The sequence below is a fragment of the Micromonospora trifolii genome (genome assembly GCF_022229005.1).
In the GTDB taxonomy this organism is placed as follows: domain Bacteria; phylum Actinomycetota; class Actinomycetes; order Mycobacteriales; family Micromonosporaceae; genus Micromonospora; species Micromonospora trifolii.
Window position 1 is genome coordinate 55,941 of the sequence record NZ_JAKKFD010000024.1, and the last position, 56,172, is coordinate 112,112.

Here is a 56,172-nt window from a genome sequence, read left to right on the forward strand (position 1 = left end):
GCCGACCACACCGCGCCGACCTGCGCCGACCGCCCCCCGCGAGATGACGGCCGCGCTGGTCGAGCGTCCTCCCATGCGGCCGCCGTCACCCACCCGTCACACCCGCTGCTCCTGTGCGGTGTGAGCCCCACTTGACAGGACCGAAACAGAAGGGACCCGGACCGGAAACCGCCCGGCGGCACGCTTTCCCGACATGACAGACGGTGCACGGTCGGCAACTCCGCCGGGGCTGACGCCCCGGGAAGTGGCGACGCACTGCCCGTACTGCGCACTGCAGTGCGGGATGACGCTGCGCGCGGACGACGCCGGGGTGACGGTCCACCCCCGCCAGTTCCCCACCAACCGGGGCGGGCTCTGCCAGAAGGGTTGGACCGCCGCCGAACTGCTCGACCACCCGGAGCGGCTGACCACCCCGCTGGTGCGCGACCCGGCCACCGGCGAACTGCACCCGGCGAGCTGGGACACCGCGCTCGACCGGGTGGTCGCCGGCATCCGCGCCGTCCAGGACGACGCCGGCCGGGACGCGGTCGCCGTCTTCGGCGGTGGTGGCCTGACCAACGAGAAGGCGTACGCGTTGGGGAAGTTCGCCCGGATCGGGCTGCGCACCCGGCACATCGACTACAACGGACGGTTCTGCATGTCCTCGGCGGCAGCCGCCGGGATGCGCGCCTTCGGCATCGACCGCGGGTTGCCGTTCCCCCTCGCCGACCTGGGCCGGGCCGACACCCTGCTGCTGGTCGGAGCGAACCCGGCGGAGACCATGCCGCCGCTGGTGCGCTGGCTGACCGAGCAGCGCCGCAACGGCGGAAAACTGATCGTCATCGACCCCCGGGTCACCGCCACCGCCCGCCAGGCCGACCTGCACCTGCAACCGCTGCCCGGCACCGACCTCGCGGTGGCCAACGCGCTGCTGCACATCGCCCTCACCGAGGGTTGGGTCGACCGAGCCTACGTGGCCGACCGCACCACCGGATTCGACGCGGTCCGCCGAGGCGTCGCCGCCTGGTGGCCGGCCCGCGCGGAACAGCTCTCCGGGGTGCCGGTGGCCGACCTGGAGGCGACCGCCCGAGCGCTGGGCACCGGCGGTCGCGTGATCATCCTGACCGCGCGCGGCGCCGAGCAGCACGCCAAGGGGGTGGACACCGTCACCGCGTACGTCAATCTCGCCCTCGCCCTCGGTCTGCCCGGCCGCGACGGTTCGGGGTACGGCTGCCTCACCGGCCAGGGCAACGGCCAGGGCGGGCGGGAGCACGGGCAGAAGGCCGATCAGCTCCCCGGCTACCGGCGGATCGACGACCCGGCGGCCCGGGAGCACGTGGCCGGGGTCTGGGGCGTGCCGGCCGATGAACTGCCCGGCCCTGGAGTACCCGCCTACCAGCTGCTCGACTCGCTCGGCACGCTGGGTGGCCCGCGCGCGTTGCTGGTGTTCGGGTCGAACCCGGTGGTCTCGGCACCCCGGGCGGCCCGGATCGAGGGCCGGCTGCGCGACCTCGACCTGCTGGTCGTCGCGGACCTCCTGCTCTCCGAGACGGCCGCGCTGGCGGACGTGGTGCTGCCCACCGCGCAGTGGGCCGAGGAGGACGGCACCATGACCAACCTGGAGGGTCGGGTGCTGCGTCGGCGCGCGCTACGGCCGCCCCCGCCGGGCGTCCGGACCGACCTCGCCATCATCTCCGACCTGGCGGCGCGACTGGCCGACACCGAGTCGACGGACGTCGACCCGGCCGACGCCAACCCGGCCAGGGTGCGACCGGCCGCCGTCGCGGCGGCTCGGTTCCCGGCCGACCCGGCTGTCGTCTTCGCCGAGCTGCGCCGCGCCTCCGCCGGTGGGGCCGCCGACTACGCAGGCATCAGCTGGGACCGGATCGACGCCGACGACGGGGTCTACTGGCCCTGCCCGAGCGAGGACGGGCCGGACACGCCCCGACTGTTCGCCGAGCGGTTCGCCACCCCGGACGGCCGGGCCCGCTTCCACCCCGTCGACCATCGGCCGGCCGCCGAGGAGGTCTGCGCCACGTACCCGTTGCACTTCACCACAGGTCGGGTGCTGGCGCAGTACCAGTCGGGCACCCAGACCCGACGGGTCGCCGCGCTGCGCCGCGCCGCCCCGGAGGCGTTCGTCGAGCTGCACCCCGACCTGGCCGCCCGGTTGGGCATCGACGACGGTGACCCGGTGCGGGTCACCTCGCGCCGGGGTGAATTGCGTGCGCCAGCCCGGCTGAGCACCGGGATCCGACCCGACACCGTCTTCGCCCCGTTCCACTACGCGGGGGCGGGACGTGCCAACTCGGTCACCAACGACGCGGTGGACCCGATCTCCGGGATGCCCGAGTTCAAGATCTGCGCGGTCCGAGTGGAGAAGGCATGACCGCCCGGGTGGTCATCGTCGGCAACGGGATGGCGGGCGCGCGCCTCGCCGGTGAGCTGCACGCCCGGGAGGGAGACCGAAAGGTCACAGTGCTCGGGGCCGAGCCGCACCGCGCGTACAACCGGATCCTGCTCTCCACTTTGCTGGCCGGCCGGATCGACGAGCCGGACGTGGAGCTGACCGAAGCCGCCGGGCACGGCGTCGACCTGCGCAGCGGCGTACCGGTGACAGCTGTCGACAGGTCTGCCCGGGAGGTCCGCACCCACGACGGCGAACGAATCGGGTACGACCACCTGGTGCTCGCCACCGGCGCCCGTGCGGTGGTGCCGCCACTGCCCGGCCTCGACCCGGCGAACCTGCCGGATCGGGTGGTCCCCTTCCGGACCCTCGACGACTGCCGGCGGATCCTCGCCGCGGCGGACGGCGCCCGCAGCGCGCTGGTGCTCGGCGGCGGGCTGCTCGGTCTGGAGGCCGCCCGAGGGCTGGCCACCAGAGGGCTGGCCACCACCGTGGTGCACCCGAGAGAGCACCTGATGGAACGGCAACTGGACCCGACCGCCGGCGCGGTGCTCGCCGGCACGCTCGCCGGCTTCGGCGTCACAGTCCAACTCGGGGTGTCGGCGACCGGCGTGGCCGCGGACGCCAGCGGTGTCCGCCTCGACCTTGCCGACGGTCGATCGCTCAGCGCCGACCTGCTGGTCCTCTCCTGCGGCGTACGCCCGGACACCGCCCTCGCACAGGCCGCCGGCCTGACAGTGCGGCGTGGCGTGGTGGTGGACGACCGGCTGCGCACCAGCGACCGGTCCATCTCGGCGATCGGCGACTGCGCCGAGCACGACGGTGTGCTCACCGGGCTGGTCGCGCCCGCCTGGGCCCAGGCCCAGGTGCTCGCGGACGTGCTGACCGGGACGGACCCACTGGCCCGGTACCGGCCCCGGCCGGTGGTGACCCGGCTGAAGGCCGCCGGGATCGACCTGGCGTCGATGGGTGACGCGGCCAGTGGCGGGCCGGGCGAGGAGTTGACCTTCGCCGATCCGACCCGGGGCACCTACGCCCGTTTGCGGATCCGGGACGAGCGGCTGATCGGCGCCATCCTGCTCGGCGACAACCCGGCGGTCGGCACGGTGATCCAACTCTTCGACCGTGGTCAGCCGGTGCCGAGCGACCGCCGGGCGCTGCTGCTCGGCCGGGCACTCGGCGCGGCCGGCGCGACCCCGGCCGCCTCGCCGGCGCTGATGCCGGACGCGGCCACTGTCTGCCAGTGCAACACGGTGAGCAAGGGCGCACTCGTCAGAAGCTGGCGCTCCGGCGCCCGGACTGTCGATGCGGTGGTGGCCGCGACCCGGGCCGGCACCGGATGCGGCGGATGCCGGGACGCGGTGAGCGGCATCGTCGACTGGCTGAGCCAGGCGGAATCGGTGGAGGTGACGCGATGAGCGGCGGCGAACTGGTCGTCATCGGCAACGGCATGGTCGGGCAGCGTTTCGTGGACGCGCTGCACGCCCGTGACCCACAGGGCGACTGGCGGGTGACGGTGCTGGCCGAGGAGGGGCGCCCGGCGTACGACCGGGTGCGACTCTCGGCGTATTTCGACGGGGTGAGTGAGAGCGAACTCAACCTGCACACCCCGCACGACGGGGTGCGGCTGCGCCTCGGCGAGCCGGCGACCGCTGTCGACCGGGACCGGCAGGTGGTGACCACCGCCGTCGGCGAATACCGCTACGACGCGCTGGTGCTGGCCACCGGGTCGTACGCGTTCGTGCCGCCGGTGGCCGGCACGGAGCTGCCCGGGGTCTTCGTCTACCGGACCCTGGACGACCTGGCGGCGATCCGGGCGTACGCGCGGGGCCGGCGGGTCGGCGCGGTGATCGGTGGCGGGCTGCTCGGTCTGGAGGCAGCGAATGCCCTGCGACTGCTCGGCCTGAGCACCGACGTGGTCGAGTTCGCGCCCCGGTTGATGCCGGTGCAGGTGGACCAGGCCGGCGGCGCGATGCTCCGCCGCTACGTCGACGAGTTGGGCGTACGAACCCACCTCGGGGTGGCGACCACAGCGATCCGTCCGGGCCCGGACGGCGGCGTCGCGGCCCTGGAACTCTCCGACGGCACGGCCCTCGACACCGAACTGGTGGTGGTGGCCGCCGGTATCCGGCCCCGGGACCAGTTGGCCCGGGACGCCGGCCTGCCGCTGGGCCCGCGCGGCGGGGTGCTTGTCGACTCGACCTGTCGCACCGCCGACGAGCGGATCTGGGCCGTCGGAGAGTGCGCGGCGGTCGACGGCACCTGCCACGGTCTGGTCGCGCCGGGGTACGCGACGGCCGAGGTGGTGGCCGATCGGCTGGTCGGCGGCGCGGCGACCTTCCCGGGCGCTGACACCGCCACCAAACTCAAGCTGCTCGGCGTCGACGTGGCCTCGTTCGGCGACGCCCACGGCACGACCGAGGGCTGCCTGGACGTCACGTTCACCGACCCGGCCACCCGGGTCTACGCGAAGCTGGTGCTCTCCGACGACGCGCACACCCTGCTCGGCGGGGTGCTGGTCGGTGACGCCAGCGCGTACCCGACGCTGCGGGCCAGTGTGGGCGGCCCGCTGCCGGCCGCGCCGCTGGCGCTGCTCGCCCCCGACGGCGGCGGCGCGGACGCCGGAGCGCTGCCCGCCGCCGCGCAGGTCTGCTCCTGCAACGCGGTGACCCGGGGCGACGTGGACGCCGCCATCGCCGACGGTTGCGCGGACGTGCCGGCGTTGAAGGCGTGCACCCGGGCCGGCACCAGCTGCGGTTCCTGCGTGCCGATGCTCAAGCAGCTCCTGGACGCGGCCGGGGTGGCGCAGTCCGGCGCGCTCTGTGAGCACTTCGACGTCAGCCGGCGGGAGCTGTTCGAGATCGTCCGCGTCCGCGGCATCCGTACCTTCTCCCGGCTGGTCGCCGAGCACGGTCGGGGCCGCGGCTGCGACATCTGCAAGCCGGTGGTGGCGTCCATCCTCGCCTCGCTGGGCGGCGGGCACGTGCTCGACGGCGAACAGGCGTCGTTGCAGGACACCAACGACCACTTCCTGGCCAACCTGCAACGTGACGGCAGCTACTCGGTGGTGCCCCGGATCCCGGGCGGCGAGATCACCCCGGAGAAGCTGATCGTGATCGGCGAGGTCGCCCGGGACTTCCAGCTCTACACGAAAATCACCGGTGGGCAGCGGATCGACCTGTTCGGGGCGCGGGTGGAGCAGCTGCCGCAGATCTGGCGGCGGCTGGTCGACGCCGGCTTCGAGTCCGGGCACGCGTACGGCAAGGCGCTGCGCACTGTGAAGTCATGCGTGGGCGAGACCTGGTGCCGGTACGGGGTGCAGGACTCGGTGGGGCTGGCCGTCGCGCTGGAGCTGCGCTATCGCGGGCTGCGTGCCCCGCACAAGCTCAAGTCGGCGGTCTCCGGTTGCGCCCGGGAGTGCGCGGAGGCGCGCAGCAAGGACTTCGGCATCATCGCCACCGAGACCGGTTGGAATCTCTACGTCGGCGGCAACGGTGGTTTCCGGCCCCGGCACGCCGACCTGTTCGCCACCGACCTGTCCACGGACGCGCTGATCAGACTGATCGACAGGTTCCTCATCTACTACATCCGCACCGCCGACCGGCTGCAACGCACCGCTGGCTGGATCGAGGCCATGGACGGCGGCCTGGACCACCTGCGCTCGGTGATCGTGGACGACTCGCTCGGGCTCTGCGAGGACCTCGACGCGGCGATGGCCCGGCACGTGTCGTCGTACTCCGACGAGTGGCGCGACGTCCTGGACGACCCGGATCGGCTGCGCCGCTACACCTCCTTCGTCAACGCCCCCGACGTACCCGACCCGTCGATCACCTTCACCCGGGAACGCGGCCAGCCGGTCCCCGCACGCGACCAGTCCCCGACCGGAACCGAGCCGACCAATGGTCACCGTCGGCAACCGGTCACCCTCGGCCTACCGGAGGTACGGCGATGACCCAGACCCTCACGCTGACCTGGACCACCGTCTGCCTGCTCGACCGGTTGGAACCGGACCGGGGCGTCGCCGCCCTGGTCGACGGGGTGCAGATCGCCCTCTTCCGGACCGCCGACGAGCTGTTCGCGATCGACAACCGCGACCCGGTCTCCGGGGCGTACGTGCTGTCCCGGGGCATCGTCGGCAGCCGTGGCGGAGTGCCGACGGTCGCCTCACCGCTGCACAAGCAGGTGTACGACCTGCGCAGCGGGCACTGCCTCGACCTGCCCGGGGTGGCCGTGGCCCGACACGACGCACGTTGCCGTAACGGGCTGGTCGAGGTGCGGCTGCGACAGGAGGGTTGATGCGGGAAGAACTGGCGGGCTTCACCATCGGGGTGACCGCCGACCGGCGGCGCGACGAGTTGGCCGCGCTGCTCGAACGAAGGGGCGCCCGGGTGGTTCTCGCCCCGGCGCTGCGGATCGTGCCGCTGTCCGACGACACCGAGCTGCGCGAGGCGACCCGCGCCTGCCTCGACCAGCCGCCGGACATCCTGATGGCCAACACCGGCATCGGCATGCGCGGCTGGTTGGAGGCGGCCGAGGGCTGGGGGCTGGCCGAGCCGCTGCGCTCCGTGCTGGCCAGCTCGTACGTGGTGGCGCGCGGCCCGAAGGCACGCGGCGCGATCCGGGCGGCTGGGCTGCACGACCAGTGGTCGCCGGCCTCGGAGAGCTGCGACGAGGTGGTCGATCACCTGCGACGGCGCGGAGTCGCCGGGCAGGTGATCGCCATGCAGCTGCACGGCGAGCGGCAGCCCGAGTGCACGCTCGCGCTGGAGGCGGCGGGCGCCACTGTCATCGAGGTGCCTGTCTACCGTTGGGCGCCGCCGACCGACCCGGCGCCGCTGCACCGGCTGATCGACCTGATCGCCGGCCGGCTGGTGGACGCGGTGACGTTCACCTCGGCGCCGGCGGCCGAGGCGCTGCTACGGGCCGCCGGTGACCGCACCGACGCGGTGCTGTCGGCGTTGCGCAGCGACGTGCTGGCCAGCTGCGTCGGCGCGGTGACCGCCGAGCCGCTGTTGCGGCACGGGGTGCCGGTGAGCGCGCCCGGTCGGGCCCGGCTGGGCGCGCTGGTGCGGACCATCGTCGACGAACTGCCCCGCCGGACCGTGACGTTCAAGGCCGGCGGGCACCTGCTCACGTTGCGCGGGCACGCCGCGGTGATCGACGGCGAGCTGCGGCCCCTCGCGCCCGCGCCGATGGCGGTGCTGCGGGCGCTGGCCCAGTCACCGGGTCGGGTGCTGTCCCGTACGGCGTTGCTGCGGACGCTGCCCCGGGGCGCGGACGAGCACGCCGTGGAGATGGCCGTCGCCCGGCTACGGGCCGGCCTGCGCGCGCCCCGCGTGGTGCAGACAGTGGTGAAGCGCGGCTACCGGCTCCGGGTCGACTGACCGTGTCACGGCCGGCAGTCGTACGCCGGCCGTGACACGACGGTTCAGCCGACCGGCGTCGGGAAGCCCCGCCCGTGCTCGGACTGGAGCCGGAGCATGGCGTGCTCGACCACAGTCACCAGCACCTGCTTGACCGAGTCCCGCTGCCGGGCGTCGGTCATCACCAGCGGCACCTGCGGCGAGATGGCCAGCGCTTCGCGGACCTCCTCGGCCTCGTACTGCGGTGCGCCGTCGAACTTGTTCAGCGCCACCACGTACGGCAGGTTGCGGTTCTCGAAGTAGTCCAGCGGGGCGAACGCGTCGGTGATCCGGCGGGTGTCCACCAGCACGGCGGCACCCACCGCCCCCCGAATGATCTCGTCCCACATGAACCAGAACCGAGTCTGACCCGGTGTACCGAAGAGGTACAGGATCAGGTCCTGGGCCATGGTGATCCGGCCGAAGTCCATGGCGACCGTGGTGGTCTCCTTGCCCGGCACCTTGGACGGATCGTCGATGCCGACACCCGCCGCTGTCATCAACGCCTCGGTGGTCAGCGGTGTGATCTCGGAGATCGCCCCGACCAGTGTCGTCTTACCGACGCCGAAGCCGCCCGCGACGACGATCTTCGCGGAGACGATTCCCCGGCCCGGCCGCCCCCCCTGCGGGGTCATAGCCTGCGAAGTCCACTTAGCACCCTTCCAAGCAGTTCCATCCGCTCCTCGAACCCCTCGGCGGGAGCAGCAGTGTGTAACGTCAGCAGGCTCTCGGCCACCATGTCGGCGACCAATACCCGGGCGACGCCCAGCGGCATCCGGGTATACGCGGCGATCTCCGCCAGCGACTGTGCTCGGCCCTCACAGACCGTGGCGATGCGGTGCTTGTCGTGCCCGGCGAAGCGGGACTCGGCGACCTGGGTGGGGGACGCGGTGAGGACGGCCTCGAGGGCGATGTCCTGCCGTGGCTCGGTACGCCCACGGGTGACCGCGTACGGACGCACCAGCGCGCCACGCGGGTCAGCGCGTCGTTGGTCCATTCCCGATCACCTCCTCGTCCCCTGCTGAGCCGGACTGTGCCGCCTCTCGTCCCTGGTCCGGCGCTCGGAACGAGCGCCGCCTTCCGGTGCTAAGAGCGCACCGCGTCGCGCGGCAGCGGCACCAGCGCGGCACCCACCCGCTCGACCAGCAGCGCCATCTCGTAGCCCACCTGGCCCACGTCGCAGCTGCGCGCGGCCAGCACGGCCATCGAGGAGCCGTCGCTGATCGACATCAGGAAGAGATACCCGCTGTCCATCTCGATGACTGTCTGCAACACCCCGCCCGCACTGAACATCCGGGCCGCGCCCTCGGTCAGGCTCACCACCCCGGAGGTGATCGCGGCGAGCTGGTCCGCCCGGTCCCCCGGTAGATCCCGGGAGGACGCGAGCAGCAGCCCGTCGGCGGACACCGCCACCACGTGGGCGATTCCCGCCACGCTGTCGGCGAAGTTGGTGAGCAGCCAACCCATGTCCTGCATGGCAGCTGGCCTGTTCATCGGCTCTCCTTGGTCGAGGTGCTGTTCAGGTCCGTTCCGGCCGTCCGACCGCGCTGCACACCGCGGTGGTAGGCCGACAGCAGACCACGTACTTCATCCGGGGTCCGCCGGCTGCGGTCCCGGCCGCTCTTCGGTTCGATGCCACCCGGCACGAGCTGTTGCTGCGGCACCCGCTTGGGCAGTCCGGAGCGGGTGGTCCCGGCGGGAGCCGGCTCGGCAGCCCGGCTGGCCCGGGACCAGCCTTCGTCAGCGGCCGTACGCCATGCCCCCGGGTCGGGGGCGGGTGCGGGTGCGGGGGCGGGGGCGGGGGCGGCCGGAGCCGTCCGACCGGCCGGGGGCGGAGCGTACGTCGGCGGCGCCGACGGCCGTGCCCCGAACCCGTCCATCGTGGCGCCGAGGCCGTCGGCGCCCGGGGTGGCCGTCCCGTCGGTGCCGGAGCTGCCCGGGGTACGGGTCGGCAGCTTCGGTCGGGCCGGCGACGCGGCCGGCACCGACCCGGCGCTCGGCTGGCCACCGTTGCCGGCTCGCAGGCCGGCGTCGGCCGCTGCCGTGGCGGTGGGCGCGGGCGGCTCGTCGAAGTTGGGCCGGGTGAAGATCGCGGTGGCGTCGTCGCCGTGCGACCGGAACCAGACCGCCTCCATCTCCCGGAAGATCGGAGCCTCGGCGGGGAAGTCGGGCCGGGTGCTGACCGGTGCGGCGGGCACCGACGGAGCGGCCGGCGGTGCCACAGCGCCCGGCCCGGCGACCGGCCCGACCGGGAGGCCCTGGGCGCCACGCCCATCCGCGGTGTCCGCGGCGTCCGGGGTGGAGCCGCGTCGGGGCAGCGGGTCGACGGTCGGGTAGGCCACTGTCGGGCTGCCCAGCGAGGCACTCGCGCCGTTGCTGTAGGCCGGCCGGGCCGGCGGGAGCGGGGCGGCGGGAGCCGGGGCGGCAGGTGCGGGTGGCATTGTCGAGCGCGGGCCGGTGTAGCCACCCGCCTGGACGGCCGGGGTGGTGTCCCGCGAGTCCAGCGGCGACTGCCACTGAGCGGGTGTCGGCGTGCTGGTCCGCCACTGGTCGGGCAGCGTGGCCGCCGAGGTGGCGGCACCGGCGAACTGCTCGGCGTGACCGGCCGGGGTGAGCGGCGCCTGCTCCACTGCCATCGGCTGACGCGGCCGGGTGAGCACCTGCTCGCGGCCCCGGTTGCTGGGCAGCACCACTGTGGCGGCGGGCAACGTCACCTGGGCGACGGTGCCGCCCTCGACGTTGCGGCGCAACTCCACCCGGATGCCGTAGCGGGAGGCGAGCCGACTCACCACTGCCAGACCCATCAGTCGGAACGCGGCGACGTCCACGCTCGGCGGGGCGGCCAGCCGCCGGTTGAGCGAGTCGAGCTGGTCGTCGGTGAGGCCGAGCCCGCGGTCCTCGATCTGGATCAGCACGTAGTCGCGGATCCGGCGACCGTCGGCGACCACAGTGGTGTTCGGCGGCGAGAACCGGGTGGCGTTGTCGAGCAGCTCGGCGACGAGGCGTACCACGTCGTTGACGGCGTTCGCGGCCACCGAGATGTCGGTGTCCACGGTGCCGAACTCGATGCGGTTGTACAGCTCAACCTCGGACTGGGCGGCGCGCAGCACGTCCACCACCAGCGCGTTGTCGTGACGCGGTGCGGCGGAGTCGGCGCCGGCCAGGACGAGCAGGTTCTCGTCGTTGCGGCGCATTCGGGTGGCCAGGTGGTCCAGCTCGAAGAGCTGCGCGAGCCGCTTCGGGTCCTCCTCGCCGCGCTCGATCGCGTCCAGCTCGCCGATCATCCGGTCGACCAGGGTCTGACTGCGGCGGGCCAGGTTGAGGAACATCGCCGAGACGCTGGTACGCAGTGCCGCCTGTTCGGCGGCGACCCGCACCGCCTCCCGGTGTACGACGTTGAAGGCCAGCGCCACCTGACCGACCTCGTCGCGGGTGTTGAGCTGGATGGGGTCCCGGACCTGGCGGACGATCTCGTCCACCCCGCCGTCACCCACGCTGCCCATGTTCTGCAGCCGCTGCACGGCGTCGGGCAGGTCGTGGTTGGCCACCGAGAGGGCGCCCTCACGCAGTCGGCGCAGCGAGTGGTTGAGCGAGCGGGCCAGCACCACGGCCAGCGACACGGCGATGATCAGGGTCAGCAGCACCAGGATCGACTCGACCACTGCCTGCCGGATGACGTCCGAGCGGGCCTGGTCGGCCTGCTGGAGCAGTCGGTCCTGTAGTTGGATCTCGGCCCAGCGCATCAGGTCGTTCACCGCGCCGATGGCAGCGGTGGCGTCCTGCGCGGTGACCAGGGGGCGCTGCCCGACCGAGCGGGTGATGTCGGTGGCCACCCGGTCGGCCAGGCCGACCGCGTCGCCGGAGACGGTGCTGTCGACCAGCGCGCGCTGCACCGGGTCGGCGGCCAGCGAGAAGGCAACCAGGGCCTCCTGCTGGCCGGTCAACGTTGCCACGAAGGAGGAGAACTGCTCCGAGTCGAGCTGGCCGGCCGTCAGCGCGGTGAAGGCGACGGCCTCTTCCTCGGCGACGGAAGCCTTGGCGCGGGCGAAGGCGGCGACCGCGCGGCGGCTGTCCGACAGGCTCTCGTCGCCGGGCAGCTGGGCCAGGCCGTCACCGTACGACACCAGGTCGGTGAGGATGACTCCGTAGCGGAGCACCGCCTCGGCGACCGCCATCTGCCGGCGGTCCAGCACCTCCTGACGGGTGCTGTCCAGGGTGGCCAGGTGGTCGTCGATGGCGGCCAGCCGGTCCCGCAGGGCGGTCGGCACGTCGCCGATCCGGCCCCGCTCGGCGCGGTACTCGTCCACCTGCTGCTGCGTCTCGCGGACGCGCAGGTTGTACGCGTCGGCCGGCTGCTGCGGAGCGGCGAGGTAGGCGGCCGCGGCCATCCGTTCGGCCTGGAGGTCCTGGGTGAGGGCGCTGACGTCGACGGAGAGGGCCGTCAGTGACCGGGCCCGGGTGGCGTCGAACGCGCCCTCGCCGACGGAGATCAGGCGGACCGTGGCCAGCGCGATCACCGCCGCCACCGGGACGACAAGAATCAACGCCAACTTGGACCGGATCCGGGCGTCACGCAGTCTCGGCATCCGTCGGCGCGCACGCCGACCGCTGTCGCCGAGCGCGGGCAGGGTCGTCGGTCCGGTGCTCACGACATCGCCTCCGTCGTTTCTTCCCCGCCTGAGCCGCCGAGCCATGCCGTAAGCGGAGGGGACCACGCGCGGCACGGCCGCGATTTCATCAGAGATGATCGTGTTTGGGAAGCCGCAGTGAGGTAGGAAACGGTCGGACGGAGCGCATCCCGTGTTCCGGGCAACTGATACCTTCATTTCCGCAAGCCCCTGAACAGGGCATGTAACTCCAGAGTGGTCACGCGTGTATGCAAAGTGAGCTTTTGCAAACATTGCGTTACCCCAGCATGTGGGATGGCCGTCCCGAAAATGCTGCCGGGGTCCGCGCTTGACCACAGCGCCGGCCATTGGCAAGGTTTTGCAGGCTTCGCGCACACCGTACGGCAGAGGAGATCCCGTCCTCCACTGAGGACGGATTAGCGGCGGTGACCGGGCAGCGCCCGCGCCCGCACCTGGAGGACTGAGTTGAGCCCCATCCGCTCCGCGACCATCGCGGCGCTCGCATCGGCCGTAGTGGCCACCACGCTCACCGGCTGCCAGTTTGGCGAGGCGGAACAGGACACGAGTCCGATCGTGATCGCTGCCGATCTCGAACTCTCCGGAGCCGCCGCCACGGTTGGCCGGACATACCAGCGAGCCCTCGAACTCAAGGTCGAGCAGTTGAACTCCTCCGGAGCACTGAACGGCCGGAGGATCGACCTGAAGGTGAAGGACAACCGTTCCGACTCGGCCGAGTCACTTCGCAACATCGTCGACTTCAGCAGCGATTCGAAGGTCAGCGCCATCATCATGGGCGGCTGCAACGAATGCGCGGTCGGAGCGGTCGGGACCATCAACGAGAAGCGGATTCCCACCATTGCGCTAGCCGCTTCCGGCACGATCGCCGCGCCGGCCGCGGAACGGCGCTACGTGTTCAAGCTGGGCCCTAACGCCCCGGACAGCGCCGCCGCACTGACCACCGAACTGCGCCGCAACAACATCCGTAAGGTGGGGATGCTGGTCAGCGACGACGACTACGGCCAGGAGGGCGCGACCGCGCTCAAGAACGAGCTGGACAAGGTCAAGATCACGCTCCGACAGCAGCGGATCAAGACCACCGACACCGACGTCAGCCAGCAGGTCCAGCAGCTCGCATCGGGCAAGCCCGACGCGATGGTCTTCTGGACCCCGCCGGAGCAGGCCACACTGGCCGCCACCAGCGCCCAGCAGACCACCTTCCGTGGGTCGATCTACTTCGACGCGGGAGCGGCCGGGGACCTGTTCCTCGGCGCGGCCGCCAAGGCGACCGAGAAGGCCACGCTGATCTTCACCCAGACCATGGTGATCGACGACGTGATCGCGACCACGCCGGCCAAGGCGGCGCGGCGGCAGTGGTTCCAGGACTACACGGCACGCTTCGGTGGCTACAACGGGTCCTCGTCGTTCGCCGCGGACGCCGTCCAGCTGATCGCCGACGCCGAACTGCGCGCCGGTGGTGAGATCGGCAAGGTGGACCGCAACGGCATCCGGGACGTGCTGGAGACGTCCCAGATGGACGGCCTCTCCGGCCCGATCCGCATGACGCCGGACAACCACAGCGGCCTGATGCCGCAGGCGCTCACCACGCTGGTCGCCCGCAACGGTCGCTGGCGGTTGGCGGGGTAACGCTCGGGCCTTTCGTCCGGCGGGGTTAGTCGGGGCGCCGGGTGGGGTGTGGCCTACCGTGCCCGGCTCCGGGCGGTCAGGCTTGATCCCTCCGCCGGGCACGGTAGGCCACACCCTTTGCGCCAGCAGCGTCGACAAGACGGGCCGGCCTCCCAGTGGGGGCCGGCCCTTCGCGTTTCTTGTGATTGTCTCTTCTGTTGGGTTAGCGGCTGCTGGTGGTTTCTCGTACCCAGGGGAGGGCGAACCGCTCGATCAGCAGGAGCGCCGAGTAGAGCAGGATGCTCACCAGCGCCACCAGCATGATCGCCGCCCAGGCGGTGGCGGTGTCGCCGACGCCGGCGTACTGCGTGATGACGTAGCCGAGGCCGCTCTCGCCGGCCTGGAACTCACCGATCACCGCGCCGATCGCGGCCAGTGGCATGGCCACCTTGAGCCCGACGAAGATCTGCGGCAGCGCGGCCGGGAAGCGCACCTTGCGGAACGCCTGCCAGCGGGAGGCGTTCCAGGAGCGCACCAGTTCGGCCAGGTCGGCCGGCGTGGTGGTCAGCCCGGTCGCGGTGGAGAGCACGATCGGGAAGAAGCAGAGCAGGAACACCATGGTCAGGATCGGCTTCTGGCCCCAGCCGAGCGCCACCACGAGCAGCGGGCCCAGCGTGATCTTCGGCACCGCGTTCACAGCTACCAGCAGCGGAGTGAACATCCGCTCCACAGTGCGGGAGCTGGCCAGGGAGAGCCCGATCAGCACACCGGCGGCCACCGACAGGGCGAACCCCGTCAGGATCTCCAACGTGGTGTCCCAGGTGTGCTCCAGCAGCTGCGCCGGCTTGTCGACGAACGCGGTGAGCACGTCGCCCGGTGGGGGCAGGGCTGCGGGGTGAACCAGCTCCAGCCGGGCGATCAGCCACCATGCCGCCAACGCGACCAGGATGCCGACCGCGGGCAGCACCGCCTCGGCCCCGGCCCGCAGACCGGCACCTGGACCCGTGCGCCCCACCTCGGGGCCGGCACTCGGCGGCGCGGGTTCCGCCACCGCCGGGTCCGCTGACCGGACGTCGGTCATCTCTGTCCTCCTCGAAATCCCACGGCCCGCCGGGGGCCGACGAGCGACGGGGGTACGCCCCACCGGGATCGGCGGGACGTACCCCCTGATGACGACCGGACGATCAGGCCTTCGGCGCGAGGCTGAAGTCGATGATCTGCTCGGGGGTGATGTTCTGCTTCAGCGCGCCGGCGCCCTGCAGGATGGCGATGCTCTTGGCGACCCGACCGCTGTCCAGGGTGCCGATCGCGGTGCCGGTGTTGCCGGAACGGACGTACGCGGCCATCAGCTCCAGCTCGGCGGCGGCGGAGACCGGGTTGGTGGCGTCGACGTTCTTCTTCAGGATGTCGGCGGCCTCCTTGGAGTTCGCCAGGCTGTACTCGAGGCCCTTGAGCAGCGCCGCGGTGAACCGCTTCACCATCTCGGGCTTCTCCTTGGCGATCTTCGAGGAGGTGATCAGCACGTTGCCGTAGAGGTCCTGCATCACGTTGCTGTACGGCAGCATGACGGCCTTCTTCTTGGCCACCGCCTCGATGGTCGGCTGACCGACGACGAACTGACCGATGCCGTCGACCGAACCCGCGGCCAGCGTGCCGATCAGGTTCTGCGCCTCACCGTTGACCCAGGTCACCTTGGTCGCGTCCACACCGGCGAGCCGGGCGTACGTCGGGAAGAGGTTGCGGACCACGGAGCCGGGGGTGTCGGCGAGCTTCTTGCCCTCCAGGTCCTTCGGCGAGCTGATGTTCTTGCCCTCGACGGTGGCGATGCCCGCCATGGTGCGCTGCTGGATCGCGGCCACCGCGGTGAAATCCTTGGCCTGGCCGTTGCCGAGCTGGAGCAGACCGCCGGTGAGGTCGATCGGGCCGAAGTCGGCCTGGCCGCCGACGACGGTCTGGATCACGCCACCGGTGCCCTGGCCAGCCTTGATCTCGACGTCGAAGCCGGCTTCCTTGAAGAAGCCCTTGTCCTTCGCCACCCAGGCGTAGGAGTCACGGCCGAAGTTACCGAACGAGGTGAGGTAGGTCACCTTCTCCAGCGTCTTGCCGTCGCCGCCCTTGGCATCGTCGGCCGAATCCGACCCGCTGCTGCAGGCGGAGACAAGGGCGAGGGCGGTGGCCAGCGCGGCCGTAGCGACCGTACGGGTCAGCCTTCTCATCAGTGCACCATGTCCTTTCCGACCGGGGCCGGCAGGCCACCGGAGGGGGTTGTCGTGACGGGCCGGCAGGAGGGGTGGAAGCCGGGCGCCGCCGTCGTGAGGGGACTCTTCGCGGGCACAGCGTACGAGAAACCCACAGTTGTGACGCCAGGCGTATCGGGTTGCGGAACGGATACAACCTGACGACCACCCCAGCCGGTGTCATACGTCAAGGGAGCAGTTAGCCTTTGTCGGATTCCTGACCGTCCACTCAGCGGAGGTACGCCGGAGATGATCCGACTGACCGGGGTGTCCCGTACCTTCGAAGGCCGATCCGGCCGGGTGGAGGCGCTGCGCGGCATCGACCTCGACGTCGCCGAGGGCGAGTTCGTAGCCGTGCTCGGCCGGTCCGGCTGCGGCAAGTCCACACTGCTGCGACTGATCGCCGGGCTGCTCCCGCTGAGCGCCGGTGAGATCACCGTCGCCGGTACGCCGATCGCCCGCCCCCGCCAGGACATCGCCATGCTGTTCCAGAAGCCGGCGCTGCTGCCCTGGCGCACCGTGCTGGACAACGTCCTGCTGCCGGTGGAGATCTTCGGCTGGAGCCGCGCCAAGCACCGGGAGCGGGCCCGGCAACTGCTCGACGTGGCCGGGTTGGCCGGCTTCGAGAAGCGGCTGCCGCACGAACTCTCCGGCGGCATGCAGCAGCGGGTGTCGCTGTGCCGGTCGTTGATCGGTGAGCCCCGGGTGATGCTGATGGACGAGCCGTTCTCCGCGCTGGACGCGCTCACCCGCGAGGAACTCTCCGGCGAACTCCAGCGGGTGCACATGGAGAACAAGCCGACAATCGTCTTCGTCACCCACTCGATCGACGAGGCGGTGCTGCTCGCCGACCGGGTGGTCGTGCTGAGCCCCCGCCCCGGCCGGATCCGCAAGGTCGTCGACGTGACCATCCCCCGGCCCCGCACCCTGGGCCGCAACGCCCACCTGGCCGACGTCGCCCAGGTCAGCGCCGACCTGCACGAACTGCTGATGGAACGCGAACAGCCGGCCACCGCCGGCGCGGAAGGACACTGACCATGCGGGTGTCGGTCTTCACCGAGCCGAACCGTGGCGCCAGCTACGACACCCAGCTCCGGTTCGCCCGACTGGTCGAGGCCTGCGGCTACGAGGGTTTCCTCCGCGCCGACCACTACCAGTCGATGGGCGCCGACCCGGGCCTGCCCGGCCCCACGGACGCCTGGCTGACCCTCGCCGCGCTGGCCCGGGAAACCGAGCGGATCCGACTCGGCACCCTGGTGACGTCTGCCACGTTCCGCCTGCCCGGCCCCCTCGCGGTGATGGTCGCGCAGGTCGACCAGATGAGCGGTGGCCGGGTCGACCTGGGCATCGGCGCCGGCTGGTACGAGCGCGAACACACCTCGTACGGCATCCCGTTCCCGGCGGTCGGCGAGCGCTTCGACCGGTTGGCCGAGCAGCTTGAGGTGATCACCGGGTTGTGGGGAACCCCGTCCGGCGAGACCTACAGCTTCACCGGCGACCACTACCGGCTGGTGGACGCGCCCGCCCTACCCAAGCCGGTGCAGGTGCCCGGCCCGCCGATCATCGTGGGCGGGCGCGGTCCCAAGCGCACCCCCGAACTGGCCGCCCGGTACGCCGACGAGTTCAACATGCCGTTCAAGTCCGTGGCGGCCACCGCCGAGGCGTACGACCGGGTGCGCGAGGCGTGTGAGCGCACCGGACGGACGGAGTCCGGGCGAGACCCGCTGGTGCTCTCCGCCGGGATCGTCGTCGCCATCGGCCGGACCGACGCGGAGGCCCAGCGTCGGGCCGCACCCCTGCACGAGAAGAGCGCGCTGCCACCGGAGGATCCAGTGGTCGGCTCCCCCGCGCAGCTCGCCCAGCGGATCGGTGAGTTCGCCGCGATCGGCACCACCCGGGTCCACCTACGCCTGATCGACTTCGATGATCTCGATCACCTTGAGCTGATCGCCGCCGAGGTGCTGCCCCAACTGGACGGAGCACGATGACCGACGTGATCGACGGAACCGAACTCGGACCGGTGGGTCAGGAGATCGTGTACGAGAACGACCGGGTCCGGGTCTGGCACATCCGCCTCGAACCGGGCGAGCGGCAGCCGCTGCACCGGCACGACCACCCCTACCTGGTGGTGGCGATCGAGGGCGCCAAGAACGTCGTACAGACCATCGACGGCACCCGGATCGACGCCGACGAGCCCACCGGCGGAGTGGTCTACCGGGACCCGGGCGCGGTGCACATGCTGACCAATGTCGGGGATACGACTTACCTGGCCCGGCTGGTCGAACTCAAGTAGACCCGCCGATGGCCACCGGCGTGCCGCGCGGCGCGCCGGTGGCAATCGGGTGTACCGGGTGCGTAACGTGCCGGACATGGCCTTTCGGACCTGGGGCAGACTGCTGCTCACGGCGCTCGGGGTGAGCGTGCTGGCCGGAGCCGGCCAGCTCGGCGTCGCGTACGGTTTCGGCATCGTCCGCCTGACCGGCGCATTCACCGGTACGACAGTCAACCAGTGGCCGGCCCAGCTCGTCTGGGTGGGCTGGTTCGCCGCGAACGCAGCCGTCGCCGGCGCCGTCCTGACCGGACGCCTCGCTCGCCGCGACACTCCGGCGGCCGGCACCGGCCGGCAGTTGGCGGTCGGTGGTGCGGCAGCCCTCGGCGCCACAGTCATCGCCCCGCTCTGCATGCAGCCCGCCCGCGCCGCGGAGCTGATCTCCGTTGACCCGGTCTGGGCGGTGGGCATCTGCGCCATGGTCGGTGCGGTGATCGGGGCGGGGGCCGCGATCGCCGTCCTGTTCCGGCCCGAGCTGGGCTGGAACGTGGCGGCAGTGGCCGGCGCGGTCTGGCTGCTGGCGCTGATCTCCGTCCTGCCGTCGCTCGGCACTGTCGGCCCACTGCCGACAGTCCGGCTCGGCGTACTGGAGCCGAGCTGGCTCGACGACGCCGCCGCGCAACGGCTGGCGCTGCTCCTGCTCCCCATCGTGGCGCTGCTGGCCGGCGCGGCGACCGCCGGGCTGGCTCGCTGGCGGGGCCAGGCGCCACTGGTCAGCGGGGCCACCGGGGTGGCCGGTCCGGTGCTGGTGGCGTTCGCCTACCTGACCGCCGGTCCGGGCGACGCGGTGGACCGCTACCAGGCCGCCCCCTACTACGGCTCGTTGATCGCGATCCTCGCCGGAGCACTCGGCGCGGCCGCCGCCGCGCTGCTGCGCTGGCCGACGGGCACCCGTGCGACCGATCCGCAGGCCATCGAGCCCACCGCCATCCTGCGCCCGCTGCCCGCCGGCCCGGCGCTGCCCGGCGCGGCGAACGACCGGGACAGCACCGAGCGCACCGACACGGAGACGACAAACGCCGACCTGGCCACTGCGCAGCCCGGCGGCGTCGTTGCGGGTCCGTGGGCGGCGGGCGACCCCGATTCCGTACGCACCGTCCCGGCCCACTGGGACTGGCCGGAGACCACAGCGAGCGGACAGCACGGTCCGGCTCCCGCCACTGCTTCTCCCGCCGCCCCGACTCAGCCGGCGGCCTGGCTGACCGCGCCGACCGGTGAGTTCAGTGCCGCAGGGCAGACGCTCCCGCGCCACGATGATGTCCCGGCCACGACCGAGCCCTCGGCCAGCACCGACGTCAGCAGGGTCACCGACGCCTCCGCGACCGGCACAACCGCCGGACGCGTCGACGCCGCGACCCCAACGGGCGGCCGAGCGGCCGACGAGCTGACCGGCAGCACGGCGACGGGCACAAGCGGCAGCACGGCGACGGGCACGAGCGGCAGCACGGCGACCAGCGGCGGACCGACCGATGGGCGCACCACCCGCAAGCCCGCTGCCACACCGAGCAGCGCGGCTGCACCCGGTTCCGGCGCGACCAGCGCGGCCGCGACCAGCGCTCTGACCAGCTCGGACGCGCCCGTCCCCGCGACCGGCAGCACCGCCCGGACCAGCGCGGCCGCGACCCGGGCAGCCCGGACCAGCGCAGCCCCGACCAGCACGGGCAGCGGCAGCGAGGCGACCAGCACGGTCCCGACTGGCACGGACGCTCCCCGTCCCGCCGCCACAGGCACGAGCAGCAAGGGCACGAGCAGCACGAGCACGGAGGCGACCAGCGCGGGCACGGCCGGCCAGGACACGCCCGGGGCGGCGCCGACGATCAAGCCGCGACGCAGCCGTAAGCCGAAGGCCAACCCGGAAGCCACAGCCTCCGACGCGACTGACGACACGTCCCCTGCCGGTTCGGCAACCACGAGCGAGACGCCCACGAGCGAGACGACCACCGACGCAACGCCCGCCCGCGAGACGACCACCGACGCAACGCCCGCCCGCGTGACGACCGCCGACGCGACGCCCGCCCGCGAGACGACCGCCGGCCGCGCCACGAAGGGCACCCGGCCGGGCAGGTCCGCCGACAGCACCGGCTCCGACGCGGCCACCGATACTCCGTCGTCCAGCCGGGGAAGCGTGGGTGAGCGGTCGAGCTCGACCTCCGACGTCTCCTCGGCTGCTGCCTCCGGCACGGCAGCGGCAGCCCCGGCCACCGCTGCCGGTGCGAAGCGAGCACCCGCCACCCCCGTCACCGGTTCGAAGCGAACGCCGGCCGCCTCGACGACCGCCGCAACCGGCGCGACGGAGGTGCCGGCCAGCCCGGAGCCCTCGACCACGGCAACCGACGCCACACAGACCTCGACCACCGCGACACCAGCACCGACCACCGCGGCCGGCGCGACGCCAGCAGCGGCGGCGCCGACCACCGCGGCCGGCCAGGTTGGTGCGGAAGCCACAGCGCGCGTCCCGAAGGCCGGCACGGGCAGCAGGGCAGCACCGGCCGACGCGGCAAGTGATTCCGCAATCGCCGGGGCTCGTGGCACCGACAGCGGGCGCCCCGCCGCCGAGGACGTTCCCACCGCCGGGTTGTTCGGGGCCACCGCCGCCAGTGACCCGGACGCGGACCGGTGGACACCCGCGCCGTCGGCCTGGCCGGTCACCCCGACGTGGACGGTGCCACCGCAGGCCTCCGAGCCGGAGGCGACCACGTCTGAGGGGTCGAGCAATCCCGACGAGCCGACCGGGCCGATGCCCAGGCCCCGGCATCGGGCACCGTTGCCGGATTTGAGCCGGGCCGGCACCTGGAACGCATTCGACACCTCCCGGCGCCGCGGGTCGGCGGGATCGCAGGACAGCTCGACGGCACGGACAGCGCCGGCCGATGCCAGCGAGACCACCACTCCGGCCGAACACCCGGCTCCGACGGAGTTCCCGGGCACGCTGGGCGCGCCCGCCGGCTCCGCCACCACCACCAGCGCCACCGCCGACAGCGCCGCCACCACCAGCGCCACCGGCACCGGCGCCGGCGATCTGACGCCCGCTGACGCCGCGTCGGCAACTCCGACGACCCCGAAGGTGGCGGAGCAGCCCTCCCGGCGAGGACGACTCGGCGGGCTGTTCCGCCGCAACCGGTCCCGGGCCGACGAGGAAAGCCCGAAGACGTCGGACGCCGCCGAGCCGCTGGCGACCCAGGACGAGGAGTTCGTCGACTGGGTCGCCGGCCTGGGCAAGCCGGTGTCGGACAATGAGCCCGAGCAGGAGAACGGCCGCCGGTCGTTGCGCTCCACCGGTCGACACCACCGCGACTGACCCACGGCGCAGCGCGCAGACGCACCGACCGGTCGCCGCTTGATCGACTCGGGTTCATTGAAACCGGGCTGTCCCGAGCTGCCAGACACCCCGAGATCAAGGAACCCGAGTCGATCATCCCGCGGGACGCCCCGGACTGACCCGCAGTGTGGGTCAGGCGAGCGGTAGGTAGACCCGACTCCCGCCGGAGACGAACTCCTCCGACTTGTCCTTCATGCCGCGCGCCGCGTACTCCTTGAGTTCTTGGGTGATCTTCATGGAGCAGAACTTCGGGCCACACATCGAGCAGAAGTGGGCGGTCTTCGCCGGCTCCGCGGGCAGTGTCGCGTCGTGGTACGAGCGCGCCGTCTCCGGGTCCAGCGAGAGGTTGAACTGATCCTCCCAGCGGAACTCGAACCGCGCCTTCGACAGAGCGTCGTCCCACTCCTGCGCGCCGGGGTGCCCCTTGGCCAGGTCCGCCGCGTGTGCCGCGATCTTGTACGCGATCACGCCCGCCTTCACGTCGTCCCGGTCCGGCAGGCCGAGGTGCTCCTTCGGCGTGACGTAGCAGAGCATCGCGGTGCCGAACATGCCGATCATCGCGGCGCCGATCGCCGAGGTGATGTGGTCGTACGCGGGCGCGATGTCGGTGGTCAGCGGACCGAGCGTGTAGAAGGGCGCCTCGTGGCACCACTCCTGCTGAAGGTCCACGTTCTCCTTGATCTTGTGCATCGGCACGTGGCCGGGGCCCTCGATCATCACCTGGACGTCGTACGCCCAGGCGACGGTCGTCAGCTCACCGAGGGTGCGCAGCTCGGCGAACTGCGCCTCGTCGTTGGCGTCGGCGATCGACCCGGGGCGCAGGCCGTCACCGAGGGAGAACGTCACGTCGTAGCGCGCGAGCAGCTCGCACAGCTCCTCGAAGTTGGTGTAGAGGAAGTTCTCCTCGTGGTGCGCCAGGCACCACGCCGCCATGATCGAACCACCGCGGGACACGATCCCGGTCACCCGGTCCACTGCCAGCGGCACGTACGGCAGGAGCACCCCGGCGTGCACAGTCATGTAGTCCACGCCCTGCTCGGCCTGCTCGATCACTGTCTCCCGGAACACCTCCCAGCTCAACTTCACCGGGTCGCCGCCAACCTTCTCCAGCGCCTGGTAGATCGGCACCGTTCCGATCGGCACCGGCGAGTTCCGCACGATCGCCTCACGGGTCTCGTGGATCCGCTTGCCAGTGGAAAGGTCCATGACGGTGTCCGCGCCCCACCGGGTGGCCCAGGTCAACTTCTCCACCTCCTCCGCGACCGACGAGCTGACCGCCGAGGTGCCGATGTTGGCGTTCACCTTGACCAGGAACGCCTTACCGATGATCGCCGGCTCGCACTCGGGGTGGTTGACGTTGAGCGGGAGCACCGCCCGACCGGCGGCGATCTCGGCCCGCACGAGTTCCGGGTCGACGTTCTCCCGGATCGCCACGAACTCCATCTCCGGCGTCACCACACCCGCCCGCGCGTAGGCGAGCTGGGTGGGCCGGCGACCGTCCATCCCGGCGAGCGGCGTCCCCGCACCCCGCACCGGCGCCACGTCACCCCGCTCGGCGATCCACGGCCCGCGCAGCGGCGGCAGCCCCACCTCCGGGTCCGAGCCAGGGCCGGACGTGTCGTAGAGCCGCACCGGCGGCAGATCACCGGTCAGCCCCACCTCCGCGAACGGCACCCGGACATCCGGCCGTGAACCCTCGACGTACACCTTGCCTCGTGCGTGCATGACAGCCTCCCTGGTGATCAAGCGGACCAGCCGAAGTGGTTCAGCGGCCCGCGTCCCGCGCCCAGCTCCCAGCCCCGCGCGCCGGTCAGCGCACGGAGCACGTACTCCTTGGCGGCCCCCACGGCGGCCGGCACCGGATCGCCCAGACCGAGCCGCACCGCGATCGCCGCCGAGAACGAGCACCCGGTGCCATGGGTGTGCCGGGTGGTCACCCGGGGTGCGCGCAACAGCGTGGTGACGCCGCCGCCGTGCAGCACGTCGACCGCCTCGCCCCCGTTCAGGTCACCGCCAGTGACCACCACGTACTCCGGGCCGCCGGCCACCAGCGCCTCGGCGGCCACGACCATCGCGGCCACGTCGTCCACCGGGCGTCCGGTGATCGCCGCGGCCTCCGCGCAGTTCGGGGTCGCCACGATGGCGTACGGCAGCAGCCGCTCCACAGCGCCCACCACGCCCAGCCGGTGACCGCTCGTGGCGACCAGCACCGGGTCGACGACGAGTTGAGGCAGCCGGCCGTCCCGGGCCGCCTCGGCCACCACGTCCGCGATCGCCGGGGTGCCGAGCATCCCCGTCTTCACCGCGCAGACGGTGAAATCGGTGAGGACGCTGTCCAACTGCTCGGTGACGGTGCGCGGGGGCAGCGGCAGCACCGCGTCGACACCCCGCGTGTTCTGCGCGGTGACCGCCGTGAGGACGCTGGTGCCGTACGCGCCCAGCGCGGCGAAGACCTTGAGGTCGGCCTGGATGCCTGCGCCGCCGCCGGAGTCCGAGCCGGCGATGGTCAGCAGTGTTCGCGGGGTCATTGTTCTTCCTTGGTTGCGGTTGGGGGCTGCGGCCGACCGTGCCCACTCCGGGCGGTCAGGCTTGATCCCTGCGTGGGCGCGGCCGGCCGCAGCCCTGACGTAGGGACCTGGGTGACCCCGCGCCGGGTTTGGGTCAGCTCAGGGGTGACCGCCTCTTGGAAGGCGCTGGTCAGGCTCGCGGCTGCCTCGGCGGGGTCTTCTGCTCGCATCAGTGCGCCCAGTACGGCTACTCCGACGGCTCCTGCTTGGACGCAGGCGGTCACCTGTTCCGGTGTCTCGACTCCGCCGAGGGCCAGCAAGGGCACCGGGCTGGCGCGAACCAGGCTGCCCAGGCCTGCAACGAGCAACGGTGGGCCGTAACCCGGCTTTGTCCTCGTGGGCCAGATCGGGGAGATGGTGGCGTAGTGCTCGGTGCTCAGGCGGTTCAGCTCGGGCTGGTGGTGGCAGGAGCGACCTACCAGGCCGTGGGCTGGCGGTGGGTACGGGCCTGCGGCGGGCAGGTGCACGGCGTCGCCGCCGAGCGGGTCGGGGCCGGCCACGATGAGGGTCCCGCCGACGTCGGCGAGGATCGCGCGCAGGTCGGCGGCGAGGGCGGCGCGTTCGGCGCGCGCAAGGTCCTTCTCCCGCAGCACCACCCAACGCACTCCCCCGGCCACGGCGCCCGCCACCACCCGGTCGAGCCCGCCCCGCGCGACGAGCCGGTCGGTCAACACGACAACCCCGGACGGCGGGGTCACAGCTCGGGTCTTCCCTCATCAGGGGTGGAGGCGAGCGCGTGGAAGCGGCGCTCGATCCGGCCGGCCTGGGCCGCCAGTCGGCCCGCCTCGACCGCATACCGCATCGCTGTGGCCATCGCCACCGGGTCGGCCGCCCGGGTGACAGCGCTGGCCAGCAGCACCCCGTCACAGCCCAGCTCCATGGCCAGCGCCGCGTCGGACGCGGTGCCGATGCCGGCGTCGAGGATCACCGGCACGTCCACACCCTGCCGGATGAGTCGAATGTGGTGCGGGTTGCCGATGCCGAGCCCCGAACCGATCGGTGAGCCGGCCGGCATCACCGCGGCGCAGCCCACGTCGGCGAGGCGGCGGGCGAGCACCGGGTCGTCGCTGGTGTACGGAAGCACCGTGAAGCCGTCGGAGACCAACTCCTCGGCGGCGCGGAGCAGCTCCACCCCGTCGGGCAGGAGCGTCCGCTCGTCGCCGATCACCTCCAGCTTGACCCAGTCGGTGTCGAACGCGTCCCGGGCCAACCGGGCCACCTTCACCGCCTCGGTCGCGGTGTGGCAGCCGGCGGTGTTCGGCAGCAGGCGGACGCCGCACCGGTCCAGCAGCTCCAGCAGCCCACCGGTGGAGCCCGGCGCCGTGCCCACCCGGCGCAGCGCCAGTGTGACCAGCTCGCTGCCGGACGCCCGGATCGCCTGCTCCAGGACGTGCAGGTTCGCGGCGCCGCCGGTCCCGAGGATCAGCCGTGAGGTGAAGGTCTCCCCACCCAGCTCGAACGGCACGCGGCTCACCCGCCCTGAGCCGCGGTGAGCACCTCGACCCGGTCACCGTCGCGCAGCGCCCGGGCCGGCCAGCCGGTCCGGGGCACCACCTCGCCGTTGACAGCGACCGCCACCCCACGCGGCTGCGCCACGAGGTCGCGGACCAGGTCCGCCACTGACGCGCCGGCGGCGACGCTGCGCCCGGCCCCGTTCACAGTCAACTCCACAGGTCCCCCTCCATCGTCGGTTCAGGTCCGCCTATGGCGACAGCGCCGAAGCGGTCAGCCCCGAAGGGCGCGAGCAGCGGGTCGGGTACGCCGCCGAGCACCAGGTCGGCGATCAGGTCGGCGGTGATCGGGGTGAGCACGATGCCGTGCCGGTGGTGCCCGGTGGCGGCCAGGACGTCCGGTCGGTCGGGCAGCGGTCCGAGGATCGGCGCGTTGTCCGGGGTGCCCGGGCGCAGTCCGGCGACCGCCTCGACCAGGTCGTACTCGGCCAGTTCGGGCAGCAGGTCGACCCCGGCGCGCAGCAGTCGCTGCACGGCACCGGCGGTGACAGTGGTGTCCGACCGCTCCTCGACCGTCGCGCCGAGCACCACCTCACCGTCGGCGCGGGGCACCAGGTAGACGTGCTCGCCGTCGGCGTACCCCCGGATCACGTGCCGGAAGCCCGGCGCGACGCCGTCGGGTGCGCGGAGCCGGAGGATCTGACCCTTCACCGGCCGCACGGGCAGGCCGGTGAGCGCTGCGGCCCCGCAGCCGGCGGCGACCACTGTGACCGGTGCGTCCACGTCGGACAGAGAACGGACCGGCTGGGGCACGAGCACCGCGCCGGCCCGCTGCGCGGCCGCGCGTAGCGCCGGCACCAGCAGCCGCGGGTCGACCTGGTGGTCGGTGGGAGCGAGCGCGCCGCCGCGCACCCGTGGGGCGAGCGCCGGTTCGCGGTCACGCAGTTCGCTGGGGCGCAGCGGCGTCACCGGCAGGCCCAACCCCTGCTGGTACGCCCACAGCCGACGCGCCTCGGCCAGGTCGTCGCCGGTGAGCCCGACCATCAGGGTGCCCTCGGTCCGGTAGCCGATCTCGACCCCGGTCGTCTCGGTCAGCTCGGCGGCGAACGCCGGCCAGCGGGCCGCGGACGCCAGCAGCAACCCGGTCAGCTCCCGCTCACCGAAGTACGCCTCGGCGACCGGGGAGAGCATGCCGGCGGCCACCGCCGACGCCCCCGAGCCGGGTGCCGGATCGTGCACCACCACCCGCAGCCCGCGCTCGGCGCAACGCCAGGCGATCGCCAGCCCGATCGGTCCCGCCCCCACCACTGCCACGTCCGGCCGGACCCGGTCGCTCGACGGCGGTGACGGGGACCGGCCGGTCAGCACGTCAGGGCCTCGATCAGCTCGGCGGTAGCCCGTGCCGGGTCGGCGGCGGTGGAGACGGCACCGACCACCGCCACCCCGTACGCCCCGGCGGCCCGCAGCGCCGGCACCCGGGCGGCGGTCACCCCGCCGATCGCGATGACCGGGACGTCGACGGCGTCGACGACGGCGCGTACCCCGGCGGGCCCGATGGGGTCCGGCAGGCCGGTCTTGGTGCTGGTGGTGTGACACGGACCGACGCCGAGGTAGCTGGCGCCGGCGGCGACGGCCTCGTGCGCCGGGCCCGGTGCGCGGGCGGTGGCGCCCAGCACGCCGGTGGGGCCGAGCACCCGGCGGGCGGCGGCGACCGGCAGGTCGTCGGCGCCGACGTGGCCACCGGCGGCACCCGCCGCCAGCGCCACGTGCAGACGGTCGTTGACCAGGCAGGTCGCCTGGTACGACGCGCAGAGCGCGAGCACCCGCCGGGTCAGGTCGTACGCCTCGCGGTCGGTGGCGGAATCCTCGACCCGGACCTGCACCACCAGGTTGGCGTGGGCCACGGTGAGGGCGGCGCGAACCACTGCGAGTGGGTCGCGACCGGGTCGGGTGTCGGTGATGAGATGCAATCGCCCCAGGGACGGCACGGCAACGCTCCTCCCTGCGCCGGCATTACCCGGATCAGGTTCAACGGTCGGGGGCTGTCAGCCCCCCTCTCAGCCCGGTACACCGGGCTCCCGTGGGTTACTTGCGTGTCACCGTACGACAGATCCGTCGGCCTGCCAAGGCGCGGGGTCGGCAGTGGCCGGTGGGCCGGGCCGCACCAGAACGACCGAGATCCATGGGGCACTTCATACGGTCCTGTTCGGAATGTCGCCCCCCGTTGCAGAACCGTTACCCGTCCGCATCTTGCCCGACATCGAACCAGCCGAATTAATTTGTTCAGCGATTCGACAAAATGTCGGTGGGGGCACCCTGGCACGGTGTGACCACCGGCTCCATCAGGGACGGCCTTCGGCGAGCCGACTCCCGCGAGCTCTGTCACTACGACACAGGAGGCGGCGTGTCCCGTTCTCGTCGTGCCCGCGTACCCATCACCGCAACCCTGATCTCTCTGGCCATGGCCTCGACCACCCTGTTCGGCGCGCCCGCCCAGGCGGCCGCCCAGGTTCCCCCACGGGATGCGAAAGCCGCAGCCCCGGTCAGCCAGGTGGCGCCGAAGGCGCCAAAGGCCGCAGCCGATCCCTTCTCCGTCCTCGTCTTCTCCAAGACCGCCGGCTTCCGGCACGACTCCATCCCCACCGGCGTCGCCGCCATCCAGCAGCTCGGCGTCGACAACGGATTCACTGTTGACAACTCCGAGGACGGTGCCGCATTCAACGACGCCAACCTGGCGAAGTACAAGGCGGTGATCTGGCTCTCCACCACCGGTGACGTGCTCAACGCCGACCAGCAGGCGGCGTTCGAGCGCTACGTGAAGGCCGGCGGCGGTTACGTCGGCATCCACGCCGCGTCGGACACCGAGTACAGCTGGGCCTGGTACGGCGACCTGGTCGGCGCGTACTTCGCCAACCACCCGCAGAACCAGCAGGCCACTGTCAAGGTGGAGGACCACGCCCACCCGTCCACCGCCGGTTTGCCGGACCGCTGGTCCCGGTTCGACGAGTGGTACAACTACCAGAGCAACCCCCGGCCGGACGTGCACGTGCTGGCCAGCCTGGACGAGAAGAGCTACACCCCCGGTGCCGGCGCGATGGGTGCGGACCACCCGGTCGCCTGGTGTCAGGACTACGACGGTGGCCGATCCTGGTACACGGGCCTGGGGCACACCCGGGAGTCGTACGCCGAGCCCGAGTTCCTGTCCCACCTGCTCGGCGGCATCCGCACCGCGGCCGGCGTCGAGAACGCCGACTGCGGCGCCTCGAAGACCTCGAACTTCGAGAAGGTCACGCTGGACAGCAACACCAGCAACCCGATGGAGTTGGACATCGCCCCCGACGGGCGGGTGTTCTACATCGAGCGCGACGGTCGCGTGCAGATCGTGAAGCCGGACACCGGCAACACCGTCACCGCCGTCGACCTGGACGTCTTCACCGGTAACGAGGACGGCCTCATCGGCATCCGGCTCGACCCGGACTTCGCCACCAACAACTGGGTGTACCTGTACTACGCCCCGAACGACGGGGTCACCCGCAACCTGCTGTCCCGTTTCACGGTGACCGGGGACACAATCGACCTGGCCAGCGAGAAGCAGGTGCTGCGGGTCGACACCCAGCGCAACACCTGCTGCCACGCCGGCGGCAGCATGACCTTCGACGGCGACGGCAACCTCTACCTGGCCACCGGTGACAACACCAACCCGTTCGAGTCGAACTCGTACTCGCCGCTCGACGAGCGGTCGGGCCGCCAGGACTACGACGCGCAGCGCACCTCCGCCAACACCAACGACCTGCGCGGCAAGGTGATCCGGATCCACCCGGAGGACGACGGGACGTACACCGTTCCGGCGGGCAACCTCTTCGCGGCGGGCACCGAGAAGACCCGTCCCGAGATCTACGCGATGGGCTTCCGCAACCCGTTCCGGATCGGCACCGACCCGAAGACCAACACGCTGTACGTCGGCGACTACGGGCCGGACGCCAACACGGACAACCCGAACCGCGGCCCCCGCGGTCTGGTCGAGTGGAACATCGTCACGCCGGGCAACTACGGCTGGCCGTACTGCACCGGGACGAACGAGGCGTACAACGACTACACGTTCCCGTCCGGCCCGAGCGGCGCGAAGTTCGACTGCGCCGCGCCGGTGAACAACTCGCCGAACAACACCGGCCTGACCAACCTCCCGCCGGTGGTCCCCGCGACCGTCGACTACGGGTACGCCGGTGACGCGCGTTACCCGGAGATCGGTGGCGGCGGCGCCCCGATGGGCGGCCCGGTCTACCGGTACGACGCCGACGTCAACTCCAACCGCAAGTGGCCGGCGTACTACGACGGCAAGGCTCTGCTCGGCGAGTGGAACCAGAACAAGATGTACACCATGCAGGTGACCCCCGACGGCAAGTCGTTGGTGGACATCAACCAGTTGCTCACCGGCATGAGCATGATCCGGCCGATGGACTTCGAGTTCGGCCCGGACGGCGCGCTGTACCTGATCGAGTGGGGCAGCGGCTTCGGCGGCAACAACGACAACTCCGGCGTCTACCGGATCGACTACACCGCCGGTGACCGCGCGCCGATCGCGGCGGCGTCCGCCAACCCGACCTCGGGTCCGGCGCCGTTGACTGTCACCTTCTCCAGCGCCGGTTCCCGGGACCCGGACGGTGGCACGCTCACCTACGCGTGGACGTTCGGCGACGGGCAGACCTCGACCGAGGCCAACCCGACCCACACGTACGCCACGGCGGGCAACTACACCGCCCAGCTCACCGTCACCAACCCCAAGGGTCGGACCGCGGTGGCCAACGTGCCGGTCACAGTGGGCAACACCGCTCCGACGGTCTCCATCGAGTTCCCACCGGACGGCGGCTTCTTCAACTGGGGTGACCAGGTCCGCTACTCGATCAAGGTGACCGACCCCGAGGACGGGCAGATCGACTGTGACCGGGTGCAGCTCCAGGTGCTGCTCGGCCACGACGAGCACGCCCACCCGCTGGAGCAGCACACCGGCTGCACCGGCACCGTCCAGACGTCGCTCGCCTCCGGGCACGGCGCCGAGGCGAACGTCTTCGCGGTCTTCGAGGCGACCTACACCGACGAGGGTGGTGCCGGCGGCGCCGGTGCCCTGACCGGTCGGCAGATCGAGGTCCTCCAACCGAAGCAGAAGCAGGCCGAGTACTTCACCGCCACCGGGCGTGCCCCGGTGAGCACCGGTGGTGGAGACCCCGGCGTGCAGCGGGAGGCCGGCGCCGACACCGCCGGTGGCGGCCAGAGCATCGCCTTCATCGAGGATGGTGACTGGTGGTCGGTCGCTCCGGCGGACCTGACCAACATCACCGAGATCCGCTTCCGGGCCGCCTCCGCCGCCGCTGGCGGTCGGATCGAGGTTCGCGCGGGTGCCGTTGACGGACCGGTGGTCGCCACGGCCGTCGTACCGTCGACCGGCGCGTGGCAGACGTACACGGACGTGAGCGCACCGGTCACCGGTGCCGCGAGCGGCTCGCTGTACTTCCTGGCCCGCGATCCGAACGGCGGAACGGGTTCGCTGTTCAACGTCAACTGGATGGACTTCGTCGGCCGCGGTGTCACCGAGAACGGGCCGCCGGTGGTCAGCGCCACTGCCACCCCGGCCACCGGCACCGCACCGGTCACCGTCGCGTTCGACGGCACGGCCACCGACGCCGAGGGCGACACCCCGTTGACGTACGCCTGGGACTTCGGTGACGGAGGCTCGGCGACCACACTGGACGCCAGCCACACCTACACCAGCCCGGGCACCTTCACGGCCACCCTCACGGTGACCGACAGCAAGGGTGCCAAGTCGTACGCCACGGTGCCGGTGCGGGTCGACGCGCCGGACACGTCCTGCTTCGGGGCGCGTTCGGACGACTTCAACGGCAACAGCCTCGACAAGGAGCGCTGGACCAGCGTCGTCCGGGAGAACCAGCTCTACTCGCTCAGTGGCGGCGCACTGCGGCTGCCCACCGGCGTGGGTGACCTCTACGGCGCTCGTAACGACGCCACCAACCTGGTGCTCCAGGCGGCCCCGACCGGCGCATGGGAGATGACCACCAAGGTCACCCTGCCGGTTACTGCCAACTACCAGCAGGCCGGCGTCCTGGTGTACGGCGACGACGACAACTACGCCAAGCTGGACCTGCTGTACAACGGCAGCCGGCGGGTGGAGTTCATCCGGGAGACTGCGGCCACGCCTCGCAACGAGGCCGCCGACGCCACCAACGCACCGGCGGGTGACACCGTGTACCTGCGGATCACCAGCGACGGGACGAACCTGACCGCGTCCGCCTCGGGCGACGGGCAGACCTTCACCCCGGTCGGCCGTTCGGCAGCGCTCGCCGGCATCACCAACCCGCGGATCGGGGTCTTCGCGCTCAACGGAGGCACCGAGGCGCCGGTTGTCGACGCCGCGTTCGACTCGTTCCAGGTCACGCCGGACGCTCCGGCCGGCCCGGTCGACCCGTCGGACGAGTTCACCGGCAGCACGTTGGACAAGTGCCGGTGGGACGCCGTGACGCGGGAGGACCCGAGCGGTTACCGGGTCACCGATGGCGCGCTGCGGATCGACGTGCCCAACGGTGACATCTACGGCACCGACAACACCGGGCCGAAGAACTTCATCCTCCAGACCGCGCCGTCGGGCGACTGGACCCTGGAGACGAAGGTCGACGGCAGCCTGCTGAACGAGCAGTACCAGCAGGCCGGTCTGCTCGTGCAGGCGGACGACGACAACTATGTGAAGTTCGACTTCATCGCGGACAACCAGGCCGGCCAGGCGGTGACGCGGCGGATCGAGTTCCGCAGCGAGATCGCCGGGGTGGTCCAGAACCCGCAGCCCGAGGCGGGCAACCTGACCTCGGCGGTGTGGCACCTGCGGCTGGCCCGCACGGGCGACACGTTCACCGCGTCGTACTCGGCCGACGGGACGACCTGGACCGCGTTGACCACGCTGACCAACAGCGCGGTCGGGGCAACCCCGAAGGTCGGGCTGTTCACCCTCGGCGCCAACCAGACGGCGTCGAAGACCGCCTCGTTCGACTACTTCCGGCTCAGCACGACTGTGGCCGACGAGACGGCGCCGGTGACCACAGCGGCGGTTTCCGGTACCCCGACCGACGGGTGGCACACCGGGCCGGTGACGATCACGCTCACCGGTGCCGACGAGGCCGGCGGTAGCGGGCTCGCCGGTACGGAGTACCAGCTGGACGGGGCCACCACCTGGACGGCGTACACCGCTCCGGTGGCGGTCAGCGGGGACGGCGAGCACGAGCTTCGGTTCCGCTCGACGGACAAGGCCGGCAACGTGGAGGCGACCAAGACCGTCTCCGTCAAGATCGATGCCACAGCGCCGGTGACCTCGGCGACGTTCGCTCCGGCGAACGACGCCGGTTGGCACAACGGGACCATCCCGGTCGTGCTGACGTCGACCGACGCAGGTTCCGGCGTCAAGACGGTCGAGTGGTCGCTGGACGGTGGCGCGTGGACGCCGTACTCGACGCCGGTCGAGGTGACCGGTGACGGGCAGCACGAGCTGCTGTTCCGTTCGACGGACAAGGCGGGCAACGTCGAGACGCTGAAGTCGGCGGTGCTGCGCATCGACGGCACCAAGCCGACGCTGCTGGTGTCCGGGCTGGCCGACGGCCAGCTCTACGGCGACAGCCAGGACGTCCGGGTGGCCTGGCAGGCCGTCGACCCGACCTCGGGCATCGCGAGCGTGGTCGGTCAACTCGACGGCCAGGCGTACGCCAGCGGCACTCTGCAGGCCATGTACGACCTGTCCCTCGGCCTGCACGAGCTGACCGTGACCGCTACCGACAAGGCGGGCAACAAGACCACCTCGACGGTCCGGTTCTTCGTCACCACCTCGTTCCGGGACATGCAGAGTCTGCTGGACCGGTTCAAGGCGACGGGGCGGCTCTCGACCAAGGCGCACAAGCAGCTGTCGAACAAGCTCGACGCTGTTCGCGCGTCCGAGGCGGCCGGCGACGACAAGGCTGCCGTCCGGCAGCTGACCGCGTTCCGGACGCTCGCCAGCGACGCCACGCTGGTGCCCGAGGCGGAGGTCCGGGACGTCCTGATCCGGGACGCCGACGCCATGATCGTTCGGCTCGGCGGCGCGGCCAGCAAGGCCGGGGTCAAGGCGAACGACGGTGACCCGGTCAAGGGCACCGGGCGGCTCGGTGGCGACGCCACCCGGCTGGCACCCGGTCGCCAGCTCTGATCCGACGAGGCCCCTCCCCGGCGCTGCGGCGTCGGGGAGGGGCCTCCCTCATCGGTAGGGAGGGGATGTCCGTGACGGGTATCCGCAAGGTGTTGGCCGCCGTGTTCGTCGGGCTGGCCCTGACCTTGGCCGCCGCCGCCCCGGCGGCGGCGCAGGCCGCTCAAGCCGCCCCGGCGGCGCAGGCTGCTAAGGCCGCCCCGGCGGCGCAGGCTGCTAAGGCCGCCCCGGCGGCGCAGGCCGACAAGCTCAAACTCACTGTGGCCGGCGACGGGGCTCAGGGCGTCACCATCCAGGCCACCTACGCCGATGGCCGCCGGCTGGAGCAGGTGGTGCGGTTGGTTCTCACCGCCACCGGCCCGGACGGGCAGCGGGTCGGGCCGGTGCAGCTCGAACCGCAGCCCGAGGGGCAGGGTTTCTACAGCAGCGGCCCGGTGCTCTCCACCGGCACGTGGAAGGTGTCGGTCAACTCCCCCGCTCCGCTGCAGAGCAAGGCCACCGCCACTGTGCAGGCGAAGGCGGCGCAGTCACCGCCGGCGCCCAAGCCGGTCGCGGTGACCGAGCCGGCGGACGGCGGCGGAGCGGACTGGTGGCCGTTCGCGGCGGCCGGTCTCGTGCTCGTCGCCGCGGCGATGGGGGTGGCCATGCTCTTCGGCCGCCGCCGCACCAGCTAGACCGACCGGCGCACCAGCTAGACCGACCGGCGCACCGACTGGATAGACCGGCGCTCCGGCGCCCATGCACAGGACCGGGCCGGGCCGCGACGAGCGGCCCGGCCCGGTGTCGTTCGATCGGCTGGTGATCGACTCGGCATCCTTGAAGTCGGGGCTTCCCGGACCGCAGGTCGCCCCGATTTCAAGGAACGCGAGTGGATCATGCGTGGCGCACGACGCAGCGCACGACGCAGCGCACGCCCCGCGCACGCCTCGCCGCGCTCAGAGGACGGCGCGCAGCGCCGCCAGATCGTCGTCGCTGGGCTCCCAGACGCCGGCGGCGGCGTTGGCACGCACCTGCTCGGGCGTGGTCGCACCGGCGATCACCGAAGTCACCGCCGGCTGGGCGGCCAGCCCGCCGATCGCCACCTGGAGCATCGTCAGACCCCGCTCGGCCGCGTACGCCTCGATGGCCTCGATGGTGTCCCAGTCGGCAGCGGCGAGCCGCTCCGCGTACCGGCCGCCGCCGGAGAGCCGACTGCCGGCCGGCGGCTGAGCCTCGCGCTTGTACTTGCCGGTGAGCAGACCGTTGGCGAGCGGGAAGAACGGCAGCATGCCAAGGCCGAACCGCTCACACGCCGGGATCACCTCGGCCTCCACCGAGCGCTCCAGCAGGCTGTAGTGGTTCTGCGCGCTGATGAAGCGGGACCGACCGTTGGACGACGCGACCCAGTCCGCGTCGGCGATCTGCCAGCCGGCGAAGTTGGAGTTGCCCAGGTAGCGCACCTTGCCGTCGCGGACCAGGTCGTCCAGGGCGGCGAGGGTCTCGTCGATCGGGGTGCCCGGGTCGGGCTCGTGCATCTGGTACAGGTCGATGTGGTCGGTGCCGAGCCGGCGCAGCGACGCCTCCACAGCCCGGGCGATGTAGCGCCGCGCACCCCGCGCGCCGTAGTCCGGCCCGTTGAGGCCGTTCATGTCCATGCCGAATTTGGTGGCCACCACCACGTCGTCCCGGCGGCCCTTGAGCGCCTGCCCGAGCAGTTCCTCGGAGCTGCCCTGCGGCTCGCCGTAGATGTCGGCGGTGTCGAACAGGGTGATCCCGGCGTCCAGCGCGGCGTCCACCACCGCACGGGTGCCGTCGAGGTCGAGTTTGCGGCCGAAGTTGTTGCAGCCGATGCCGACCACGGACACCACGAGCCCGGAGTCGCCCAGCCGGCGATAGGTCATGTCAGTCACGAGATCCACCCTATGCCGGCCGGACGCACCGCCGCCGGGGACCGCTCACCCGACGTCCCAGACCGGTTCCGGGGTCTCCACCACCTCGCTGTCGCCCCGGAACAGCACGAACCGATCGAACGAGCGGGTGAACCACCGGTCGTGGGTGACCGCGATCACCGTACCCGCGAACGCGTCCAGGCCCGCTTCGAGCGCCTCCGCGCTGGCCAGGTCGAGGTTGTCGGTGGGCTCGTCGAGCAGCAGCAGGGTAGCCCCGGACAGCTCCAGCAGCAGCACCAGGAACCGGGCCTGCTGCCCGCCGGAGAGCGTGCCGAAGCGCTGGTCGCCCTGCGCCGCCAGCTCGTAGCGACTGAGCACACCCATCGCCGCGTGCCGGTCCATCCCGGTGCGGTGCTCGTCACCCCGCCAGAGGATCTCGACGAGCGTCTTCGACATCAGCTCCGGGCGGTCGTGGGTCTGGGAGAAGTGCCCGGGACGGACCCGGGCACCGAGGCGGGCCACGCCGTCGTGCGCCACCGGAGTGAGCGCGCCCGCGCCGTCGACCGGCCCGTTCGCCGGGTCCGGGTCGGTGCCGCCGCGGGCCAGCAGCCGCAGGAAGTGCGACTTGCCGGTGCCGTTGGCACCGAGCACCGCCACCCGGTCGCCGTACCAGATCTCCAGGTCGAAGGGGAATGTCAGGCCGTCGAGCTCCAGCTGCTCGCAGACGACCGCGCGCTTGCCGGTCCGCCCGCCGCTGAGCCGCATCCGGATGTCCTGGTCCTTCGGCGGTACGGGCGGCGGCCCGGCCTCCTCGAACTTGCGCAGCCGGGTCTGCGCGGCCTGGTAACGCGAGGCCAAACCGTCGTTGTACGCGGCCTTCTGCTTGTACATCAGCACCAGCTCGCGCAGCTTCTGGTGCTCCTCGTCCCAGCGCCTACGCAGCTCGTCGAGGCGGGCGTGCCGAGCCACCCGAGCCTCGTGCCAGCTGGCGAAGCCGCCCGGGTGCACCCAGGCGCTGCCACCCTCGACGGCGACCACCCGGTCGGCGCTCTGAGCCAGCAGCTCGCGGTCGTGCGAGACGTAGAGCACCGACTTCGTCGACTCGCGCAGTCGCGCCTCCAGCCAGCGTTTGCCGGGCACGTCGAGGAAGTTGTCCGGTTCGTCGAGCAGCAACACCTCGTCCGGGCCGCGCAGCAGCAACTCCAGGGCGAAGCGCTTCTGCTGGCCGCCGGAGAGGGTACGCACCGGGCGGTCCCGGACGGCGTCCCATGGTTTGCCGAGCACGATGGTCGCGACGGTGTCGAAGAGCACCTCGGCGTCGTACCCGCCGGCCTCGCCCCAGGCGCCGAGCGCGTCGGCGTACGCCAGCTGGGCCTTGCCCGCGGCGTTGCTGAACTTGCCGTGGGCCTCGGCCGCCCGCATGGCCGCCTCGGTCTCGCCGAGCCGCCGGCCGGCGTCGCGCAGCGCCGGTGGGGCCAGCGACAACGCCAGGTCGGCGAGGGTCGACTCGTCGCCGATCATGCCGATGAACTGGCGCATCACGCCCAGCCCACCGGCCCGCGCGACGACGCCGCTGCGCACCGGCAGGTCGCCGGCGACCATCCTCAGCAGCGTCGTCTTTCCCGCGCCGTTCGGCCCGACCAGGGCGACCTTGCTGCCCTCCCCGACCCGGAACGACACGTCGGCGAAGAGTTCCCGACCGTCGGGCAGGACGTGCCCGACCGCTGCCACATCCACATATCCCACGCCGGGATCCTGCCCCAGTGAGGGTCGGGGGGTATATCCAATTACCGGGTGACGCGCAGCACCCGGAAGCCCTTTTGGCTGGCGTACCGCTCGACCTGCCAGCTCTGCTCGGTGAGCCAGCGTTGCAGCGAGTCACCGCCGAGGTGCCGGGCGACAACCAACCAGCCGACGCCGTCCGGGGCGAGTCGAGGCAGCCAGCGCAGCAGCAGGTCGTGCAGGCCGTCCTTGCCGATCCGGATGGGCGGGTTCGACCAGAGCTGGGCGAAGCGGACGCCGTCCGGAACGTCGTCCGGCGCGCTGACCCGGACCCGGTCCGCGGCGCCGATCCGGGCCGCGTTGGCGGCGGTCAGCTCGCGGGCCCGGGCGTTGACGTCGACGGCCCAGATGGTGCTGGTGGGCGCGAGGTCGGCCAGCACGCAGCTGATCGGCCCGAAACCGCAGCCGAGGTCGAGCAGGTCGCCGGTAGTGTCGGCGTCGGGCAGCTCCGCCTTGCGCAGCAGCACCGCCGTGCCCGGGTCGAGCCGACTGGCGGAGAAGACCCCGCCGGCCGAGGTGAGTCGGTAGTCGCGGTCGGCGACGGAGAACTCGACCTCGCGCGTCGGGGCGTCGCTGGTCGGCTGAGCGGTGAAGTAGTGGTCGCCGGTCACTCGGCAATTCTCGCACCGGTCCGGGGCGGACCTGACGCGGCCCACACGCACATTTCCCCGATATTACCCCCTAAAGGGACATTGGCTCCTACTCTGGGCGACATGGTGTATCGGTACCAGTCCGATGAGGACGCTTTCGAGGAGTACCCGGAGCCCGGGTCCGACCTGTCGGTGCTCGCCGCCGGTCCGCCCCCGCCGGCGGGGCCCTCTCCGTCGCGCTTCCCCACGCCGTCGCTGCCCCGGCCGAACCAGCTCTCGCTGGCCTCGTCGCAGCCCGCGCAGGCTCGCGCCGACGTGCAGCAGCTCGGGCCGGCCGCCCGCACCGATGCGCCGCAGCCACTCTCGACTCGCGCCGACATCCCGCCCGCCCCGCCGCGCAGCCAGATCTACACCTCGTCGACGCCGGTGGAGCCGCCCAGCCGGCGCGGCGGCGGCCGACTGTGGCAGGTGCTGATCGGCGGCGCAGCCGTCCTGGTGCTGCTCGCCCTCTGCGGCCTCGGCGCCTCCGCGCTGCTCACCAACCGCAACGAGCAGCCGCAGAGCAACCCGACGTACCAGCCGAACGCCGCCCCGACCTCGGCACCGGCGGAACGGCTGGCCCTGGACTCCCGGGACACCGACCAGGCCCCGCTCACCGCCAAGGAACTCTTCGCCGGCAAGGAGTTGAAGCTCACCGACGGCCAGCCGAGCTACCAGGTGCTCAAGACACAGTCCAGCGGCAGTTGCGCCGTCGCCGCCACCGACGAGGTCGCCGACCTGCTGGTCCGGCTCGGCTGCAACCAGGTCGTCCGGGCCACGCTGAGCACGCCCGACGGCAGCCACCTGGTCACCGCCGGTCTGTTCAACCTGACCGACAAGGTCAGCGCGGAACGAGCCCGAGACCGGCTCCGGCAACTGCTCGACGAGCGGCAGGGCCGTTTCCGTGGCCTCACCGCCGACGAGGGCGACGGCACCGATGTCCTGGCCAGCGCCCCCGCACGCGTCGGCTGGCAGGTTCGTGGCCACTATCTGGCGTACGCGCTGGTGGTTCGCAAGGACGGCGCGGCGGTCAAGGCGGGTGACGCCAAGGTCCGCGAGATCCTGTTCGACATGATCGAGCTGCACCTCAGCCGTGGCGTGCTGCAGAGCCGGGCCGACGGTGGCACCGCCGCGCAACCGACGGCGGCACCGACCGGCAGCAACGCCAACCAGGGTGACCTGCCGGGCAACTGACCCCGCGGGCGGTCAGCCCTCGACCGGGACCCGCAGCCGGCGGGTGAGGGTGGCGCGGTGGGCGTACTCGGCCGGATCCGCCGGGTAGCCGACCGCTACCAGGGTCAACCCGCGCGCGGGGGCAACTGTCACCTCGCTGGACCGCTCCCGCTGAGTGAGCAGAGTGCCCGGCCACTCCACCGGGCGGCGCCCGTCCCCGGCCACCAGCATGGCCCCCACCAGGCTGCGCACCATCGCCTGGCAGAACGCGTCGGCCTGCACGGTGGCCACCAGGATGCCGTCCGGGTCGCGACGCCAGTCCAGCCGGGTCACCTCGCGCAGCGTTGTCGCGTGCTCCTTGCGCCGGCAGTACGCGGCGAAGTCGTGCTCCCCCACCAGCCCGTACGCGGCGGCGTTCAGCGCCGCCAGGTCCAACGGTTTCGGCCAGGCCAGCACCTCGTGACGGCGCAGCGGCTCGGCACCGAAGGGCGCGTCGGTGACCCGGTACTCGTAGCGCCGGAAGGTGGCCGAGAACCGGGCGTCGAAGTCGGCCGGCACCTCGGTCATCGCCCGTACCCGCACGTCGGTGGGGAGCAGCCGGGCCAGGCGACGCAGCAGCCGTCCCTCGTGCTGCCGCCACACGTCCACGGGCAGGTCGAGGTGGCACACCTGCCCCGTGGCGTGCACGCCCGCGTCGGTGCGCCCGGCCACTGTCAGCCCGGTGGCCGTACCGGCGCCGAGGACCAGGTCCACTGTCTCGACGAGCACCCCCGCGACGGTGCGCCTGGTCGGCTGGGCCGCCCAGCCGGAGAAGTCGGTGCCGTCGTACGAGACGTCCAGCCGCAGCCGGATCCGCTCGTCCACCTCGTACCTCCTGTTACGGGTCGGGCCCGACACCCCCGATGGGGTGCCGGGCCCGACAATGCCCTTGATCAGGCCTTGTTCTCGGTGGCCTCGTCGCTGTCCTCGCGGGCGGCGTCGGTGTCACCGGACGCCGACACCGGCGCCTCGGAGTCCTGGTCGGCCGGAGCCGACTTCGGGGCCTCGTCGGCCGGGGCGAGCGCCTCGACCTTGTCCTGCTGCGCGGCCTTGCGGGCGGCGGTCTTCTTGTTCGCCTTCGGCTCGGCGACCTGAAGCTCCTCCACCAGCTCGATGATGGCCATCGGCGCGTTGTCACCCTTGCGCGGACCGGTCTTCACGATCCGGGTGTAACCGCCGGGGCGGTTGGAGTACCGGGGCGCGATCTGGTCGAACAGGGCGTAGACCACGTCCTTGTCCTTGACGACACCCAGCACCCGACGCCGCGAGGCGAGGTCACCGCGCTTGGCCTTGGTGATGAGCTGCTCGGCCAGCGGGCGCAGCCGCCGGGCCTTCGTCTCGGTGGTCTGGATCTTCCCGTGCTGGAACAGCGCGGTCGCCAGGTTGGCCAGCATCAGCCGCTCGTGCGAGGGGCTGCCGCCGAGGCGGGGGCCCTTGGTGGGCGTGGGCATTTTTGGTGCTCCTCAGTTGTGGCGGCAGCGCGGACTAGAGCTGCTCGGTCTCGCGGTAGTCGTCGGTGTCGTAGTCGGCCTCGCCGAAGGTGTCCACGACGTGCGCCGGGTCGAAGTTCGGAGCCGAGTCCTTCAGCCCGAGACCCATCCCGGCGAGCTTCATCTTGACCTCGTCGATCGACTTCTGACCGAAGTTGCGAATGTCGAGGAGGTCGGCCTCGGTACGCCCGATGAGCTCACCAACGGAGTTGATGCCCTCGCGCTTGAGGCAGTTGTAGGAGCGGACGGTGAGGTCCAGCTCCTCGATCGGCAGAGCGAGGTCCGCCGCCAGCTGGGCGTCCTGCGGGGACGGCCCGATGTCGATGCCCTCGGCGGTCTCGTCCAGCTCCCGGGCAAGCCCGAACAGCTCAACCAGCGTCGAACCAGCGGAGGCCAGCGCGGTACGCGGACCCATCGACGGCTTGGTCTCGACGTCGATGATCAGCCGGTCGAAGTCGGTGCGCTGCTCGACACGGGTCGCCTCGACGCGGTAGGTCACCTTCAGCACCGGCGAGTAGATCGAGTCGACCGGGATCCGGCCGATCTCGGCGCCGGACTGCTTGTTCTGCGCCGCCGTCACGTAGCCCCGGCCCCGCTCGACGGTCAGCTCCATGTCGAGCCGGCCCTTGCCGTTCAGGGTGGCGAGCTTGAGATCCGGGTTGTGCACCGAGACGCCGGCCGGGGGCTGGATGTCGCCCGCGGTCACGTCGCCCGGGCCCTGCTTACGCAGGTACATGCTGACCGGCTCGTCGTGCTCGGAGCTGACGCACAGCTCCTTGATGTTCATGACGAGCTCGACCACGTCCTCCTTGACACCGGGGATCGTGGTGAACTCGTGCAGCACACCGTCGATCTTGATCGAGGTGACGGCCGCGCCCGGGATCGACGACAGCAGCGTGCGCCGCAGCGAGTTACCCAGGGTGTAGCCGAAGCCCGGCTCCAGCGGCTCGATGGCGAACCGGGACCGGGTCTCGTTGATCGACTCCTCGGAGAGGGAGGGTCGCTGGCTGATGAGCATCTTTTCTCTTCTCTTCCGGGGCGCCCGCTATTTGACGCCCACGACACAAACTGTTCCGGTGGCCCGCCCCGAAGGGCGGGCCACCGAACGAGCTCGGACTACTTGGAGTAGAGCTCGACGATCAACTGCTCCTGGACCTGCGTGTCGATGACCTGCCGGGCCGGGAGGGAGTGCACGAGCACCTTCATCTGGCTCGGGATGGCCTCAAGCCACGCCGGAACCGTCCTCGAGCCGGCCTGAGCCTGCGCGACGATGAACGGGGTGAGCTCCTTGCTCTTGCCCCGAACCTCGATGATGTCGTGCTCCTTGACGCGGTACGACGGGATGTCGACCTTCTTGCCGTTCACCGTGAAGTGACCGTGCTTGACCAGCTGGCGGGCCATGTCCCGCGAGTGGGCGTAGCCGGCCCGGTAAACGACGTTGTCCAGCCGCGACTCGAGGATCTGCAGGAGGACCTCACCGGTCTTCGCCTGCTTGCCAACGGCTTCCTCGTAGTAACCGCGGAACTGCTTCTCCAGCACGCCGTAAACCCGACGGGCCTTCTGCTTCTCACGGAGCTGGAGCAGGTACTCCGTCTCCTTGGTGCGGCCGCGGCCGTGCTGCCCGGGCGGGAACGGCCGGGACTCGAACGGGCACTTCGGACCATCGCACTTGCTGCCCTTGAGGAACAGCTTCATCTTCTCCCGCCGGCAACGGCGGCAGTCTGCACCGGTGTAACGAGCCATCTCTCTCTACCTCTCAGACCCGGCGACGCTTCGGCGGACGGCACCCGTTGTGCGGCTGCGGGGTGACGTCGGCGATCTGGCCGACCTCGAGGCCCACGGCCTGCAGCGAACGGATGGCGGTTTCCCGGCCGGAGCCGGGGCCCTTGACGAACACGTCGACCTTGCGCATGCCGTGCTCCATGGCGCGACGCGCGGCAGCCTCGGCGGCCAGCTGCGCAGCGAACGGAGTCGACTTGCGGGAGCCCTTGAAGCCCACCTGGCCAGCGGAGGCCCAGGAGATGACCGCACCGGTCGGGTCCGTGATGGACACGATGGTGTTGTTGAACGTGCTCTTGATGTGCGCCTGCCCGTGGGCGACGTTTTTGCGTTCCTTGCGCCGGACCTTCTTTACAGCGGCTCCGGCACGAGCCTTCGGTGGCATAAGTCTGTGCGCTCCTAGTTGACTTTCCGGATCGGGTTGCGGCCTGACCCACCTCAGCGGCGGCCGACCCCGTCATCCGGTCAAGAACTACTTCTTGCCGGGCTTCTTCTTGCCGGCGACGGTCCGCTTCGGGCCCTTGCGGGTCCGGGCGTTGGTCTTGGTCCGCTGGCCACGCACGGGCAGGCCCCGGCGGTGCCGGATGCCGGCGTAGCAGCCGATCTCAACCTTGCGGCGGATGTCAGCGGCGACCTCGCGGCGCAGGTCGCCTTCAACCTTGTAGTTGCCCTCGATGTGGTCGCGGAGCTGCACGAGCTCCTCGTCCGTGAGGTCCCGAGCGCGCTTGTCCGGCGAGATGCCGGTAGCGGCGAGTGTCTCCAGGGCGCGGGTGCGACCGACCCCGAAGATGTAGGTGAGCGCGATCTCCAACCGCTTTTCGCGGGGGAGATCCACGCCGACTAGACGTGCCATGTGCGGGCGTACTCCTCGTGATGTGTGGCGGAGGTGTGGACCCGTCCCACCCCGCTACCGGCCGTCCCGTCTTTCCGACGCGGTGAGCGCCGGCGACCGGGATCGGTCGCTGCCCGAGCGGGCCCCGGCCTCCGACCGGGGGTCAGCCACGCAGAGGTACGACTGGCGTACCGCTCGCGGCTGGGACGAGCATGTGTGATTTGTGTGTCGCTGGGGATCCGCCTGGACCAACGCCACCCGGCCGGTGTTACGGCCGGACGGGCTGAGTCAGCCCTGGCGCTGCTTGTGGCGCGGGTCGCTGCAGATGACCATGACCCGGCCGTGCCGGCGGATAACCCGGCACTTCTGGCAGATCCTCTTGACGCTCGGCTTGACCTTCACGGTTGCCTTACTTCCCATCTGGCCCGGGGACGCGCTCTGCGTGACACCGGACGTCGAAGACGGACACGGGACTTCCCGGCCGCCGTCAGGACTACTTGTAGCGGTAGACGATGCGCCCGCGGGTCAGGTCGTACGGCGAAAGTTCGACGACGACCCGGTCCTCCGGAAGGATGCGGATGTAGTGCTGCCGCATCTTGCCGCTGATGTGAGCCAACACCTTGTGGCCGTTCGCGAGCTCCACCCGGAACATGGCGTTCGGCAGGGGCTCGATGACCCGACCCTCGATCTCAATGGCTCCGTCTTTTTTCGGCATGTCCTCCGCTGTCCTGACGTCGATTGCTCCGGGCGGCCCACAACGTCTTACACGGAAATCTGATCAGAATCAGAAGCCCGCGCCAGCCGCGGCTCCAGCTCCCACCGAAGCGCAGGGTGGGCATGCCGGAGTGGACGCTGTGCGCCGATCTGAAAGTGTACGCCGGCCTGCGGTCCCCCGCCAAACCGACCACCCACCAACCCGCGCGCCGCCCCATCCGACCCCACCGCCAGCCCTGTTGATCATGAAGTTGTTGTCACGACACGCCGGAACGGGCGGCAACATCTTCATGATCAACGGGCCGGGTGGGGGTGGAGCGGATCAGGGGGTTGGGGGTTGGTCGTCCGTTTTGCTGTCGCGCTTTGCCTGCTTGCGCTCTCGGCGGCGTTGGCGCTTGACGGCCTGGCGCTGGGGCTCCTTCCCGGCCAGCCCGGTGACCGTGCGGACCATCAGCACCGCGCCCCACGGCCCCGCCACCCAGGCCGGCCAGAAGTAGAGCAGGTCCTGAGTGAGCAGCGACGTCACCGCCCAGATGGTCACCACGATGGCGATCACCCGCAGGTACGGGAACCACACATCAGCCAGCCAGCGGGCGGTGACGCCCCCGGTGGGGGCCGGACCAAGCTGGTCGCCCAACTGGCTCACCGTCGACCCGGCGGCCGGCGCCAGGCCCGACCGCTGCGCTGGGGTCACCGGCGGCAGGTCCGTGAGTAGGGCCTCAAGGTCGGCGTACGTGCGTGCCGCGTAGGCCCGCTGCAACCGCTCGTCGTACTCGTGCAGATCCAGTCGACCCTCGTCGAGGGCGACCCGCAACCGGTCGGCCACCGCCGCACGGTCCGAGTCCGCGGCTCGCATCCCGTCGCGCCCGTCCATGCCGGCAAGCATGCCACCGTCGCGCCACTCCCGCCCCACCCCCGACCACCGGTCGATCATGAAGTTGTTGCCCGCCTCGCCGGCGTGTCAGAGCAATAACTTCATGATCAGCGGAGGGCCCGGGGGGTTACGGGGTCTTCGTGGCTGCGGGTTGGCGGGCGGTTACCAGGTCGCCCAGGCGGGCGCGGCCACCGTCGAACGCGGTGAGCACCCAGACGCCGTCGGGCAGCAGCGCCATCGAGTGCTCGACGTGCGCGGCCACCGAGCCGTCCCGGGTGACGACCGTCCACCCGTCGGCCAACTCGACACTACGCGGGGACGCCATGGTGATCATCGGCTCGATGGCCAGGGCCATTCCGGGAACCAGTCGCGGACCCTTGCCCGGCCGACCGTGGTTGAGCACGTGCGGGTCCTGGTGCATCTCGGTGCCGATGCCGTGCCCGCCGTAGCCGTCGACGATGCCGTACCGGCCGCCCTTGCGGACAGCGGTCTCCACCGCGTGCGAGATGTCGGTCAGTCGACCCTTGCCGCTGGCCGCGCCACGCGCCGCGGCGGCGATGCCGGCCCACATCGCGTCCTCGGCGACCTCGGCCATCTTCAGCAGTGCCGGGTCGACGTCACCGACGCCGACCGTGATCGCGGAGTCGCCGTGCCAGCCGTCCAGCACCGCGCCGCAGTCGATGGAGATCAGGTCACCGGCCTGGAGAACCTGCTTCGGCGACGGGATGGCGTGCACGATCTGCTCGTTGACTGAGGAGCAGATCGACGCCGGGAAACCGTGGTAGCCCTTGAACGACGGAACGCCACCCGCCTCGCGGATGGTCGACTCGGCGATGGCGTCCAGATCGGCGGTGCTCACACCGGGGGCGACAGCCTCCCGCATCCGGCGCAGGGCCTCGGCCACCACCAGCCCGGCGGCCCGCATCTTCTCGATCTGGTCAGGGGTCTTCAGCTGGATGTCCAGCTGGGGACGACGCATGGAGCGGTTACCTTTCGTTGCCGAACAGCGGGGCACATAACGCGTACCCCGCTGTTCGCACTCTATCCGCCGTGGCCCGGCCGGACCTCAGCCGCCGTACGACCGCAACGCGTCGATGGCCCGGGTGGTGACGTCCTCCACCGGCCCGGTGGCGTCGATCCCGACCAGCTTGCCCTGGGCGCCGTAGTAGTCGACCAGGGGTGCGGTCTTCTCGCTGTACTCACGAAGCCGCGTGGCGATCGTCTCCGGCTTGTCGTCGTCGCGCTGGAACAGCTCGGCGCCGCACCGGTCACAGATGCCGGGCCGGGTGGTGGCGTCGAACTCGACGTGCCAGATCTTGCCGCAGCCCCGGCAGGTACGCCTGCCGGAGAGCCGCCGGATCACCTCGTCGTCGTCGACGACCAGCTCCAGGACCAGATCCAGGGCGGTGCCCAGATCGGCCAGGAGCTTGTCCAGAGCGGCCGCCTGCGGAGTGGTCCGCGGGAAGCCGTCGAGCAGGAAACCCTCGCTGGCGTCGGGCTCGGCCAGCCGGTCCCGGACCATGTTGATGGTGACCTCGTCCGGAACCAGCTCGCCCGCGTCCATGTACCGCTTCGCCTCGACACCGAGCGGCGTGCCCTGGGTGACGTTCGACCGGAAGATGTCTCCGGTCGAAATCTTCGGCACCGAGAGGTGCGCGGCGATGAACTCGGCCTGCGTGCCCTTGCCCGCGCCCGGCGGGCCAACCAGAACGAGTCTCATCTACCGCAGGAACCCTTCGTAGTTCCGCTGCATGAGTTGGCTCTCGATCTGCTTCACGGTCTCCAGACCGACGCCGACCATGATGAGCACAGCGGTGCCGCCGAACGGGAAGTTCTGGTACTGCTGGTTGTCCAGCCAGATGAAGAAGAAGTTCGGCAGGATCGAGATGACGCCGAGGTAGAGCGCGCCCGGCAGGGTGATCCGGCTGAGGATGAAGTCCAGGTAGTCGGCGGTCGGCTTGCCCGGGCGGATGCCCGGCACGAACCCGCCGTACTTCTTCATGTTGTCCGCGACCTCGGTCGGGTTGAACGTGATCGAGACGTAGAAGTACGTGAAGAAGATGATCAGCAGGAAGTAGACCGCGATGTAGATCGGGCTGCTCGGGTTGACCAGGTTGTTCTGGATCCACGACTGGGTCTTGCCCGGGTCGGTCTGGTCGAAGAACTGCAGCGCCAACTGCGGCAGGTAGAGCAGCGACGAGCCGAAGATGACCGGGATCACACCCGCCTGGTTGACCTTGAGCGGGATGTAGGTCGAGGTGCCGCCGTACATCCGCCGGCCGATCATCCGCTTGGCGTACTGCACCGGGATCCGGCGCTGCGCCTGCTCGATGAAGGTGACAGCGGTGATGACCACCAGGACCAGCGCGATGACCAGGGCGAACATGTCCCAGCCCTTGCTGGTCTTGATCTGCCAGCCCTCGCTGGGCAGCCGCGCCGCGATCGAGGTGAAGATCAGGACGGACATGCCGTTGCCGACGCCGCGGTCGGTGATCAGCTCACCGAGCCACATGACCATGCCGGTGCCGGCGGTCATCGTCATCACCAGGATGGTCAGGGTCAGCCAGTCCGGGATGCCGGTGCCGGTGGGGATGATCGGGAACTGGTCGCACTTGTTCTGGAACAGCTGACCCGAGCGGGCCAGCGCCACGAACGCCGAGGCCTGCAGCACACCGAGACCGAGGGTCAGGTAGCGCGTGTACTGGGTGATCTTCGCCTGACCTGCCTGGCCCTCCTTGCGGAGCTGCTCCAGGCGGGGGATCACGACGGTCAGCAGCTGCAGGATGATCGACGCGGTGATGTAGGGCATGATGCCCAGCGCGAAGACCGAGAGCTGTAGCAGCGCTCCGCCGGAGAAGAGGTTGAGAAGGTTCACCACCCCGGTGGTGTCACCCTGGATGGTGTCGAGGCACTTCTGCACGTTGCCGTACGAGACGCCCGGGCTGGGGAGCGTTGCACCCAGCCGGTAGACCGCGATGATGCCTACTGTGAACAGCAGCTTCTTGCGCAGGTCAGGCGTACGGAACGCACTGAGAAAGGCGGACAGCAACTTCTTCCTCCTGCGCGAGGCGGGCCGCCGGTGATCCCTGGCGGGTCGGGGTGGATCACGGGCGAGTGCCCGCAATCCATGGCTGGGATGGGACTCTAACAGCCTCACCCCGGTCCGGGCAGATGCGCCCGACTACATAAATCGATTCCGATGTTACCGGGCGCTCAGGCCCCAGGCAGACCATGGCGCCCGCCAGTTGCTCTCAACTGGACGGGCGCCATGGTCGTACGCCTTACAGCTCGGTGACGGAGCCACCGGCGGCAGCGATCTTCTCCTTGGCCGACGCACTGAACGCGTGCGCGGACACCTGGAGCGCCACACCGCCGAGGTCCCCGGTGCCGAGGACCTTGACCGGGTGACCCTTGCGGACCGCGCCGGACTCAACGAGCTCCAGCGGGCCGACCTGACCACCATTCGGGAACAGCTCAGCGAGTCGGTCCAGGTTGACCACCTGGAAGACCACCTTGAACTTGTTCTTGAAGCCCTTCATCTTTGGCAGGCGCATGTGGATGGGCATCTGCCCACCCTCGAACGCCGCCGAGATGTTCTTGCGGGCCTTGGAGCCCTTGGTACCGCGACCAGCGGTCTTGCCCTTGGAACCCTCACCGCGACCCACACGGGTCTTCGCGGTCTTGGAACCGGGCGCCGGGCGCAGGTGATGCACCTTGATCGTCATTACTCGACCTCCTCGACCTTCACGAGGTGGCTCACAGTGAAGATCATGCCGCGGATCTCGGGCCGGTCCTCCTTGACCACCACGTCGTTGATCCGCTTGAGACCGAGCGAACGCAGCGACTCACGCTGGTTGTGCTTGGTCCCGATACCGGACCGGAGCTGGGTGACCTTCAGGCGTGCCATCAGCGCGCCACCCCCGCACGCGACGCCAGCATGGCGGCCGGCGCGACGTCCTCCACCGGCAGACCACGACGCGCCGCGACCTGCTCGGGGGACTCAAGCCCCTTCAGGGCCGCCACGGTGGCGTGCACGATGTTGATCGGGTTCGACGAACCGAGGCTCTTGGAGAGCACGTCGTGGATCCCAGCGCACTCCAGCACGGCACGCACCGGTCCACCGGCGATGACACCCGTACCGGCCGAGGCCGGCTTGAGCAGCACCACACCAGCGGCGTCCTCACCCGTCACCGGGTGCGGGATCGACTGACCGATCCGCGGAACCTTGAAGAAGTGCTTCTTGGCCTCCTCGACACCCTTGGCGATGGCCGCGGGCACCTCCTTGGCCTTTCCGTAGCCCACGCCGACCGTGCCGTCGCCGTCGCCCACGATCACGAGGGCGGTGAAGCTGAAGCGACGACCACCCTTCACGACCTTGGCGACGCGGTTGATCGCGACGACCCGCTCAAGGTGCGGGGTCTTCTCGACGGGCGCGTTTCCGCGGCCGCCCTCACGGCGGTTGTCGCGGCGACCACCCTCGTTGCCACCGGACCCGCCGCCACGGCGCTGTTGACCTGGCATCAGCAGCCTTCCTTCTCTCTCGTGACGGGGTTGTTAGAACTCGAGCCCGGCTTCGCGGGCGGCGTCGGCAAGCGCGGCGACTCGCCCCGCGTACCGGTTGCCGCCGCGGTCGAAGACGACCTTGGAGACGCCGGCGGCCTTGGCCCGCTCGGCGAGCAGCGCGCCCACCTTGCCAGCCAGGGCGCTCTTGTCGCCCTCCGCACCGCGCAGCGAGGCGTCCAGGGTCGACGCCGACGCCAGGGTGTGACCCTTGGTGTCGTCGACGACCTGGGCGACCATGTGCCGCAGCGAACGGGTGACGACCAGGCGCGGACGCTCGGCCGTACCGCTGACGTTCTTGCGGACGCGGAAGTGTCGACGCGCACGCCCAACGGCGCGCTTGGCGGCGACACCGCGGCGGCGCTTGAGCAGCGTGGCGCTCACTTCTTACCTGCCTTTCCGGCCTTGCGGCGGATGACCTCGCCCTGGTACTTGACGCCCTTGCCCTTGTAGGGCTCCGGCGGGCGGATCTTCCGGATGTTGGCGGCGACCTCACCGACCTGCTGCTTGTCGATGCCAGCCACGTGGAACAGGGTCGGCCGCTCCACCGTGAAGGTGATGCCCGCCGGGGCGGGGACGACCACCGGGTGCGAGAACCCGAGTGCGAACTCGAGGTCCGAACCCTTGGCGGTGACCCGGTAACCGGTGCCGGCGATCTCCAGGCTCTTGCGGTAGCCCTCGGTGACCCCGACGATCATGTTGGCAACCAGCGTACGGCTCAGGCCGTGGAGTTCCTTGGCCTTGCGCTCGTCGTTCGGCCGGTTGACGCTCAGCTGCCCATCCTCGGCCCGCTCGACCGTGATCGGCTCGGCGAGGGTGTGCTGGAGCTGGCCCTTGGGGCCCTTGACCTTGACGGTCTGCCCGTCGATCGTGATGTCGACGCCGGCTGGCACCGGGATCGACTTACGTCCAATTCGCGACATTTCTACCTGTCTCCCGTTACCAGACGAAGGCGAGGACTTCCCCGCCAACACTCCGCTTGCGGGCCTGCCGGTCGGTCAGCAGCCCCTGGGACGTCGAAATGATCGCCACGCCCAGCCCACCGAGCACCCGCGGGAGCCCGTCCGACTTGGCGTACACCCGGAGACCGGGCTTGGACACGCGCTTGATGCCGGCCAGGCTCCGCTCGCGGTTCTGGCCGTACTTCAGCTCGACGACCAGTCGCTTGCCGACGGCGCCCTCCTCGGGCTCCTCGACCGACCAGGTGGCGATGTAACCCTCGGCCTTCAGGACCTCGGCGATGTTCGCCTTGATCTTGGAGTAGGGCATCTTCACCTGATCGTGGTACGCCTGGTTGGCGTTACGCAGACGCGTGAGCATGTCTGCGATCGGGTCGGTCATCGTCATGGATTTCGTCAGCCTTTCTCGCCGGGGTTCCCGGGGCATCAGCCCCGGGCCTACGGCGAAGAGCAATACCTAATCGGTGCAGGAGTTCCCGGCCGACGGCCGGGACGCGGTCGCCCTTACCAGGAAGCCTTGGACACGCCCGGCAGCTCACCGCGGTGAGCCATCTCCCGGATGCAGACCCGGCAGAGCCCGAACTTGCGGTAGACCGCCTTCGGACGCCCGCACCGCTGGCAGCGGGTGTACGCGCGAACCGAGAACTTCGGCTTCGCGGCCGCCTTGATGATCAGCGCCTTCTTGGCCATCTCAGTTCTCCTTGAACGGGAAGCCCAGGAGCTTGAGCAGCGCCCGGCCCTCGTCGTCGGTCGTGGCGGTCGTGACCACCGTGATGTCCATGCCCCGCTGGCGATCGATCCGGTCCTGGTCGATCTCGTGGAACACCGACTGCTCGGTCAGACCGAACGTGTAGTTGCCGTGCCCGTCCAGCTTGCGCCCGTCCAGACCGCGGAAGTCGCGGATACGCGGAAGCGCGATGGAGAGCAGCCGGTCCATGAACTCCCACATCCGGTCGCCGCGAAGGGTCACCTTCGCGCCGATCGGCATGCCCTCGCGCAGCTTGAACTGCGCGATGGACTTGGTCGCCCGCCGCACCTGCGGCTTCTGGCCGGTGATCGTGGCGAGGTCGCGGACCGCGCCGTCGATCAGCTTGGCGTCGCGAGCAGCCTCGCCGACACCCATGTTGACGACGATCTTGACCAGCCGCGGCACCTGCATGGGGTTGCCGTAGCTGCGCTGCTCACGCAGCTGGGCCACGATCTCGTTGCGGTACCGCTCCTTGAGGCGCGGCAGGGTCTTTTCGGTAGCCGTGGTCATCACAGGTCCTTACCGGTGCTACGCGCGATGCGGACCTTCTGGCCGTTGTCGTCGATCCGGTAACCGACGCGGGTCGGCTTGCCGTCGGAGTCCAGGACCTGCACGTTCGAGACGTGGATCGGGGCCTCCTGAGTGACGATGCCGCCGGTCTTGGCGCCACGCTGGGTGGTGCTGATGCGGGTGTGCTTCTTGACCCGGTTCACGCCCTCGACAAGGACCTTGTCCTGCCGCGGGTAGGCCTGAATGACCTTGCCCTTGGCACCCTTGTCCTTGCCGGCGATGACGACGACCGTGTCGCCCTTCTTGACCTTCACGGTCACAACACCTCCGGCGCGAGGGAAATAATCTTCATGAACCGCTTGTCCCGCAGCTCCCGGCCCACCGGGCCGAAGATACGGGTTCCACGCGGGTCCCCGCCGTCCTTGATGATGACGGCGGCGTTCTCGTCGAAGCGGATGTACGAGCCGTCCGGACGCCGCCTCTCCTTGGCCGTGCGAACGACGACAGCCTTGACGACGTCGCCCTTCTTCACACCGGCACCCGGGATGGCGTCCTTGACCGTGGCCACGATGACGTCGCCGATACTCGCGTAGCGCCGACCCGAGCCACCGAGAACCCGGATGCACAGGATCTCCCGAGCACCCGTGTTGTCGGCGACGCGCAGTCGCGACTCCTGCTGAATCACGTCTATCTCCTATGTCTGCCGGTTCTCCGGCCGCCGTAGCGGCCGGAGCCTGGCGGAACCAACGCCCGACGCAACGCCGGGCGAGCTCGAGCCTTCGCTACTTGGCCTTTTCCAGGATCTCCACGATCCGCCAACGCTTGGTGGCGCTCAGCGGCCGGGTCTCCATGATGAGAACCCGGTCACCGGTGCCAGCGGCGTTCTGCTCGTCGTGCACCTTCAGCTTGGCCGTACGGCGCATGATCTTGCCGTACAACGCGTGCCGAACCCGGTCCTCGACCTCGACCACGACGGTCTTGTCCATCTTGTCGCTGATCACCAGGCCCTCGCGGACCTTGCGGCGCGACCGCGCGGCGGCGGTGGCGGTCTCTTCGGTCATGATGCAGTCACCTCAGTCGGCGCGGCCGAGAGCCCCAGCTCACGCTCACGCATGATCGTGTAGATCCGGGCAATCTCCCGACGGATGACCTGCAACCGCCGGTTGTTGTCCAGCTGCCCGGTTGCGGCCTGCACGCGGAGGTTGAACAGCTCCGCCTTGGCCTCCCGCAGCTTCGTGACCAGCTCCTCTTCGGAGAGCTCACGCAGCTCGGTCGCCTTAACGCCCGCTGCCATCAGGATTCACCCACTTCGCGCGTAACAATGCGGCACTTCATCGGGAGCTTGTGGATCGCGCGACGCATAGCCTCTCGCGCGGTCTGCTCGTTGGGGAAGGACATCTCGAAGAGAACCCGCCCCGGCTTGACGTTGGCGACCCACCACTCGGGCGAACCCTTACCGGAACCCATCCGGGTCTCGGCAGGCTTCTTGGTGAGGGCCTGGTCCGGGAAGATCGTGATCCAGACCTTGCCACCACGCTTGATGTGGCGAGTCATCGCGATACGTGCCGACTCGATCTGCCGGTTCGTCACGTACGCCGGCTCGAGAGCCTGGATCCCGAACTCGCCGAACACCACCCGGTTACCACCCTTGGACGCGCCACTGCGGTCCGGGTGGTGCGGCTTGCGGAAGCCCTTCGGGGGCTTGCGCGGCATCAGCATCTGTCAGCCCTCCTGCTGCGTTTCTGCCGGAGCAGCAGTGGCGGCGACAGCTGCGCTGTCGACCGGCTCGCCGCTCGGCGTCTCGGCCTGCTGCGCGATGGTGGTCGCAGCAGCCCGACCGGCCTCGGTGCCACCAGCCGTGGTGCCGGACGAACCCGACCGGCCACGGCGCGGACGCTCGGGACGGTCGCCGCGCTCACCACGACGCGGGCGGGACGGACCGGCCTCGGCCGGAGCCTCCCGGCCCGGGACGGCGTCGCCCTTGTAGATCCAGACCTTCACACCGATCCGACCGAACGTCGTACGGGCCTCGAAGAAGCCGTACTCGATGTTGGCCCGCAGCGTGTGCAGCGGAACCCGGCCCTCACGGTAGAACTCGGTCCGGCTCATCTCGGCGCCGCCGAGGCGACCCGAGACCTGAACCCGGATGCCCTTGCAGACCGGGTTCTTCATCGCCGACTGCATGGCCTTGCGCATCGCCCGACGGAAGCTGACCCGGCTGGACAACTGCTCGGCCACGCCCTGCGCGACCAGCTGAGCGTCCGACTCGGGGTTCTTCACCTCGATGATGTTCAGCTGAACCTGCTTGCCGGTGAGCTTCTCAAGCTCGCCGCGGATCCGGTCGGCCTCCGCACCCTTACGGCCGATGACGATGCCCGGCCGGGCGGTGTGGATGTCGACCCGAACCCGGTCGCGGGTGCGCTCGATGTCGACCTTGGAAATCCCGGCACGCTCGAGGCCCTTGGACATCATGCGGCGGATCTTGACATCCTCGCCGATGTAGTCCTTGTAGAGCTTGTCCGCGAACCAGCGGGACTTCCAGTCGGTCGAGATGCCGAGCCGGAACCCAGTGGGGTGAACCTTCTGACCCATTACTCGGCGTCCTCCGTCTTGCTCTGCGCTTCGGCCGGTGCGGCCTCCGTGGCCGGGGCGGCCTTCTTCGCCGCGGCCTTCCTCGGCGCTGCCGGCGCGACCGCTTCGACCGCCACAGTGATGTGGCAGGTGCGCTTGCGGATTCGGTACGCCCGACCCTGCGCCCGCGGCTGGAACCGCTTCATCGTCGGGCCCTCGTCCACGAAGGCCTCGCTGACGAGCAGCGCGTCGGGGTCCAGCCGCTCGTTGTTCTCCGCGTTGGCGATCGCGCTAGCGAGCACCTTGTACACCTGCTCGCTCGCAGCCTGCGGCGCGAACTGCAGCACCGTGAGCGCCTCCTTCGCGGGCAGGCCGCGGACGAGGTTGACCACCCGGCGCGCCTTCATCGGCGAGATGCGCACGTGCCGCGCAACCGCCCGCGCGCCCGGAAGCACCGGAGCGTCGCCCTTTCCTGGCATCGCTGTAACCCCTTGTTCCCTCTATCCGTATGCCCGCGGCGTCAGCGCCGACGGCTCTTCCGGTCGTCCTTCTCGTGACCCTTGAACGTGCGGGTCAGCGCGAACTCGCCGAGCTTGTGCCCGACCATCGCCTCGGTCACGAACACCGGGACGTGCTTGCGTCCGTCATGCACGGCGATCGTGTGCCCCAGCATCTCGGGGATGATCGTCGAGCGCCGCGACCAGGTCTTGATCACGTTCTTGGAGCCCTTGTCGTTCTGAACTTCCACCTTCTTGAGCAGGTGGTCGTCTACGAACGGGCCCTTCTTCAGGCTGCGAGGCATGTCTTATCTCCCTCAGCCGCGCTTACGCGTGGCGTAGCGGCGGCGGACGATCAGCCGGTCACTCGGCTGGCCCTTACGGCGGGTGCGGCCCTCGGGCTTACCCTGCGGGTTGACCGGGTGGCGACCACCGGAGGTCTTACCCTCACCACCACCGTGCGGGTGGTCGACCGGGTTCATGGCGACACCACGGACGGTCGGGCGCTTGCCCTTCCACCGCATCCGGCCGGCCTTGCCCCAGTTGATGTTCGACTGGTCGGCGTTGCCGATCTCGCCGACGCTGGCGCGGCAGCGCACGTCCACCCGCCGGATCTCGCCGGACGGCATACGAAGGGTCGCGTACGCGCCCTCGCGGCCGAGCAGCTGGATGCCGACGCCGGCGGAACGGGCCAGCTTGGCCCCGCCACCCGGACGCAGCTCCACGTTGTGGATCGTCGTACCGACCGGGATGTTGCGCAGCGGCAGGTTGTTACCCGGCTTGATGTCGGCGCCCGGACCGGACTCGACGCGGTCGCCCTGCTTCATGTCCTTCGGCGCGAGGATGTACCGCTTCTCGCCGTCGGCGTAGTGCAGCAGCGCGATGCGCGCAGTGCGGTTCGGGTCGTACTCGATGTGAGCGACCTTCGCCGGCACGCCGTCCTTGTCGACCCGCTTGAAGTCGATCAGACGG

57 protein-coding genes, 1 pseudogene and 1 riboswitch (1 of these 59 cut by a window edge) are annotated in these 56,172 nt (G+C 70.8%); of the genes and pseudogenes, 13 read left to right on the forward strand and 45 right to left on the reverse strand.

All coding sequences use genetic code 11. The annotated features are described in order from the left end of the window. The first annotated feature begins 193 nt into the window (after window positions 1–193). The 5 genes from NIE79_RS16675 to NIE79_RS16695 are packed head-to-tail and all read left to right on the forward strand — an operon-like array spanning window position 194 to window position 7,770. Window positions 194–2,368 carry a molybdopterin oxidoreductase family protein gene (locus NIE79_RS16675; protein WP_238679476.1) on the forward strand — a complete coding sequence of 725 codons (2,175 nt, stop codon included), beginning with the start codon at window positions 194–196 and terminating at the stop codon, window positions 2,366–2,368. Then, window positions 2,365–3,804 (forward strand): FAD-dependent oxidoreductase, encoded by a 1,440-nt coding sequence (locus NIE79_RS16680; RefSeq protein WP_238679477.1) that lies wholly within the window; start codon window positions 2,365–2,367, stop codon window positions 3,802–3,804. The genes NIE79_RS16675 and NIE79_RS16680 overlap by 4 nt, the downstream gene beginning before the upstream one ends. After that, window positions 3,801–6,338 carry a nitrite reductase large subunit NirB gene (gene nirB, locus NIE79_RS16685; RefSeq protein WP_238679478.1) on the forward strand — a complete coding sequence of 846 codons (2,538 nt, stop codon included), beginning with the start codon at window positions 3,801–3,803 and terminating at the stop codon, window positions 6,336–6,338. Before NIE79_RS16680 ends, nirB begins: the two co-directional genes overlap by 4 nt. After that, on the forward strand, window positions 6,335–6,682 hold the full coding sequence (gene nirD / locus NIE79_RS16690) for a nitrite reductase small subunit NirD (RefSeq protein WP_091402335.1): 348 nt from the start codon (window positions 6,335–6,337) through the stop codon (window positions 6,680–6,682). Before nirB ends, nirD begins: the two co-directional genes overlap by 4 nt. Beyond that, entirely contained in the window at window positions 6,682–7,770 is a 1,089-nt protein-coding gene (locus NIE79_RS16695) for a uroporphyrinogen-III synthase (RefSeq protein WP_238679479.1), read from the forward strand. Before nirD ends, NIE79_RS16695 begins: the two co-directional genes overlap by 1 nt. A 44-nt stretch (window positions 7,771–7,814) precedes the next feature. Here the strand turns inward: NIE79_RS16695 and NIE79_RS16700 are convergent. From NIE79_RS16700 to NIE79_RS16715, 4 genes and pseudogenes are all read right to left on the reverse strand, one after another. Next, window positions 7,815–8,439 (reverse strand): annotated as a pseudogene (locus NIE79_RS16700) (GTP-binding protein). Then, the gene (locus NIE79_RS16705; protein WP_007465174.1) at window positions 8,420–8,785 is read right to left on the reverse strand and encodes a DUF742 domain-containing protein; all 366 of its coding nucleotides are present in this window, start codon (window positions 8,783–8,785) and stop codon (window positions 8,420–8,422) included. The pseudogene NIE79_RS16700 and the gene NIE79_RS16705 overlap by 20 nt, the downstream one beginning before the upstream one ends. An 89-nt stretch (window positions 8,786–8,874) precedes the next feature. After that, window positions 8,875–9,282 carry a roadblock/LC7 domain-containing protein gene (locus NIE79_RS16710; protein ID WP_007465177.1) on the reverse strand — a complete coding sequence of 136 codons (408 nt, stop codon included), beginning with the start codon at window positions 9,280–9,282 and terminating at the stop codon, window positions 8,875–8,877. Continuing rightward, window positions 9,279–12,437 carry a sensor histidine kinase gene (locus NIE79_RS16715; RefSeq protein ID WP_238679480.1) on the reverse strand — a complete coding sequence of 1,053 codons (3,159 nt, stop codon included), beginning with the start codon at window positions 12,435–12,437 and terminating at the stop codon, window positions 9,279–9,281. The genes NIE79_RS16710 and NIE79_RS16715 overlap by 4 nt, the downstream gene beginning before the upstream one ends. Before the next feature lie 444 nt (window positions 12,438–12,881). On the opposite strand from NIE79_RS16715, the gene NIE79_RS16720 reads away from it, so the two are divergent. Continuing rightward, window positions 12,882–14,060 carry an ABC transporter substrate-binding protein gene (locus tag NIE79_RS16720; protein WP_238679481.1) on the forward strand — a complete coding sequence of 393 codons (1,179 nt, stop codon included), beginning with the start codon at window positions 12,882–12,884 and terminating at the stop codon, window positions 14,058–14,060. A gap of 202 nt (window positions 14,061–14,262) precedes the next feature. Here NIE79_RS16720 and NIE79_RS16725 read toward each other — a convergent pair whose 3' ends face one another. Both NIE79_RS16725 and NIE79_RS16730 read right to left on the reverse strand, forming a co-directional pair. Then, on the reverse strand, window positions 14,263–15,120 hold the full coding sequence (locus tag NIE79_RS16725; RefSeq protein ID WP_238679482.1) for an ABC transporter permease: 858 nt from the start codon (window positions 15,118–15,120) through the stop codon (window positions 14,263–14,265). Window positions 15,121–15,223: 103 nt separating this feature from the next. Beyond that, window positions 15,224–16,255 (reverse strand): ABC transporter substrate-binding protein, encoded by a 1,032-nt coding sequence (locus NIE79_RS16730; RefSeq protein ID WP_238679483.1) that lies wholly within the window; start codon window positions 16,253–16,255, stop codon window positions 15,224–15,226. A gap of 270 nt (window positions 16,256–16,525) precedes the next feature. On the opposite strand from NIE79_RS16730, the gene NIE79_RS16735 reads away from it, so the two are divergent. From NIE79_RS16735 to NIE79_RS16750, 4 genes are all read left to right on the forward strand, one after another. Beyond that, on the forward strand, window positions 16,526–17,311 hold the full coding sequence (locus NIE79_RS16735; protein WP_238679484.1) for an ABC transporter ATP-binding protein: 786 nt from the start codon (window positions 16,526–16,528) through the stop codon (window positions 17,309–17,311). A gap of 2 nt (window positions 17,312–17,313) precedes the next feature. Next, window positions 17,314–18,264: an LLM class F420-dependent oxidoreductase gene (locus tag NIE79_RS16740; RefSeq protein ID WP_238679485.1), complete on the forward strand. Its 951-nt coding sequence runs from the start codon at window positions 17,314–17,316 to the stop codon at window positions 18,262–18,264. Continuing rightward, entirely contained in the window at window positions 18,261–18,569 is a 309-nt protein-coding gene (locus NIE79_RS16745) for a cupin domain-containing protein (protein WP_007465195.1), read from the forward strand. Before NIE79_RS16740 ends, NIE79_RS16745 begins: the two co-directional genes overlap by 4 nt. 76 nt (window positions 18,570–18,645) lie before the next feature. Then, a complete protein-coding gene (locus NIE79_RS16750) occupies window positions 18,646–21,903 on the forward strand; it encodes a hypothetical protein (protein ID WP_238679486.1) in 3,258 nt (1,085 codons plus the stop codon). Window positions 21,904–22,056: 153 nt separating this feature from the next. Here the strand turns inward: NIE79_RS16750 and thiC are convergent, their stop codons facing one another. From thiC to thiE, 7 genes are all read right to left on the reverse strand, one after another. Continuing rightward, window positions 22,057–23,649: a phosphomethylpyrimidine synthase ThiC gene (gene thiC, locus NIE79_RS16755; RefSeq protein WP_238679487.1), complete on the reverse strand. Its 1,593-nt coding sequence runs from the start codon at window positions 23,647–23,649 to the stop codon at window positions 22,057–22,059. A gap of 17 nt (window positions 23,650–23,666) precedes the next feature. Beyond that, window positions 23,667–24,452, reverse strand: a complete 786-nt coding sequence (thiD, locus tag NIE79_RS16760) for a bifunctional hydroxymethylpyrimidine kinase/phosphomethylpyrimidine kinase (RefSeq protein ID WP_238679488.1) — start codon at window positions 24,450–24,452, stop codon at window positions 23,667–23,669. Then, a complete protein-coding gene (locus NIE79_RS16765) occupies window positions 24,449–25,189 on the reverse strand; it encodes a thiamine phosphate synthase (RefSeq protein ID WP_238679489.1) in 741 nt (246 codons plus the stop codon). Before NIE79_RS16765 ends, thiD begins: the two co-directional genes overlap by 4 nt. Beyond that, entirely contained in the window at window positions 25,186–25,965 is a 780-nt protein-coding gene (locus NIE79_RS16770; RefSeq protein WP_238679490.1) for a thiazole synthase, read from the reverse strand. Before NIE79_RS16770 ends, NIE79_RS16765 begins: the two co-directional genes overlap by 4 nt. After that, window positions 25,962–26,162: a sulfur carrier protein ThiS gene (gene thiS / locus NIE79_RS16775; protein WP_238679491.1), complete on the reverse strand. Its 201-nt coding sequence runs from the start codon at window positions 26,160–26,162 to the stop codon at window positions 25,962–25,964. The genes NIE79_RS16770 and thiS overlap by 4 nt, the downstream gene beginning before the upstream one ends. After that, on the reverse strand, window positions 26,153–27,307 hold the full coding sequence (gene thiO, locus NIE79_RS16780; RefSeq protein ID WP_238679541.1) for a glycine oxidase ThiO: 1,155 nt from the start codon (window positions 27,305–27,307) through the stop codon (window positions 26,153–26,155). The genes thiS and thiO overlap by 10 nt, the downstream gene beginning before the upstream one ends. Further along, window positions 27,304–27,930 carry a thiamine phosphate synthase gene (gene thiE / locus NIE79_RS16785; RefSeq protein WP_238679492.1) on the reverse strand — a complete coding sequence of 209 codons (627 nt, stop codon included), beginning with the start codon at window positions 27,928–27,930 and terminating at the stop codon, window positions 27,304–27,306. Before thiE ends, thiO begins: the two co-directional genes overlap by 4 nt. Continuing rightward, a riboswitch (TPP riboswitch) is annotated at window positions 27,925–28,034 on the reverse strand. (Overlaps the previous gene by 6 nt.) 312 nt (window positions 28,035–28,346) lie before the next feature. On the opposite strand from thiE, the gene NIE79_RS16790 reads away from it, so the two are divergent. Then, complete coding sequence (locus NIE79_RS16790) at window positions 28,347–34,178, forward strand: ThuA domain-containing protein (RefSeq protein WP_238679493.1); 5,832 nt, start codon at window positions 28,347–28,349, stop codon at window positions 34,176–34,178. A 71-nt stretch (window positions 34,179–34,249) separates the two neighbouring features. After that, the gene (locus NIE79_RS16795; protein ID WP_238679494.1) at window positions 34,250–34,849 is read left to right on the forward strand and encodes a hypothetical protein; all 600 of its coding nucleotides are present in this window, start codon (window positions 34,250–34,252) and stop codon (window positions 34,847–34,849) included. 261 nt (window positions 34,850–35,110) lie between these two features. Here NIE79_RS16795 and NIE79_RS16800 read toward each other — a convergent pair whose 3' ends face one another. Genes NIE79_RS16800 through NIE79_RS16810 form a run of 3 tightly spaced genes read right to left on the reverse strand, consistent with a single transcriptional unit; the run spans window position 35,111 to window position 38,436 of the window. Further along, window positions 35,111–36,073, reverse strand: coding sequence for an aldo/keto reductase (locus NIE79_RS16800; RefSeq protein WP_238679495.1), 963 nt, complete (start codon window positions 36,071–36,073; stop codon window positions 35,111–35,113). Between the two features lie 36 nt (window positions 36,074–36,109). After that, entirely contained in the window at window positions 36,110–37,789 is a 1,680-nt protein-coding gene (locus tag NIE79_RS16805) for an ABC-F family ATP-binding cassette domain-containing protein (protein WP_238679496.1), read from the reverse strand. 41 nt (window positions 37,790–37,830) lie between these two features. After that, window positions 37,831–38,436 carry a class I SAM-dependent methyltransferase gene (locus NIE79_RS16810; RefSeq protein ID WP_238679497.1) on the reverse strand — a complete coding sequence of 202 codons (606 nt, stop codon included), beginning with the start codon at window positions 38,434–38,436 and terminating at the stop codon, window positions 37,831–37,833. Between the two features lie 102 nt (window positions 38,437–38,538). Here NIE79_RS16810 and NIE79_RS16815 point away from each other — a divergent pair, with 102 nt between their 5' ends. Further along, entirely contained in the window at window positions 38,539–39,648 is a 1,110-nt protein-coding gene (locus NIE79_RS16815; protein WP_238679498.1) for a hypothetical protein, read from the forward strand. 12 nt (window positions 39,649–39,660) lie between these two features. Here NIE79_RS16815 and truA read toward each other — a convergent pair whose 3' ends face one another. The 29 genes from truA to rplB all read right to left on the reverse strand — a co-directional run. Further along, the gene (gene truA / locus NIE79_RS16820; RefSeq protein WP_238679499.1) at window positions 39,661–40,491 is read right to left on the reverse strand and encodes a tRNA pseudouridine(38-40) synthase TruA; all 831 of its coding nucleotides are present in this window, start codon (window positions 40,489–40,491) and stop codon (window positions 39,661–39,663) included. A 68-nt stretch (window positions 40,492–40,559) separates the two neighbouring features. Further along, the gene (rplQ, locus tag NIE79_RS16825; protein WP_091402374.1) at window positions 40,560–41,117 is read right to left on the reverse strand and encodes a 50S ribosomal protein L17; all 558 of its coding nucleotides are present in this window, start codon (window positions 41,115–41,117) and stop codon (window positions 40,560–40,562) included. 34 nt (window positions 41,118–41,151) lie between these two features. Then, window positions 41,152–42,174: a DNA-directed RNA polymerase subunit alpha gene (locus NIE79_RS16830; protein ID WP_007465227.1), complete on the reverse strand. Its 1,023-nt coding sequence runs from the start codon at window positions 42,172–42,174 to the stop codon at window positions 41,152–41,154. 98 nt (window positions 42,175–42,272) lie between these two features. Next, entirely contained in the window at window positions 42,273–42,899 is a 627-nt protein-coding gene (rpsD, locus tag NIE79_RS16835) for a 30S ribosomal protein S4 (protein ID WP_238679500.1), read from the reverse strand. Window positions 42,900–42,912: 13 nt separating this feature from the next. Beyond that, on the reverse strand, window positions 42,913–43,320 hold the full coding sequence (gene rpsK / locus NIE79_RS16840; protein ID WP_030329919.1) for a 30S ribosomal protein S11: 408 nt from the start codon (window positions 43,318–43,320) through the stop codon (window positions 42,913–42,915). Window positions 43,321–43,407: 87 nt separating this feature from the next. Then, window positions 43,408–43,788 carry a 30S ribosomal protein S13 gene (rpsM, locus tag NIE79_RS16845; RefSeq protein WP_030329917.1) on the reverse strand — a complete coding sequence of 127 codons (381 nt, stop codon included), beginning with the start codon at window positions 43,786–43,788 and terminating at the stop codon, window positions 43,408–43,410. Window positions 43,789–44,055: 267 nt separating this feature from the next. After that, a complete protein-coding gene (gene rpmJ / locus NIE79_RS16850; protein WP_088952025.1) occupies window positions 44,056–44,169 on the reverse strand; it encodes a 50S ribosomal protein L36 in 114 nt (37 codons plus the stop codon). A gap of 91 nt (window positions 44,170–44,260) precedes the next feature. Then, window positions 44,261–44,482, reverse strand: a complete 222-nt coding sequence (gene infA, locus NIE79_RS16855) for a translation initiation factor IF-1 (protein ID WP_007073013.1) — start codon at window positions 44,480–44,482, stop codon at window positions 44,261–44,263. A 321-nt stretch (window positions 44,483–44,803) separates the two neighbouring features. Then, window positions 44,804–45,337: a DUF1707 SHOCT-like domain-containing protein gene (locus NIE79_RS16860; protein ID WP_372471609.1), complete on the reverse strand. Its 534-nt coding sequence runs from the start codon at window positions 45,335–45,337 to the stop codon at window positions 44,804–44,806. A 145-nt stretch (window positions 45,338–45,482) separates the two neighbouring features. Further along, window positions 45,483–46,334, reverse strand: a complete 852-nt coding sequence (gene map, locus NIE79_RS16865) for a type I methionyl aminopeptidase (protein ID WP_238679501.1) — start codon at window positions 46,332–46,334, stop codon at window positions 45,483–45,485. An 87-nt stretch (window positions 46,335–46,421) separates the two neighbouring features. Continuing rightward, complete coding sequence (locus tag NIE79_RS16870) at window positions 46,422–47,075, reverse strand: adenylate kinase (protein WP_088950228.1); 654 nt, start codon at window positions 47,073–47,075, stop codon at window positions 46,422–46,424. Next, a complete protein-coding gene (gene secY / locus NIE79_RS16875) occupies window positions 47,076–48,404 on the reverse strand; it encodes a preprotein translocase subunit SecY (protein WP_112676865.1) in 1,329 nt (442 codons plus the stop codon). Window positions 48,405–48,636: 232 nt separating this feature from the next. After that, window positions 48,637–49,080, reverse strand: a complete 444-nt coding sequence (gene rplO / locus NIE79_RS16880) for a 50S ribosomal protein L15 (protein ID WP_030329906.1) — start codon at window positions 49,078–49,080, stop codon at window positions 48,637–48,639. Then, window positions 49,080–49,262, reverse strand: a complete 183-nt coding sequence (rpmD, locus tag NIE79_RS16885; RefSeq protein ID WP_007465262.1) for a 50S ribosomal protein L30 — start codon at window positions 49,260–49,262, stop codon at window positions 49,080–49,082. Before rpmD ends, rplO begins: the two co-directional genes overlap by 1 nt. Continuing rightward, window positions 49,262–49,876, reverse strand: a complete 615-nt coding sequence (gene rpsE / locus NIE79_RS16890; RefSeq protein ID WP_007465263.1) for a 30S ribosomal protein S5 — start codon at window positions 49,874–49,876, stop codon at window positions 49,262–49,264. The genes rpmD and rpsE overlap by 1 nt, the downstream gene beginning before the upstream one ends. A gap of 33 nt (window positions 49,877–49,909) precedes the next feature. Further along, the gene (rplR, locus tag NIE79_RS16895) at window positions 49,910–50,299 is read right to left on the reverse strand and encodes a 50S ribosomal protein L18 (protein WP_091402381.1); all 390 of its coding nucleotides are present in this window, start codon (window positions 50,297–50,299) and stop codon (window positions 49,910–49,912) included. Beyond that, on the reverse strand, window positions 50,296–50,838 hold the full coding sequence (rplF, locus tag NIE79_RS16900) for a 50S ribosomal protein L6 (RefSeq protein ID WP_091402383.1): 543 nt from the start codon (window positions 50,836–50,838) through the stop codon (window positions 50,296–50,298). Before rplF ends, rplR begins: the two co-directional genes overlap by 4 nt. Window positions 50,839–50,854: 16 nt before the next feature. Continuing rightward, window positions 50,855–51,262: a 30S ribosomal protein S8 gene (gene rpsH, locus NIE79_RS16905; protein WP_007465270.1), complete on the reverse strand. Its 408-nt coding sequence runs from the start codon at window positions 51,260–51,262 to the stop codon at window positions 50,855–50,857. Between the two features lie 116 nt (window positions 51,263–51,378). Continuing rightward, entirely contained in the window at window positions 51,379–51,564 is a 186-nt protein-coding gene (locus NIE79_RS16910; RefSeq protein ID WP_007465272.1) for a type Z 30S ribosomal protein S14, read from the reverse strand. A gap of 1 nt (window position 51,565) precedes the next feature. Continuing rightward, window positions 51,566–52,132: a 50S ribosomal protein L5 gene (gene rplE, locus NIE79_RS16915; RefSeq protein ID WP_091402385.1), complete on the reverse strand. Its 567-nt coding sequence runs from the start codon at window positions 52,130–52,132 to the stop codon at window positions 51,566–51,568. Then, window positions 52,132–52,452: a 50S ribosomal protein L24 gene (gene rplX / locus NIE79_RS16920; RefSeq protein ID WP_172899047.1), complete on the reverse strand. Its 321-nt coding sequence runs from the start codon at window positions 52,450–52,452 to the stop codon at window positions 52,132–52,134. Before rplX ends, rplE begins: the two co-directional genes overlap by 1 nt. Next, window positions 52,449–52,817, reverse strand: coding sequence for a 50S ribosomal protein L14 (rplN, locus tag NIE79_RS16925; protein ID WP_007465279.1), 369 nt, complete (start codon window positions 52,815–52,817; stop codon window positions 52,449–52,451). Before rplN ends, rplX begins: the two co-directional genes overlap by 4 nt. A 97-nt stretch (window positions 52,818–52,914) precedes the next feature. After that, window positions 52,915–53,193, reverse strand: a complete 279-nt coding sequence (gene rpsQ, locus NIE79_RS16930) for a 30S ribosomal protein S17 (RefSeq protein WP_030489590.1) — start codon at window positions 53,191–53,193, stop codon at window positions 52,915–52,917. Next, the gene (gene rpmC, locus NIE79_RS16935; protein ID WP_007465283.1) at window positions 53,190–53,426 is read right to left on the reverse strand and encodes a 50S ribosomal protein L29; all 237 of its coding nucleotides are present in this window, start codon (window positions 53,424–53,426) and stop codon (window positions 53,190–53,192) included. The genes rpsQ and rpmC overlap by 4 nt, the downstream gene beginning before the upstream one ends. Next, the gene (gene rplP / locus NIE79_RS16940) at window positions 53,426–53,851 is read right to left on the reverse strand and encodes a 50S ribosomal protein L16 (protein WP_053653940.1); all 426 of its coding nucleotides are present in this window, start codon (window positions 53,849–53,851) and stop codon (window positions 53,426–53,428) included. Before rplP ends, rpmC begins: the two co-directional genes overlap by 1 nt. A gap of 3 nt (window positions 53,852–53,854) precedes the next feature. Then, window positions 53,855–54,724 carry a 30S ribosomal protein S3 gene (gene rpsC / locus NIE79_RS16945; RefSeq protein WP_091402401.1) on the reverse strand — a complete coding sequence of 290 codons (870 nt, stop codon included), beginning with the start codon at window positions 54,722–54,724 and terminating at the stop codon, window positions 53,855–53,857. Beyond that, window positions 54,724–55,182, reverse strand: a complete 459-nt coding sequence (gene rplV, locus NIE79_RS16950; protein ID WP_007465297.1) for a 50S ribosomal protein L22 — start codon at window positions 55,180–55,182, stop codon at window positions 54,724–54,726. Before rplV ends, rpsC begins: the two co-directional genes overlap by 1 nt. A 41-nt stretch (window positions 55,183–55,223) precedes the next feature. Further along, window positions 55,224–55,505 carry a 30S ribosomal protein S19 gene (gene rpsS / locus NIE79_RS16955; RefSeq protein WP_007465299.1) on the reverse strand — a complete coding sequence of 94 codons (282 nt, stop codon included), beginning with the start codon at window positions 55,503–55,505 and terminating at the stop codon, window positions 55,224–55,226. A gap of 12 nt (window positions 55,506–55,517) precedes the next feature. Further along, window positions 55,518–56,172: the 3' portion of a 50S ribosomal protein L2 gene (gene rplB, locus NIE79_RS16960; RefSeq protein ID WP_053653944.1), read on the reverse strand. It continues 185 nt past the right edge of the window; only the last 655 of its 840 coding nucleotides appear in the window; its start codon lies beyond the right edge, outside the window; it ends in the stop codon at window positions 55,518–55,520.

Bases quoted from the DNA above. Each gene is read 5' to 3' on its own strand.
- NIE79_RS16675 (WP_238679476.1), top strand. From the start codon at position 194: ATGACAGACGGTGCACGGTCGGCAACTCCGCCGGGGCTGACGCCCCGG.
- NIE79_RS16680 (WP_238679477.1), top strand. From the start codon at position 2,365: ATGACCGCCCGGGTGGTCATCGTCGGCAACGGGATGGCGGGCGCGCGC.
- nirB (WP_238679478.1), top strand. From the start codon at position 3,801: ATGAGCGGCGGCGAACTGGTCGTCATCGGCAACGGCATGGTCGGGCAG.
- nirD (WP_091402335.1), top strand. From the start codon at position 6,335: ATGACCCAGACCCTCACGCTGACCTGGACCACCGTCTGCCTGCTCGAC.
- NIE79_RS16695 (WP_238679479.1), top strand. From the start codon at position 6,682: ATGCGGGAAGAACTGGCGGGCTTCACCATCGGGGTGACCGCCGACCGG.
- NIE79_RS16705 (WP_007465174.1), bottom strand. From the start codon at position 8,785: ATGGACCAACGACGCGCTGACCCGCGTGGCGCGCTGGTGCGTCCGTAC.
- NIE79_RS16710 (WP_007465177.1), bottom strand. From the start codon at position 9,282: ATGAACAGGCCAGCTGCCATGCAGGACATGGGTTGGCTGCTCACCAAC.
- NIE79_RS16725 (WP_238679482.1), bottom strand. From the start codon at position 15,120: ATGACCGACGTCCGGTCAGCGGACCCGGCGGTGGCGGAACCCGCGCCG.
- NIE79_RS16730 (WP_238679483.1), bottom strand. From the start codon at position 16,255: ATGAGAAGGCTGACCCGTACGGTCGCTACGGCCGCGCTGGCCACCGCC.
- NIE79_RS16735 (WP_238679484.1), top strand. From the start codon at position 16,526: ATGATCCGACTGACCGGGGTGTCCCGTACCTTCGAAGGCCGATCCGGC.
- NIE79_RS16740 (WP_238679485.1), top strand. From the start codon at position 17,314: ATGCGGGTGTCGGTCTTCACCGAGCCGAACCGTGGCGCCAGCTACGAC.
- NIE79_RS16745 (WP_007465195.1), top strand. From the start codon at position 18,261: ATGACCGACGTGATCGACGGAACCGAACTCGGACCGGTGGGTCAGGAG.
- NIE79_RS16750 (WP_238679486.1), top strand. From the start codon at position 18,646: ATGGCCTTTCGGACCTGGGGCAGACTGCTGCTCACGGCGCTCGGGGTG.
- thiC (WP_238679487.1), bottom strand. From the start codon at position 23,649: ATGCACGCACGAGGCAAGGTGTACGTCGAGGGTTCACGGCCGGATGTC.
- thiD (WP_238679488.1), bottom strand. From the start codon at position 24,452: ATGACCCCGCGAACACTGCTGACCATCGCCGGCTCGGACTCCGGCGGC.
- NIE79_RS16815 (WP_238679498.1), top strand. From the start codon at position 38,539: ATGGTGTATCGGTACCAGTCCGATGAGGACGCTTTCGAGGAGTACCCG.
- rplQ (WP_091402374.1), bottom strand. From the start codon at position 41,117: ATGCCCACGCCCACCAAGGGCCCCCGCCTCGGCGGCAGCCCCTCGCAC.
- NIE79_RS16830 (WP_007465227.1), bottom strand. From the start codon at position 42,174: ATGCTCATCAGCCAGCGACCCTCCCTCTCCGAGGAGTCGATCAACGAG.
- rpsD (WP_238679500.1), bottom strand. From the start codon at position 42,899: ATGGCTCGTTACACCGGTGCAGACTGCCGCCGTTGCCGGCGGGAGAAG.
- rpsK (WP_030329919.1), bottom strand. From the start codon at position 43,320: ATGCCACCGAAGGCTCGTGCCGGAGCCGCTGTAAAGAAGGTCCGGCGC.
- rpsM (WP_030329917.1), bottom strand. From the start codon at position 43,788: ATGGCACGTCTAGTCGGCGTGGATCTCCCCCGCGAAAAGCGGTTGGAG.
- infA (WP_007073013.1), bottom strand. From the start codon at position 44,482: ATGCCGAAAAAAGACGGAGCCATTGAGATCGAGGGTCGGGTCATCGAG.
- NIE79_RS16860 (WP_372471609.1), bottom strand. From the start codon at position 45,337: ATGCGAGCCGCGGACTCGGACCGTGCGGCGGTGGCCGACCGGTTGCGG.
- map (WP_238679501.1), bottom strand. From the start codon at position 46,334: ATGCGTCGTCCCCAGCTGGACATCCAGCTGAAGACCCCTGACCAGATC.
- NIE79_RS16870 (WP_088950228.1), bottom strand. From the start codon at position 47,075: ATGAGACTCGTTCTGGTTGGCCCGCCGGGCGCGGGCAAGGGCACGCAG.
- rplO (WP_030329906.1), bottom strand. From the start codon at position 49,080: ATGACGATCAAGGTGCATCACCTGCGCCCGGCGCCCGGTTCCAAGACC.
- rpmD (WP_007465262.1), bottom strand. From the start codon at position 49,262: ATGGCACGCCTGAAGGTCACCCAGCTCCGGTCCGGTATCGGGACCAAG.
- rpsE (WP_007465263.1), bottom strand. From the start codon at position 49,876: ATGCCAGGTCAACAGCGCCGTGGCGGCGGGTCCGGTGGCAACGAGGGT.
- rplF (WP_091402383.1), bottom strand. From the start codon at position 50,838: ATGTCGCGAATTGGACGTAAGTCGATCCCGGTGCCAGCCGGCGTCGAC.
- rpsH (WP_007465270.1), bottom strand. From the start codon at position 51,262: ATGACGATGACCGACCCGATCGCAGACATGCTCACGCGTCTGCGTAAC.
- NIE79_RS16910 (WP_007465272.1), bottom strand. From the start codon at position 51,564: ATGGCCAAGAAGGCGCTGATCATCAAGGCGGCCGCGAAGCCGAAGTTC.
- rplE (WP_091402385.1), bottom strand. From the start codon at position 52,132: ATGACCACGGCTACCGAAAAGACCCTGCCGCGCCTCAAGGAGCGGTAC.
- rpsQ (WP_030489590.1), bottom strand. From the start codon at position 53,193: ATGACCGAAGAGACCGCCACCGCCGCCGCGCGGTCGCGCCGCAAGGTC.
- rpmC (WP_007465283.1), bottom strand. From the start codon at position 53,426: ATGGCAGCGGGCGTTAAGGCGACCGAGCTGCGTGAGCTCTCCGAAGAG.
- rplP (WP_053653940.1), bottom strand. From the start codon at position 53,851: ATGCTGATGCCGCGCAAGCCCCCGAAGGGCTTCCGCAAGCCGCACCAC.
- rpsC (WP_091402401.1), bottom strand. From the start codon at position 54,724: ATGGGTCAGAAGGTTCACCCCACTGGGTTCCGGCTCGGCATCTCGACC.
- rplV (WP_007465297.1), bottom strand. From the start codon at position 55,182: ATGCCAGGAAAGGGCGACGCTCCGGTGCTTCCGGGCGCGCGGGCGGTT.
- rpsS (WP_007465299.1), bottom strand. From the start codon at position 55,505: ATGCCTCGCAGCCTGAAGAAGGGCCCGTTCGTAGACGACCACCTGCTC.